A 57671-nucleotide genomic window follows, 5' to 3' on the forward strand; every position below is an offset into this window, starting at 1 on the left:
GTTTAAAGTGTTCATTCAGCTGGGATCTATTCTTGCCGTCATTGTCATTTTTCGGGATCGGTTTAGAGAACTATTGTTATCTTCGCAGAGAAGTGAACGCGCCCGATTAAAATGGTCCCATATCATCACAGGACTTCTGCCTGCCGCTCTTTTAGGGTTCCTTTTTGAAGATTTCATAGATAAGCATTTGTTCACCCTCGAAACCGTTTTAATCGGATTGGGAGCAGGTGCTGTGTTCATGATAGCGGCTGACTTGCATCAACCTAAAGAATGGAAGGAAAGTGTTGACCAAATCAGTCACAGACAAGCTTTCACGATCGGTATGTTTCAATGTTTATCTTTATGGCCTGGTTTCTCACGCTCCGGTGCTACGATTTCTGCAGGAGTTTTAATGGGGCTGAGTCACAGAGCCGCAGCGGATTTCACTTTCATCATGGCTGTCCCGATCATGCTGGGGGCAAGTAGCCTGTCCATTGTAAATAACTTTTCCTATTTCCAATGGAACGCTGTCCCTTATTTTGCCGTCGGCTTCCTAAGTGCTTTTCTTTTCGCTCTTTTATCGATCCGTTTCTTTTTGAGACTGATCAATCATGTAAAATTAATTCCGTTCGCAATCTACCGTTTCCTATTAATCGTAGTCATCTGCTTTTTATATTTTTAAGCAAAAAAAGACCGAGCGCTAAGTGCTCAGTCTTTTTTTCCATCTTCATTTTTCTCTAAAAAATACTTAACTCCTGCAACGGTACCGATACCAAGCAGAGCATACTTCAACCCTTCCACCGTTGCTGATGGAGAGATGCCTTGCTGCCAATAGGAAAAAACAACTCCTAAGACGACAGCGATGATAGAGATGTATCGGTTTGGCACACGCTTAGTCTGCCTCATCGCATACAACAATACAGCAAGTCCCGCATATGGGGTGAAGTCCGTCATGAAGTCCATGAATTGATCTCCTTTAATATAGAATAAGAGCTTATTCTATATTATTCATGATGCGAGACTAGAAGTACTTTCATAAAAAATAACGCCCCGCCCCTCCCATGGGACAAGACGTTATTTTTTATGAAACGAACGATTTCGGCCCTAGGGCTTTCTCGACTTCCATGTAGTCCAGGCCATGCGCTTCTGCCACTTCACGGTAAGTCACACTGCCATTTACGACATTTACACCTTTTAGTAAAGCAGAATTTTCGATACATGCCTTTTGAAAACCTTTGTTTGCAATCTGAATCGCATAAGGAACGGTGACATTTGTGAGCGCAAGCGTGGATGTCTGTGGAACGGCTCCCGGCATATTGCCAACCGCATAATGGACAACTCCATGTTTCACATAAGTCGGATCGTCATGGGTCGTGACATGGTCGACCGTTTCGACGATGCCACCCTGATCGACGGCAACATCCACGATGACACTCCCCCGAGTCATCGACTTGACCATATCTTCTGTTACAAGTTTAGGCGCTTTTGCCCCTGGAATCAAAACGGCGCCTATGACTAAATCAGATTCTTTAACAGCCTCGCTCAAATTCAATGGATTAGACATCAGGGTATTGATGGATGAGCCGAATATATCATCCAGCTGCCTGAGCCGATCTGGACTAAGGTCAATCATGGTTACGTCCGCACCCAGACCTATGGCAATTTTTGCAGCGTTTGTCCCTACGACACCCCCGCCGATAATCGTCACCTTTCCGCGCTTCACTCCCGGAACTCCTCCAAGAAGAATGCCTTTACCACCATGGGTGCGCTCTAAATATTGCGCCCCTTTTTGTGTTGCCATCCTTCCAGCCACTTCACTCATTGGTGTAAGCAGGGGCAGAGACCCATTTTCAGCCTGAACCGTTTCATAAGCAATGGCGACTACTTTTTTCTCTGCCAATGCTTTTGTCAATTCTTCATCTGCTGCAAGATGAAGGTACGTAAATAAAATTAAGCCTTCATAAAAGTAACGATACTCTTCAGCAAGCGGCTCCTTGACTTTCAAGACCATCTGCTGTGCCCAAGCTTCTGCAGCCGTCCCTACAATCTTCACCCCGACTTCTTCATATTGCTGATCAGAAAAACCAGAGCGATCCCCAGCTTTTGACTCTAAGTAAACTTCATGCCCTTCATTGATTAGATTCACCGCACCCGCAGGAGTAATGGCTACGCGGTTTTCATTGTTCTTAATTTCTTTCGGTATCCCTATCTGCATTCAAGGAACCTCCCATCAAGATCATATCGACTCAATCGCCTCTACCACAGTATCCAGCAGGAAAGTCAAATCCTCTTCTTCAATAGACAAAGGAGGGGATAATGTTATGACATTATTGAATCCAGCCACTGTCATCCCATTCTTGCCGATCAATATTCCTTTGTTTTTGCAATAGCTGATGATTTGGTTGACTTTATCCACAGCCAGTGGTTCCTTCGTTTCCTTGCTTTCCACCATTTCAATACCAATGAGCAAGCCCTTCCCTCGCACATTTCCCACATGGTTATGGGTTTGAAGACGTGTGTTCAAATCATTTTTCGCTGCCTCTCCTAAATCATGTGAACGCTCAAACAAGTTTTCTCTTTCCATAATTTCTATATTCTTGAGTGCAACCGCACAAGCTGCTGGATGACCTCCGAAGGTATTAATATGACGGAAGAAGTCATACGTATCATCTCCACAAAAGGCTTCATACACTTCCCGCTTTACGGCGGTTGCTGATAGAGGAAGATACGCACTCGTAATCCCTTTCGCCATCGTAATAATATCCGGTTTCACTCCATAGTTCATAAAACCGAACGGCTTACCCGTGCGTCCGAATCCACAAATCACCTCATCCACGATCATGAGGGCTCCATGTTTCTTACAAATGGCTTGAACTTCTTTCATATACTGCTCAGGAGGTACGATCACTCCACCACCAGTAATGATTGGCTCCATGATTACTCCGGCAATGGACTCGCTATATTCCCAAGTCATTACATCATCAATTTCCTTTGCTCCAAAGCGGTCTTTTTCACTGTGTTCATTCCGATACTCATCAGGTGGAGCGACATGCAAAAAACCAGGGCCCAGAGGTTCATACTTATACTTCCGCTGGGCTTGGCCCGTGGCAGCTAACGCGCTGGTGGAATTTCCATGATAAGCTCTGTACCTTGAAATGAATTTCGTTCGATAATGGTCACCTTTTTGCTGATGATATTGTCGAACCATTTTAAACGCAGCCTCATTCGCTTCCGATCCACTATTCGAGAAAAAAACAACATAGTCATCCCCAAGAAGCTGGTTGATTTTTTCTCCTAATTGTATGGCTGCTTCATGACTTTGTGTAAGCGGCATATAAGAAAGATCCTTAATTTGTTCATAAGCTGCTTTCGCAAGCTCCTCCCGCCCATAACCAACGTTCACACACCATAAGCCTGACATCGCATCCAAGTATCGATTGCCGTCTATATCGGTGATCCAAGAACCTTTCGCACTTTTGGCTACCATTGTTGAATCAGGGTTATAGGGTTTCATGGAGTGCCATACATACTTCTCGTCTTTTGAAAGCAATTCACTCTTTACATCAGCTTTAGTCAACGGAGATTCCTCCTTAATGGTCTTTTATTAGAATTATCTTAATTATCTAACATTTGAGTTGCGCTTTCATTAGACATTGTGTCAAACCGTCATCTCCCCACTTTCACATAATGACAAGAGCACTTATTGAACAATCTGGCAGGATTGTGGAAGATTCAGTTCCGAGATGTTTCCAGGGTTCGTTGCCTTGTTGGGCGTCAGGGGTGGCTGGGAAGCTACTCGCTTTCCTGTGGGGGAGTGGCGAGCTTCCTCGGACTTCGTCCTGTGGGATCTCGCCTATCTCTTTTCTCCCACGGGAGTCTCCAAGCTTCCCAACCCCCCCTTTCGATGTAAGGGAGAAACGAACCCTTGTACCAATTTGGAGGGTCTTCCACTATCCAGCTGTTAGAGGTATAAAGCGTTCTGAATTAAGCTTTTAAGTATTATGGAGGTCTGCTATGATCCACTTCCCATAATCATACGAGCTGACCTTTTAGTAGTGGTTTCGAGAATCTTCCATGGTAAGAGGCGGAGGGGAATGGCGAGACTCCTGCGGGAAAAAAAGTGCAGGGTGAGACCCCACAGGACGAAGTCCGAGGAGGCTCACCGCGCTCCCACGGAAAGGGAGCTATTCCCCGCAGCCCCACCCGCTCAACAAAAGTCTCGAAACTGAGTCTTCAAGTAAAGGGAGCTTTAGTTGGAAAAGAATAATAGAAAAACACTTATTCGAAAAAACGAATAAGTGTTTAAGCAAGAACGGTTAGGTGACGGCTCTTTGGTATTCATAGGCGAGAAGTGCAAACTCGATGACCTGTCTTTTTTCACATTCCATGAAATCCGGTCCCAACAGTTTTTCTAACTTCTCCAAGCGATGATATAACGTCTGACGGACAACAAAAACTTTGGAAGCGGTTTCTTTTTTAGATCCGTTGCACGCCAAATAGACCCTTAATGTCTCAAGAAGGTTGGTGTTATTCTTTTCGTCATATTTTATAATCGGTTCTAAGTACTCTTCGACTAATCCACCGAGGTTACTGTGCTGATGTACGAGTGATATCAATCGGTACATGTGTAAGTCATCGTAAAAAAATTTGGACTGACTTTCTGGAAGCTTCTCCTGTAGAGTTAAGGTCTCCTGGGCGGTTTGGAAACTTTCATGCAACCTGGATAGTTCTTTGACGTATTTACCACCGGCAATTTGAAAAGATGAAATACTTGAATCATTCAACAGACTGATTTTCTGCAGCCTTACAACCCCGCGTTTGATCCTTTCCTTCCAATCTTCTGCTTCTTTTCTATTCAAAAGAATAAAGGTGAGCTGATGACGCTTTTCTACTGGGAAAACATAGTAACCGTTCTGGTCAAAAATATTGTGGATTAGCATATTTATATAAGTGAGGTCAGGGTTGGATTTCTGTCTGTCCACCATATTCAACTTTATGGTGAGGACAATCGCTCCTTTTACAGTTTTGTCCAGCTTGTAAATGGCAAGTCTATCACGAATCTCCTCTTCTTCATGCTCTCCCTGCAACCATTCAATCAGCCATTCTGTTTCTTTGGCTTTTCTTTTTTCTTCTGTATAGAGTTCTCTTAATAAGTATTGCGCAAGTGCAGTCCCCGTTCGGTCCAATAATAAGGATTCGAATTCACCGAACTCTCTACGGTTGGACAATAAGTAAATATTCGCAAATTCCCGATCAAATACTTGGACCGGCTGCTTTAAAACTCTTCTCGACCCGTTGTTCGGCTTGCTCAGCTCCATCAATACTTGCTCGCGTTCTTTCTCTCTCAAGGCTGGGATGGTGACGACCGTATGATCCTTGGCAATATAGACGAGCTGGCAATTCACATATTGCTGCAAGTTTTTTAGAATCTCAAAGTAGTTATCAATCGACAACAAGCGTTTATTCAGCCGCTGCGAATAATCTTCTAAGTTCGTAATGAACTCGTATTGCTGATTGATGAGATCCGCATGAATATCTTGAGTGATCTCTACAAAAGAAACCTCTTCCTGGAATAAGATAATTGGAAAATCGTTGGCTTCTGCATAATCAATGGCTTCCTGGCTTATGTAATCAACGAAACTCCCAATTTCTATACAAATTCCGGCTACTTCTTTTTCAACTAATTGTCTTAATAAATGGAGAAAAAGCTCATGATCATCCTTCCAACCAAATCCTGTTGAGAGGACAAGCTCTCCACCTTTCAAATTCTTTCTCACTTCGATCATTTCATAAACGTGAACCCATTTGACCAGCCGGTCGATGCCCCTCCGACCAGCAATAACTTCAGCAGAAGCGAAATGGTCCCTTTTCAGGATGTTTTCAATCGACATGTGTTCGTTCATTGAATGACCCCTCTTTTAAAGTACAATAATTTTTCAGAAAAATCTAATAGATTGTGAGATTTTCTAACAAAAAAGTTTAATAGTCCTAGTAAATCTAACATGCCTAGATTTTCAGTAAATCCGAAGGTCTGTGTGAGATGGGATTCTGAGTGAACCTCAGATCCATTTGTCTAAGAACAGAACGCTTGTCAGATTATTATAGGGCGTTACACATTTATCAGTGATTTTTAAGCTTTTATCGGTGGGTTTTTGATTTTCTTCAGCAGCTTACAGGCTTTTATCGGTGGCTTTTGCACTTTTATCAGTGACTTCAATGTGCAGAAAAAGAGGATTGGCGTTGGCCAATCCTCTTTGCTTTGTTCTATTTCACACTCTGTTTCTTCTGTTGCTGCACGAGAATGGTAGAGAAATATTTTCTCGCATCCGGGTGCAGGATATGAAGCCTTTCCTTCTCACTTTTGCCAGATTCGTTTCCTTTATATTGAAACTCGACGAATGCTCCACTTAAATTTTCCGTGACTCCACTGATCACATAACCTTGTTCCAATAAAAAGTCGATCTTTTCCCGTTCTGCTTCAAACTCGCGATGGTCAGACATTTGAATTCCTCCTTGTTATGCATCCATTTTCTGTGTGGATCCCTCTGTTCCTGTCTTACGCCCCAGCTTTTCTTCTACGAATTTTTCTCCGATCACCCAGTCCCGGCCGACGGTTATGCCAAGGTATTCATCGTCACTTGGGTTTTCGATTTCTGCCTGGGGATGCTTTTTAAAATACCAATGTTTAGCTAATAAGTAATAACATAAGGCACCAACGCCAAATCCTACGAAGAAAGAGTAGGTGGAGAATGTGTAGGCGAAGGCACTTCCGATGACCCATGAAATGATGCCTGCCCAGTTGACTCCTCCGTCGTAACGGAATTGTCCGCCTTGCTTATACAAGTCGTGAACGTTCATTCTCCGCTTCCTCAATAAATAGTAATCGGCAAAAATGATGCCTACAATGACAGAGAGAATGGCTGCTGCAATCAGCAATACAGGAATCAATAAGTTAAAAATACTCCACGGCTGAATGACTGTACCTACTAAACCTGCGATGAAAACGCCGGCCCAGAATGGAAGCTTCGGCCCGCCGACATTTGAAAAGATGGTAGCCGCTGGGACGATGTTTGCAGAAACGTTTGTGGACCACTGGGCGAGCACGATCATTAATAAAAGGATCCCTAAGACAAGTCCACTGGCTGACTCCTGTAAAGCGACAACAGGGTCAAAATTGGATACAGCAATGTAAGAGACAGCACCAAGAACAACGATGAACGTTTGGGTCAATGGCAGTGCGACAAGGCTTCCTACGAGAGCCCCTTTGTTTCTTTTCACCCAATTACGTTCCAGTTTCGGTGCTTTTATAAAACGGGAGATCGAGGAAATATCAGCGGCAAGCGTCGACCAATATCCCATATTCCCAACAACGACAACAACAAATGCTGTAAATGCTGCTCCTCCGGTTACGGGGCTTTCCACCCAGCTCCATATGTCTTTCCCCTGTTCAGATGCTGTTCCAGCTAAAGTAAAATACATCCATACTCCAATCAAAATAATGATCGGGGCTGCCAGGTCAGCGAATTTTTCTACCGCTTTGATGCCTAGTGCCGTGTTGAATAACTGGAATAAAGCAAAAAGAATATAGCAAACAAACCAATTATCAAAACCGAATAAGATGTTTAAAATTCCGTTGATTGCAGTTGAACCGAAAAATGTATTAATCCCGAACCACATCGATGCAGCCACTCCACGCACGATCGATGGAAAATGGGTACCTACCGTCCCAAAAGGGGCTCTCATGTAAACAGGGAAAGATATACCATGTTCAATTCCAATATCAGCCGTGACTGAAATAGCAAGACCGATTAGAATCGTTCCCACCAATGTGCCAAGAACGACCCAGATCAAGGATATTTCCTGAACACCCGCTCCCCCTATAGCGAAAGCTGCCAGTACAACAGCCATTCCGACCCACATAAACGAAAATCCTAAGGTGCTGATTTTTTTCTCATTGTGTGGGATGGGCATTAAATCTGGTGACATCAAATGATTTGTTTTTTTGTCCATACTTTGGACTCCTCCTACCTATACCTGTTTTTTAAAAGGCTGCCTGGCTTTCTATGAAGCGAGGCAGCCTACATTCCATGGCATACGGACAGGTTACTTCTGATAAAGTTCTTCTTTGGAGGATGTCAGTTCCCCGTATCGGGAACGTTTCAAATAATTACCTTTGCCAAGTTTACCGACAAATTCTTTGTTCTTAATGACATAGTCACCACGTGAGAGGACACTGACCGGCTGGCCAGTTACTTTCATACCTTCGAATGGATTGTAATCGGCAGCCATGTGACTCGTTTCTACAGAAATCGTGCGTTCTACAGTAGGGTCGAAGATGACGATATCCGCATCTGCACCAACGGAAATGGTTCCTTTCTGTGGAAACAGTCCGAATGTCTTCGCGATTTTCGTGGACATAATATCTACGAACTCGTTCAGTGTAATGCGTCCTTTTTTCACACCTTCAGAGAAAAGGATACTTACACGGTCTTCAATGATCGGGCCTCCGTTTGGAATCTTCGTGAAGTCTCCTTTTCCTAAGTCTTTCTGACCTTTAAAGTCAAAGGAACACTGATCAGAGCCAAGTGTTTGGAGATCGCCTGTTTTTAGCGCTTTCCATAACACTTCCTGGTGGTGCTTTTCACGAAGTGGTGGAGACCACACATACTTGGCTCCTTCGAAGTCTGGCTTCTCTAAGTAACTTTGATCGAGGACTAAGTATTGTGGGCACGTTTCGCCTGTGACGTTGTACCCCTTCTTACGAGCTTTTGCGATAGCATCGACCGCCTGTTCACAAGTTACGTGGACGACATATAGCTGGGAGTCAGCAAGTCCCGTCAATTCCGCTGCACGTCCCGTCGCTTCTCCCTCTACTTCAGGTGGACGCGTCAATGCATGATAGATCGGATCTGTTTGTCCAGCTTCCAATGCTTTATTCACTAGGTGATCAATCACATCGCCGTTTTCCGCGTGGACCATGACTAAGGCACCCAGCTTTTTCGCTTGCTCTAATGTTCGAAAAAGCGTGCCGTCATCTGCTTGGAACACATTTTTATAGGCCATGAAAACCTTGAATGAAGTAATGCCTTCGTCCTCAATGACACTCGGTAGCTGCTCAAGGACATCATCGTTCATTTCACCAATCATTAGATGAAAGCTGTAATCGATGACGGATTTATCCTTTGATTTGGCGTGCCACTGATCAATTGAATTCTGTAGTGGCTTTCCTTTGTCTGTCAGGCAAAAGTCGATGACTGTGGTTGTCCCGCCGTGAGCAGCCGCGATGGTACCTGTTTCAAAGTCATCCTTACTCACCGTCCCACCAAATGGCATCTCGAGGTGCGTGTGCGGGTCGATGCCTCCAGGGAAAATGTAATTCCCCTCCGCATCCACCACTTCTGCCGAAGGATCGGTCAAATCCTGACCAATCAAAGCAATTTTTTCATTTTCGATAAGGATATCCGCTTTGTACGTATCAGCCGCCGTAACAATCGTTCCATTTTTGATGATTTTCTTCATCTAATCCCTCCATAAAATTATTTAATTAAATTGACATCACAAGAGGATGCGGCACCGATGGCTGCTTGTCTTTCATTCCATGTCATCGGAGGCTTGCCGTTCGCATATTCCACCATATCGATTGCGCCATCGACTGGACAGACGATGCTGCAAAGATTACAACCGACACAATCCTCTTCACGAACTTTCAGAATGTCGTTTCCATTAGCGTCCTTCAACATATCGATACACTGGTGAGAAGTATCTTCACAAGCGATGTGGCACTTATTACAGTTGATACAGACATCATTGTTAATTTGAGCGACGACTTGATGATTGAGATCTAAGTTCCCCCAGTCACTGTATTTCTCAACAGACTTCCCAACCAAATCCATGACAGAGTCAATGCCTTTTTCATCAAGGTAATTGTCGAGACCCTCGACCATATCATCAATGATACTGAATCCGTGGTGCATCGCTGCTGTACAAACCTGGACACCTGTCGCTCCCATAAGCATGAACTCGACAGCTTCTCTCCAGCTCGATACCCCGCCCATTCCTGATATTGGCACATTGATTTTCGGATGGCGCGCACATTCAGCGACCATATTTAATGCAATCGGCTTCACGGCAGGACCACAGTATCCACCGTGTGCTCCTTTGCCGGCTACGTTTGGTATCGTATCCCATGAATCGATGTCAACCCCGGCAAGACTGTTAATCGTGTTGATCATACTGACCGCATCTGCACCGCCATTGACAGCTGCTTCTGCTGTGAAAGTAATGTCGGTAATATTCGGTGTGAGTTTTACGATGACAGGCGTTTGCGCGACTTCTTTCGCCCACATCGTCTGCTTCTCAACAAGCTCTGGAACCTGGCCGGAGGCTGCACCCATGCCGCGTTCCGCCATCCCGTGTGGACACCCGAAATTCAACTCTAGTCCGTCCACTCCGACATCTTCGACACGTTTGACGATTTCATGCCATTTTTCCTGAGTCGGTTCAACCATTAACGAGGCAATAATCGCATGGTCCGGAAACCTTTTTTTCGTTTCATAAATTTCTTTCAAGTTCACTTCTAACGGGCGGTCTGTGATCAGCTCAATGTTGTTGAAGCCGGCCACTTGTTTTCCATTAAATCCTACGGCCGCAAAACGGGAGGATACATTTAAGATTGGTTCACCCAACGTTTTCCAAACGGCGCCACCCCACCCCGCTTCAAATGCGCGTTGGACCTGGTAGCCCGAGTTTGTCGGAGGTGCCGATGCGAGCCAGTATGGGTTTGGTGATTTGATTCCAGCTAGATTCAAACTTAAGTCAGCCATGTATGTTCCTCCTTGTTGAAAGATTTATAGGCATTTGTCGGTTCAGGTGCCAGTTGCTTGTGGATCGCCATCGCCGCCTCTTTTCCTTGCTGTGCAGCTGTCACGACCATTGCTTCTCCCTGACCTTTAGCAAAAATGACATCTCCCGCTGAAAAAACTTTCGGGTTCGATGTTTGCAATGTTTCTGGATCTACTGTGACAACGCCACCCTCATGATCAAGCCCAAACCCTTCGATAAGGTCGGTATAACGACTTTGTCCAATCGCTTTAATGACAGCGTCCACTTCCATAACAAATTCAGAGTTTTCAACAGGAGATGGTCGGCGTCGGCCATCTCCATCCGGCTCGCCAAGGGCCATTTTCACACATTTAAGGTGCGTGACCTTTCCGCTTTCATTACCGATGATTTCGATAGGCTGGGTCAACCAGTTGAATTCCACATCATCCTGTTTTGCAAAGTCATATTCAAATTCATAGGCCGTCATTTCGTTTCTTGTCCTGCGGTAGACGATTTTCACATCGTCTGCTCCTTTTCGAGCGGCACAGGTCGCTGCATCAATGGCCGTGTTACCAGCACCAACAACGACCACATTTTTACCCAGAAGTTCGTCAGTGATTGGGCCGGATTTCGTGCTTTTCACAAACTCAATCGCGTCGTGCACACCGTCCAGATCCTCTCCTTCAATGCCGAGCATCGGAACATTTCCCATACCGATCGTCAGAACGATCGAATCATAATTATTGGTCAGCTCTTCAAAAGAAACATCTGTTCCAACGCGAGTATTTGTTCGAATTTCAACATCCAGTTTTTCCACTTGATCGACTTCCCAGCGAGAAATGTCCTGAGGTAGACGGAAAGAGACAATCCCATAAGTATCAAGACCACCGGCTTCAGCTTCCGCCTCAAAAATCGTTACATCGTAACCGAACCTCGCCAGTTCTCTAGCGGCCGATAAACCTGCAGGGCCTCCTCCGACAACCGCAACTTTTTTCCCATTTTTCTTGCCAGGTTTAAATAAGAGCTGTTCATTTTTGATGGCCCAGTCTGTGGCAAATCGTTGCAGATCTCCAATTAAGATTGGTTCAGTGGAATGGTTCAAAACACAGGCGCCTTCGCATAACTCTTCGGTCGGGCAAACACGGGCGCAGGTCGCTCCGACAGGGTTGGACGACATAATTGTCGTGGCCGACCCTTTTAAATTCCCGGACGCGATCTTTTTAATGAATTTCGGAATATCAATCCCTGTCGGGCAAGCCTGGATACATGGAGCATCGTAACAATATAAGCAGCGGTTGGATTCTTCCATCGCTTCCTGAGCATTCAGCCCGTCATGGACTTCCTCAAAGTTCACCTTCAAGTTTTCTAATGAGATTCCTTTACTCTTTAACTGGGTCAAGGTGTTTCCCTCCTTTAATGAAAGAGAGGCTTTTAGATTAGCCTCTTAATAAAAAAGTTCCACATAGAGAAAATGGTTCATTTTCTTTTGCTCTATGCAGAACTTCTACTTTGTGTCTGATGGATAGGTTTTAAGGGAGAAGCTCAACCATGTTTTCGTAAGTTTCAGGACGGCGGTCGCGATAGAACTGCCATGTGTCACGTACTTCACGGATAAACTTCTTGTCCATTTCTGCAACGAGGACTTCATCTTGATCACGGCTGGCGGTTGCAACGAAGTTTCCGCGTGGGTCGACAAGATAAGACTGTCCATAAAATTCACCCATGTTCCACGGTCCTTCATAACCGACACGGTTGATCGCGCCAAGGTAATACCCATTCGCTACAGCATGAGCAGGCTGCTCAAGTTTCCATAGGTACTCAGAAAGTCCAGCTACAGTTGCTGATGGGTTGAAGACCACTTCTGCACCGTTCAAACCTAGCAATCTAGCACCTTCCGGGAAGTGACGGTCATAGCAGATATAAACACCGACTTTGGCAAAGGCCGTATCGAATACAGGATAGCCGAGGTTTCCTGGCTTGAAGTAATATTTCTCCCAGAAACCGTGTCCTTTGTCTCCGACAGCGACTTGTGGAATGTGATGTTTCCGGTACTTCCCTAAATAAGAGCCGTCCGCATCAATCACGGCAGCTGTATTATAGTAGGTCGCGATTCCTTCTTTTTCATAGATCGGAAGGACAATGACGACGCCTAGTTCTTTCGCAAGGTCCTGAAAACGTTTCGTTGTCGGACCATTAGGAATCTCTTCCGCTGATTCGTACCACTTCGGATTCTGTTCTGAGCAAAAGTATGGACCATAGAAAATTTCCTGAAGGCAGATGATCTGCGCCCCTTTATCCGCGGCTTCTTTTACTAGTTTGATATGTTTTTCAATCGATTGTTGCTTATGAACTTCTACTGGCTCACTCCCGTCCACATCATGTGAAGCCTGTATTAAACCAATTTGGACTTTATCAGACACTAAAATTCCTCCTTATGTAATCCTTTTTGTTGTCCATTCACTTGAAACCAAGTCCCCAAGACTCTGATCTCCTGTAACTTCGCAACCTCCTATGACTGAATTTTCATTATTTACTGAATTTTTAAATAACTACTTATACTTTACATCAAAAATTAAAAAATTCCATTATACATAATGTTAAATGTTGCACTCTGCGTTTAGATTTTTTGTAAGATTGGCAGGGAATTTGTGGATTCGATAGTGGGAAGGGCGCGAAATGTTTAAAATTCCGCGCACCTATAAAATTAGTACCAGCGTTGGGTCAGCATTTTACGCTTCGTATAGAAGTTAAGTCCATCTTTACCATTGGCATGGAGATCGCCATAGAAGGACTTTTTGTTTCCAGAGAATGGGAAGAACGCCATCGGGGCAGGGACGTTGACATTGACACCAAGCATTCCGGCATCCATCTCTTCTCTGAACTGTTGAACGGCTTTTCCACTTGTTGTATAAATAACAGCACCATTTGCGAACTCAGATTTGTTGGCTGTTTCAATCGCTTCATCAAGCGTATCAGCCCGCACAATACTGAGAACAGGAGCAAAGATCTCATCTTTCCAAATCTTCATATCATCAGTGACGTAATCAAAGATTGTCGCACCAAGGAAATATCCAGACTCATTCTCACGGAGTTCTACCCGGCCATCACGAACGAGCTTCGCATTATCCTGTTCCCCTGCTTCAATGTACCCGAGAACACGCTCGCGGTGGGAGTCACGAATCAATGGTCCCAGATTGGTTTTCTCATCTAGACCATTTCCTACATTCAACTGATCAGCCGCTTCTTTTAATTTAGCGACAAGATCATCAGCTACATCGCCGACGGCTACGACTACAGAACAAGCCATGCAACGCTCGCCCGCGCTTCCGAAAGCTGCATTGATGATTCCTTCTACCGACTTGTCTAAGTTACAATCCGGAAGAACGATGGAGTGGTTCTTGGCTCCAGCGAGTGCCTGAACGCGCTTGCCGTGGTTGGCAGCTGTTTTGTACACATATTCAGCAACAGGCTGAGAACCAACGAAAGAAATGGCGTCGACTTCATCATGTTCCAGCAACCCGTTTACAACGTCATGAGCACCATTGACAACATTGAGGACGCCTTTTGGAAGACCCGCTTCATGTATGAGCTCAACGAGCATTTTCGCAAGAATCGGCGTGCGTTCAGATGGTTTTAGTACAAAGGTATTCCCACACACGATTGCAAGCGGGAACATCCACAATGGCACCATCATCGGGAAGTTAAATGGTGTGATCCCCCCGACAACCCCGACCGGATAGCGGTACATTCCAGAGTCAATTCCTTCAGCGATATCCGGAAGGACGTCACCCATCATAAGGCTTGGTGCACCGGCTGCGAATTCGACACATTCTATACCACGCTGCACTTCACCTGTGGCATCTTTCATCGTCTTTCCATTTTCCTGTGTGAGTGCTTTTGCCAGCTCTTCGCGATTTTCTACCAATAACTGATGATACTTAAACATCACTCTGGCCCGCTTCGGTACCGGTACCTTTTTCCATGTCTTAAATGCTTCTCTCGCTGATTGGACCGCTTTATCTACATCCTCTTTCGATGAAATGGGAACTTGTGCAATGATCTCTCCTGTCGCAGGATTGGGTACGTCCTCCACTTGCCCGTTTTCCGACGAAACCCACTCGCCTCCAATGAAGTTTTGAATGGTTACCTGATTCTTCTTTGAGAAAGTTGTCTCCATTTTTTCACCTCTACTCGTAGATTCTGTTCCTTTACACCCTTCAAAATATATTATAAATTCAGAAAATTTTTACATCAATGGACGAAGTGTCAAATCAAAAACCTGCAATTTTAACACAATGACCTTAAAGAGAGGACTTATCGTCATTTGGATAATACTGGATGACCTGGGCAACCTAATAATGGGTGACCAGGTCATCCAGTATTTTACATATAGGAGGGGTTCTGTTGAGCAATCAAAAGAAGGAAATTCAGCCGAAGCAGCACCAGGATCGACAGCCAGGTTTTGAATATGAAATGAAGCCGCTTCCGGAATACGTGGATCCAAAGTATAAAGGAAGCGGAAAATTAATGGGAAAAGTGGCAGTCATCACAGGGGGAGACAGCGGGATTGGCCGTGCTGTCAGCCTTTATTTCGCAAAGGAAGGCGCGGATGTTGCCGTTTTATACCTTAACGAACAAGAGGATGCCGAGAAGACGAAAAAATTAATTGAAGAGGAAGGCCGCACATGCCGCCTCTATAATGGAGATATCGGAAGTGCTGCGTTTTGTGAAGAAACCGTCCAACGAATAAAGACCGAATTCGGACAGATTGATATCCTCGTCAACAATGCGGCCATGCAATTTCCGCAAAAAGACCTGACAGCCATTACGAATCAGCAGCTTGAAAAGACCTTCCGCGTGAATTTCTTTTCTTATGTGTACATGGCTAAGGCCGTACTCCCTCACTTCCAAAAAGGGAGCACAATCATCAACACCTCATCAGTCACCGCTTATGAGGGGAATGAGCAGTTAATTGACTATTCATCAACCAAAGGAGCTATTACTACATTCACGCGTTCCCTCGCCAAGTCCTTGGTCGGTAAGGGCATCCGCGTGAACGGCGTCGCACCTGGCCCGATCTGGACACCATTGATTCCTGCAAGTTTTGATAAGCAAAAAGTTGCGGAATTTGGTTCCAACAATCCGATGGGACGTCCGGGACAGCCGTATGAACTTGCTCCTGCCTATGTTTATTTGGCAAGCCAAGATTCCAGCTACGTCACAGGGCAAATGATCCACGTCAATGGGGGCGTACCCGTCAACGGTTAAACGCATGGTATCCAATAAAAGCGGCCCCCACACCAAAAGGCTGGGGACCGCTCTTTTCATATAAAATCACTATCCATCATTGCAGGTTTACTTTTAGATGATCGCCTTCTACCAATACGTTTCCTTCCTCGTCAAAAACATCACTGGTTTCGATTTTCATAGAATCTAATTCTTCCCAATCATGCTCAAGGACAAATCCCATTTGTCCGACACGTGTTTCACCTGGTTCATACATACCTTTTAGCTTTTCTAGATAAAAGTCGTCCTTGAACCCCAATTTCTCCCCGTTATTCGTCTCCAAGACTTCCACGGGGGCTACATTCACTTTCTGCTCTCCAGTATTCTTTATAGCTACCGTAAACTTGATATAGTTAAAGTTTGTTTCGTTATGAGTATAGGCATGGAAATAATCAACTAAATCAGGGGATGGAGAATAATTGAGTACTTTCACATCCTTCACCGCCATCTGGACCGGCCCCACTTCTATATACTTCTCGATCTGCTTCATAGCTTTAAGGGTTAACCGTCCGTCCATATCTTCTACCTTGGCCCCTACTTCTTTTAAGTCCTCATCGTCGGGAGCTTGGGGATTATTTTTATAATTCGTTTGTTCCGGAATTTCGAATAAAGGAGATGGATCCTCCGATTCATTTCCTTCTCCAGCCACATGGTTTGAACACCCAGTAAGGATAATGGAAATAGTTAAACTCAAAAATAGCAGCAAACGTTTCACCGTTCATCTCTCCTTTTTCTAAAAAAGCCTCCCTATGGAAGGGAAGCTTTTTCAATTATTTATGTGCCTGTTTTTTTATCTTTCCATTCTCCATCAAGTTCATGACCTTTTGGCCAACTTCGTGGTTATCATGAAGTCCTGCGAATTCTTGAGACTGAGGACCATAACCGTACACAATCACATCTTCCCCAGTATGGCCGCCTGTTGTCCACCCGGTACCAGAGCGAATATCGAAAATGTGCTCAATCGCATTATCAATCTCTGTTACTGATCCATTTTCAGCTGCTTCTTTCACGGATTGGATTTCTTTGTCGGTCAATTCAAGGTCCACGTACTGCTCTAGCGTTTCTTCGACTCCTGCTCCTTCTGAAATTTCAGCAGCCATAAAGTCAGGCGTACGTTTCGCAGCTTTCAAAGGTTCAGGATTCCACTGATATTCTCCATCCCGTCCCATCGTCATTCCACCTGTAGAGTGGTCGGCTGTCGTAACAACTAGGGTATTCTTATTGTTCTTCGCAAACTCAATAGCTTCTTCATAAGCCGCTTCAAAGTCTTGCATATCACTCATAGCCGCTACTACATCATTATCATGACCTGCCCAGTCGATCTGACTGCCTTCCACCATAAGGAAGAAACCATCTTTGTCCTTGCTCAGCCTGTCCAAGGCGGAAGACGTCATTTCCTCTAAGGAAGGAGCATCGGAAGAGCGGTCAATCATCTTGTCCATCCCTTTAGGTGCAAATAAACCAACGATTTGATCATTGGAATCTTCCATAAGTTCCTCACGAGATTCCACATAGCTGAATCCATCTTTTTGGAAGTCATTGGTCAAGTCGCGGTCCTCCCTTTTGAAATAGGAAGTACCTCCACCAAGCAACACATCAATCTTGTGTTCACCATTCACTTTTTCATCAAAGTAATCATCAGCGATATCATTGTAATTGTGTCGGGATTCATCATGGGCACCGAATGATGCAGGTGTAGCATGATTGACTTGGGATGTGGCTACTAGACCCGTAGATTTGCCTTTTTCCTTCGCCAACTCTAGAGCAGTTTTCACTTCATTCTTCTCCATGTCCACCGCAATGGCATTGTTGTAAGTTTTAATTCCTGCTGCCATTGAAGTTGCAGCAGCCGCGGAATCCGTAATACTCTCATCTGGATCCCAGGAATAAGTCTCCTGCATGCCAATTAAATGTTCATCAAAGGCTGTGTTTTCCGTATAAGGAGTAGAAGGGTCATCCTTGAAGTAACGGTAAGCGGATGTGTAGTTAGGTCCCATGCCATCTCCAATTAGAAAAATAATGTTCTCTACCTTTCCTTTATCATCCTTAGGTTTTGCAGAAACCTCGTCGTTAAAGGTAAAAGCAGAACCTCCTAGAATTAAAGATGTACTTAAAGCCACTGGCAATAATTTTTTCATATACTTTTTACTAAACAACTTTATTCCTCCTTGTGATATGTCGATGCAATACGCATATTACTTGGAGAATATGAAACAATGGTTAAAAAACTGTAAATCTATCGTAAATTAACAAATTGAGTACATAGAATCAGGCCTAAAGACCGGAATTAAATTATCACCGAATGGTTGGTTAAGCGTGGTATAATAGTTCAAAATCTAAACAAAAAGGGTGTGTATTCATGACCAAAAGCTTTTGCCACTGTTTTAGTAACAAGGAGGAGATCGACCGAGGAATCACAGATAAATGTACATACCTCGCCTTTTGTGTCGTATCTGGTGAGCATGGAGCTGTAGAGTTCAGTTTCCGCACCAGTTATATCGACAGTGATTCAGCTGCCCCTTTCAAGAAATTTTACGAAGTGAGCGAAGAACTTGAGGATGATGATCAAACGTCAAGGAGACTAAGGGTACACAGCAAACATCCGCTTGCGCAAAGTGATGCGGAGCCAACAGAAAAATCTTTCTTACGATCTTCTGAACGCTTCTACTCCTATAAAATCGATCTTGACTTAAATAAGCTTCAATCGTTTAACAACAACCCTGACAAGTACTTAAGAACTATACATTCGAAAACTCTATACGATGAAATGAAAGCAGTATATAGGAATATCTTTAACCATTTACCGAATGCATTAAAAAATGATCACTGGGTAGTGCTCGTAGATTAGCCTCGCTTTACATATGGGGATTGACCGGAAAAACGGAGTATATCATGGACGTTCACACACCAGCCAAAAATGTCATAGGCTATGGAGGATATAAAGTAAAGACAGGAGGAAAATAAATGTACTCCAATTTTAACCATGTCCCTTATGGTTATGGCTATCCCTATGGGGCAAATCCCTACCACTCTTATTTCCGCTATGCCTATCCTCAAGCCTACGGTACTCACCAGAACTATTATGGCTACGATTTCAGGCAACCGGTGAGCGGCCAGGCCAGCTGGACAGAAGGCGGAGAAGTGACGAAATGCGGAATCCCATGGTCGAATAACCGATACATGACGGCTGCTGTCGGTCAAAATTCGCCTTACCAATGCGGACAAACGATCAAAGTGAAAAACATGGCCAATCAACGGGTCGTTTTAGTCACGGTCGTAGACCAAGTTCCTAATTACCCAGAAAATAAAATCAACCTTCACCGAAAAGCCTTTGAAGCCTTAGGTGCAAGTGTGGATTCGGGTGTGATCAATGTAGAGATCACACCCAACCCTCAATTAGAAGAAGAAAAATGGGGCAAATATTTACTAGAGATCGCTCAGTCTGCTTACCCGAATTATAACGCCACGGATTACAGTAAACTAAGCCAAACCCAGCAGAATGGTAACGTGAAGGAAGTTTATAAGTTTGTCATGGAATCCTCTCAGGAAACAATGAGCATTGAAGGAACAGTTATTTATAATCCAGCGACAGACCGAATCATTACAATTAATCTCAAGGAAGTATCCTAAGGCTCCATATGTTTATAGAGACAGCTCTCGTCTGTCTCTTTTTTTTATGAAAAAAATAAATGATTGTATCAAATATAAAAAGAAATGACGCAGCCTCTCCCTGGATGAGAAACTGCGCCATTCCGGCACTTAGTATGGATGATTCCGATTGGGCTCGAACCAACGACCTCCACCCTGTCAAGGTGGCGCTCTCCCAGCTGAGCTACGGAATCGTATGTAGAAATTTGTCGGCTGTTTTGCTGACAAATAATAATATACTACGGAACAAATAAAGTGTCAATGAAATTTTAAGAGTTTTTTAAGTTCATGTAAAAGTAGCTTTTTATCCCTGCCATAATCGGTCATACTAAGAATCATACCCTAAACTAGGAAGTAGGTCTTTTTATGAATAAAGGAAAGGTTTGGATCAATCTCAGAGACAGTTTTTGGTTTCTCCCTACGATATACAGTATCCTTTCAATCATTGCTGTCGCGCTAACCGCGCTCATTGATCAATGGATCATATCAGAATATAAAAGCAACATCCCTTCTCTATTTTTAACAAAGTCTTCAGTCGCTCAAACCTTATATGGCTCGATGGTGACATCCATCTTGACGATGACGACCATCAGTTTTTCGACCATCATGGTTGTACTGACAACGTACACAACCCAGTTTTCACCCCGAACCTTGCAGGATTTCATGAAGAGTCGTGTAACTCAACATGTGCTGGGCGTGTTTTCATTTGGCTTTATTTTTTCCCTCATTAATTTGTTCCTATTAGGAAAAGAACCGGGTTTAGGTTTGGTGAGCCCTCTCTTCACTGTCATCGTCTCTATTATTTGTTTAGCCTTTTTCATATTGTTCATTCACCATTCTTCACGATTCCTGAAGGTGAATAACTTAATTGGTGCCATTAGGAAAAGCACCTCTACCCTTATCACAAAAACTTTTAAAGAAAAGAATTATCAAACAGCCACCGAATGGAATGACGAAAAGCTACAAGCATTAGACCAATCAAATGCTCATGTGATTACAGCTGAGAAATCGGGTTATGTACAAAATGTTCAATATGGCTCTCTTATCAAGTGGGCTAAAAATCACACGCTTACTCTTGAAACAAGCTTTTTAATGGGAGACTATATTCAAAAGGGAATGCCCCTCTTTTATTACTGGAAGAATACGGATCAGGAACTTTCGAACCCGCAGGAATGCACAGCTTTCGTCTTGATTGGGAATGAACGGATTGATACACAGGATGTCGAGTTCTCCATACAGAAGCTTGTGGAGATTGCAGTCAGAGCCATCTCACCAAGCCTGAACGACCCCCATACGGCAACGAACTGCATTAACCGGATTGGGTCACTGCTTATAGAGTTGGGATCGGTTTATGAGCCCATCCGATATTACATTGATGATGATGACGAGCTTCGGTTAATCGCACAGCCGAAATCCTTTGAAGAATACCTTTATAAGAGCTTTTACCAAATAAAAATATACGGCTATCATGACATATCCGTAATGAATAGTGTTCTTGAATCCTTATACAAAATCGCCGCCATGCACGATCAAGCGGTTCAAGAAGACGTTTGGACCTTTGGAAAAACAATCATCAATGCCGTAAAAGTAGATGAGTTGGATGAACTCGATTACAAAAGGTTCAACAACCAAGTAAAAAAATTAGCCAAAGCCTGTAACAAAGACTTCACCTTACAAAAACAATAAGCGAACAAATTCTTCTGCATGGAGGCTTTAAAAGTCTGGAGAAGGAGGTCTCTTCTAGAGGCAGAGGGATGGGTATATCAATTGTTTAATTGTTTCTTGGACAAAAAAAGCGAGCATCCATCATGGATGCTCGCTTTTTGATTAGTGATTCCGATTGGGCTCGAACCAACGACCTCCACCCTGTCAAGGTGGCGCTCTCCCAGCTGAGCTACGGAATCGTATGTAACCAAAGTAACTGGCTGACAAGAAATAATATACTATGAAACACGAACAATGTCAACAGACTCTCAAAGGTATTCTTACTTCAAAACCTCATACACTCCTTTCAGCCACAAACACCCTATCCTCCCCCAATCAAAAAAAGATCATTTTACCTATAAATCCCACCCATCATCTTTTCCACTTTTTCGACAATTATATGATAAAATGAAAAGTGGAACGTTTACATGAAAAATTTAATGGGAAAGCCTAAAGGAACTTTCCATGCTGTAAGGAGGTGGTCGGAAAATGGGTAGAGATGGATCCATGAAAGAATATACCATTGAGAGTCAATACTTACAGGAGACAATGACACTGAGGGTGTACACCCCAAAGAATTTCTCTCCATTATACAAATACCATTTCTGTATCATGCAGGATGGAAACGATTATTACTCCATGGGGCGCGCGGCCACGTTGAGTGATAAACTCCATAAAGAAGAAAAGATCGAGAACACCATTTTCATCGGCATCCATTATAATGACAAATACGACCGTCAGGACAAATACCATCCAGACGGAAGGAAACAAGGAGAGTACGTCAATTTCCTCATTCGCGAAGTTGTCCCTTTCCTTGATGATGAATTACCTGGTTACTGTATGGGGCGAGGTCGAACGCTTGTCGGTGACTCTTTAGCAGGAACACTTGTGTTGATGACTGCAGTGAAATTCCCGAACATCTTTGGTAATGTCATCATGCAGAGTCCTTACGTAGATGAACATGTGAAAGAAGTCGTGCAATCGACCAAAGATTTTTCTTCATTGACCATTTATCATACCATTGGCTTGGAAGAAACAGATGTCGAAACGACTGAAGGAGCACGAAAGAATTTCCTTGCTCCTAACCGTGAACTGCGCGAATTTTTGAACCGTCAGCCACTTGCTTATACTTACCATGAATTAAATGGTGATCATACATGGGGTACATGGCAGAAGGATTTTGAACGTGCTTTATTGAAAATGTTTGGTAAGGAATAGCGATATAGAAGGAAACAGGAGGGTTAGTCCAATGAGATACGGAATAGCAGTTTTTCCATCAAAAAAAGTACAGGATGTGGCGAATTCATACCGCAAGCGTTACGATCCCCATTACGCATTGATTCCCCCACACATCACGATGAAAGAAGCGTTTGAAGCAGAAGAGGAAGAAATTGAGAACAAAATCATCCCTGAGTTGAGCGAAATTGCAAAAAATACGCAGCCTTTTTCGTATGGCGTTTATAAGGTGAGCTCTTTCTCCCCCGTCACTAATACGATTTATTTAAAAATCGAACCGTCTGATGAAATTTTCGAATTGAATGACAAGCTGCATGCAGGGGAACTTCCAGAAGAAAAAGATTACGCTTTTGTTCCACATATTACAATTGCCCAAAAACTTTCGGATGAAGAGTTCTCTGATGTATATGGCAGCCTGCGTATGCTGAAATTCGACTTGAATGATAAAGTCGATCGCTTCCAGCTGCTTTATCAGCTCGAAAATGGGGCATGGAGTGTGTATGAAACATTCCGCCTCGGCAAAGGGTGATTCTACGTGGACATCATAAAAGTTAAGAATAAACAGCATAAAGACGACGCATTTTATGTTAGACGCGTCGTCTTTGTAGATGAACAACAGGTTCCCTTGGAAATAGAAATCGACGAATTTGATGATACCGCCATCCATTTTGTTGGATATGAGAAAAATCAACCGGTCGCCGCTGCCCGATTACGCTTTGTTCATGGATTTGGAAAACTTGAGCGAATCTCCGTCACCAAGGAACACCGGGGCCGCTCATTCGGCAAACAGATCATCGAGTCGATGGAAGAGGTCATCCGTGATTATGCATTTGATAAAGCCAAACTCAATGCTCAGACCCATGCAGAGGCGTTCTATGAATCGCTGGGATATGTGACCATTTCAGAACCATTCATGGATGCCGGTATCCCGCACGTTACGATGGTAAAAAAATTATAAATCATTTTCAAAGAAACTCCGGTCACCCGGAGTTTTTTTGTTTATCCTTAGATCCTTTTGTCTAAAATGAAACATATAGGCTACAGATAAGGGTCGTGAAACGCTATGGAGTACTTACAAATCGCTTTAGAAACATTGTTTGGTTTTTCTGCACTTTTTTTTATGACTAAAGTGCTCGGAAAAACACAAATCACTCAAATTACCGCCTTCGACTTCATCTCTGCTCTTGTCCTCGGCGAACTCGTCGGTAATGCTTTATACGATAAAGAAGTCGGAATCCTTGATGTCGGTTTCGCCATCTTGTTATGGACTATTCTTATCTTCACCACGGAAGTCATTACCCAAAAGTTTAAAGGGACACGTAAGATATTGGAAGGAAGTCCTTCCCTCGTCATTTATAAAGGGAAGATCGATCGTGGTCAACTCAAGAAGAACAAGTTGGATCTTAATCAACTCCAGCATTTGTTACGCTCCAAGGATGTTTTTTCTATCCAGGAAGTTCAATACGCTGTTCTTGAAACAGACGGGACAATCTCTGTCCTTAAATCCTCCCAGTATCAAAACGTCACACGTAATGACATGAATTTAGCCCCTCAACCTGTCCCTCTTCCTCGTACCATCATCAGCGATGGAGAGGTCATCTGGGACAATCTCAAAGAAGCAGGTTTTGATGAGAAGTGGCTGAATGACCAACTGAGAGCACAAAGCATCAACGATCCTGCTGAAGTCATGTACGCCGAACACAAAGAAGGCGAACCGGACTTATTCGTCATTGGTCTGTAATGTAAAAACTCCACGTATTGTTCATGATGCGGTCCTCCACGAGGCCCGCTTTTTTTAATCCGATTAAGTAAGCGGTGACCGCCGTTCTGAATAGCAGCCATTGGGATAAACCCTGAGCTTCAACATTATAGTGCTCACACATAGCCCTAACAATCTCCTCATGCGCAGCTGGACCTTCTTCAGCCAGGTATTGGTGCAGCCAGGCGGACAGCTGCTCATGGTAATCCATGTTATTTTGTATCGTCAAGGATGGAGAAGCTTCAAACTTACCATGCCCAGGTACCGCCCCCCTGCATGGAATTTGAGAAAGGCGGTCCAAACTGTCCAACGCCAAGCTTACATCTGTCATAAAGGGAATTTTATGTTTTTTCAATGTCTCCACACTAAAATAACTGTCAGCCGCAAAGAGAATGTCATTGAATTTTAGAGCTAACTGATGGTAACTATGACCAGGAAGATGGTAAGCTTCCGCTCTTAATGACCCAAACCCTATCTGCCCTTCTCCCACGACCTCATCCACCCTTACAGATGGTCCTTCTAAAAATTTGTTATGTAACTCTGGCAATGGATCATTCCCTCCGAATAAATAAAGGGGTTCCATGCTTGGGTTTCTCAAAATAGCTTCTTCAAACACAGGAGCGACGGTATGGACTTCGTAGTTTTCCTGAACAAACCTTGCCCCTCCATAATGATCCGCGTGGGCATGGGTAATAAAAAGGTGCGTCAAAGGAAGCTCTCTTTTCTCGAGTTCCTTGAGCACCTTTTTCACGGATGAAGCATCGATTCCTGCATCAATGAGTACCCCATTCATCCCTTGATGTACGTATCCAATATTGACCGTACTATAATAGTAGTAACAACATTCATCCAATTGTTGAAAAGACATATCTACGACTCCTTTAGCTTTTTCATACAGTTTCGCTAAAGTACTGCCCTTTTCCTGTCATATTGGAATAAATCTTCTCTGTACCGCTTCTCTTAATAGATGAATGGGCGCTGTTCACAGCATGGGTATTCCTCGTTGTATGGATTGATTTCCTACGCTGGTTTATTACACGATCTTGCTCACGGGGGTGGTTGTGTTTCGTATTACCTTCCAACGTGGCTTTGAAAATCTTCTCAAGGACAAAAGGTGAACGTTCACGCTGTGTCGTTCTGGTTTGATAATCCTGATACTGATAGTGATTCACAGGCAGAATATATCCCACATCGACGCCTCCTTTGCTTATCCATACCCTTATTTCCTACTCAAAGAAACGTTCCATCTTCCCCATCTGTTTGGTTAAGAACTTTTCCATGTTCGTCATTCGCTTGGAGAAACGACGATCCCATGCCTGAAAGTCTTTTTCCCACTCATTGAATTTCTTTTCAGGCTGTTTAATGATTCCATTCATTTTCGACGTTTCTACATCAATTTCCTTTAATACTTCAAATAATGTTTTTTCCTTTTTATCTGTCATTGTCGATCCACCCATGTGTAGATGATAGATTGAAGTCCTGCAAGAGCTAGCAACAGTACCAACCACTCTCCGTACGGAACTATTATATAGAAGAAAAGCATAATCAAAGCCGACCATACCCCGACACACCACTGGCAACTTAATCCTTCTCCGATAAAACCCTTCGGCTCAACCCACTCTTCCTCAACACCATGCTCATTTTTGATAACCTTTACTTCAATAAAAGGACGCCTGATCCATTCCATAATGTAATCCCTGACAATCAGACGCGTGAAACGAAAAGTAGCAAGTGCCAGCAATATGATCTCCATGTAAGTAAACATTCTTCTACCCCTCTCCCATGAAGAAAAAGCCACTACGTTTCTTGTAGTGGCTCACTCTTTATTTTCTTAAAACCAGCGAAATCCCCCACGTCGATCGGAAGATTCATCATGATGACGGCGACTGGAACTGCTTTCTTCTCTTGACTCATCTTCTCTACGACGCCTCGGTCCACCAAAAAATGGATCGACACGGTCGTCGCGATCGTGACGATCATGACGCTGGGGCTCGATGACGACATTATCCGCTTTAATAACAAGGTCCTTCACATGGATGACCTTCTTTTTATCAGACATTCCATTCACTCCTTAATCGAATTCACTTCTAATCTATGGCGTTTGCCCCAGTTGGGTATAGTCTCTTGCCCATTAAGGACAAAAAAACTCCGGATTAACAGAAAAGAGACAAATGCCCACACCGACCCAGACACATTTCATATTCTAGTAAAGACAATACGTCAATGCGTATGGAAAGGGGAAATTAGAAAATGAGCTGTGGAAAAAAATTCGATTCAGGTTCATGTGTGATTGATATCCTAAAAGATATCGTCGATGCTCAGAATGATGTCATGCACGATTGCACGACAAGCTGTGAGCGTTCAATCGCAGACCTTTTAGGTGACACTGGTGGAGGGTCCGGTTTTGACACGGTTCCTGTCATCCTTTACTGCAAAGATGGATGCACACCTTTCAAGGGCTACGGTTCCAAACGAAGTGGCGATGATTGCAAAGTGAAAGGAAGCTTCTTCTTCAGAGTTAAATCTGTAGATGACGATGGTTGTGCCATCCTTGAACTTCTTTTTGCTGAACGCCGCCATGATGACGACGACGAAGATGAGGTTGAAGGATCACACCGCCGTAAAGGATTCGATCCAAAATCACCAGCAGATCAAAGCTGTAAAAACCTTCGTGCTTCAGGAATCTGCATCACTGTAGATTTGAACTGCTTCTGCCACGTAACATGTCTTCCGGCAGCAGCAACACTTTAAGATTCATAAAAAACCGCGCACAGATGCGCGGTTTTTTCATCATTTACTAAAAACCAAGGAGTCTAATATCTTTAATGTCTTCAAATGCTACCTCCCGCTGAAACGGACGCTGAAAAACTTTCATGTGCACGACACCATCTACATAATCCGTAATATATCCCCGGTAATTGTCTTCCTCTGTCGCTACCTCACATTTCATTTTCGGCACGTGTGGGGATAGATTGAAGAAATATAAAACTTTTTCCTCGAGTGTCATGTCATGAAATCGTTGTCTTCGATCTCGTGGAGCATCCTTTTCCACCTTCTCTTCCACACTTACAGCTGAAGGGTCTTCCTTTCTTTCATCTCCACTCGCCTCTATCTCTTCAGATTTGTTCAATTTAGCCAACTCTTGACGGTGAGGGGAATTCTGTCTGCGCATCCGTATTTCACGCTCATTTGATGGAGCTTCTGTCTGCGGCTGTTCCGACTTCTCTTCTGACTTAGAAGAACGCTGACTTCGAAAGCTTGTTTGCATGGGTACTTCTGCTGGTTTCAAGCCCTTAGGCTGGACAATATAAAGCATCGGCTGCTTAGCAAGTCGCTTTTCATCTGCCATCAAGATCTCTCCTTTTCCATTCATTCATCATTTCATGTATATGCCCAAATGGCAGACCATGTTCACTTTTGTCCTCTTTTGACAAAATCTCTTATGATTTTACAGAGATTTAACACAACCCGGTGATTTGCTTATCTTACAGTTGTTATGGTAAATGTAGACCATCAATTAGGAGTGTTTTCATGAGCCTTGCACAACAACGAGAATGCAAGTCATCAGAAGATGTACTCGCTTCATACATGAATGAAGACAAGCTTTTCATCCATTATCAACCCATCGTCGATCTACATAAAGATAATGTCATCGGTTTTGAAGCACTGACAAGATTTCCGCCAAACGCTTCATTCAAAAGCCCCGTCGAACTATTTCAGCTTGCTGCTCAGACAAATAGATTGTTTCAACTTGAAAAACATACACGGAAGCTGGCCATCGACTCAATCACCCCTTATTTACAGAAGGATCAGCAATTGTGGGTGAATTTAACGCCGAATGTCGTTCACGATGATTCGTTCACTCCAGGATTCACTCATACTGTCTTACAAAACACAAAGGTGAATCCGGCCCAGATTGTCTTTGAAATTACAGAGCACTCCGCCATTTCTGATTTCCAAAGTTTTCGGAAGCTATTGGAACATTATAGAGAGCAAGGGTTTAAAGTAGCAATCGATGACGTCGGTGCCGGGTATTCTTCCATGCAAATGATTTCTGAATTAAAACCAGACTACTTGAAAATCGATCGATCCCTGATTACTCATATCGATCAATTACGCGAAAAACAATACATGGTGGAGGCCTTACAACATATCGGAAAGAAGTTAGGAGCAGGGATTATTGCTGAAGGAGTGGAAACCGAAGGGGAGTGTCATCATTTGATTCAAATGGGAGTCTCCCTTATGCAAGGGTATTACTTTGGAAAGCCTGACTTTCCTCCTCCCCCACTGCCGCGGTTCATTTCTAAACAAGTAGAGCAGCAAAGAAACAACCAGTGGTTTCCCTTGAAAATTGATGAGCATACCACATTTTCTGAGCTGATGAGATGGATCTCTACATATGAGGGGAGCTATGATCACCGTTTCGCTATGAACGATACTCCTGTCGGAAAAGAAGCGCTTGCATTAACGGAGGTGGTTCGTTTTGCTGCTTCCCATAGTGAAAAAAAAGAAGAACTTATAGGGTCCCACCTTCGATCCTGGTTCACATGAGAAAACCCCGTTTCCACTTTATGTAGAAACGGGGTTTTGAGGTTGGGTTAATAAGCGACAATGCTAAATCCGGAATCCACGTGAATCACTTCTCCGGTCACACCGCGGGATAGATCACTCATTAGGTAATACCCGGTGTCGCCGACCTCTTCTTGAGTAACGGGACGCCCAAGAGGCGCACGTTCCTCAATCACTTTAAGAATCTGATTAAAGTCTCCTACACCTTTAGCGGAGAGTGTACGGATCGGTCCAGCAGAGATAGCATTCACCCGGATGTTATGTTTACCAAGATCGTTCGCTAAGTATTTAACGCTTGCATCAAGGCTCGCCTTCGCGACACCCATAACGTTATAATTCTTCACGACTTGTTCCCCTCCAAGATAGGTAAGGGTTACAATACTTCCGCCATCCGTCATCAACGGTTGAGCTGCACGAGCGACCGCTGTTAGTGAATAAGAGCTGATGTTGTGAGCAGTAAGGAAACCATCGCGGCTTGTGTTTAAGAACTCATCTTTCAACTCTTCACGATTCGCAAATGCGATACAGTGTGCAAGGCCATGAATCGTCCCTACATCTTTCCCTATTTGTTCGAATGTCTGAATGATCGCTTCATCGTCCGTGACGTCACATTCATAAACAAGTGACTCCTCGCCACCTTCTAGAGTATCGGCAAGGTCTTGTACCGATTTCTTGAAACGCTCTGAGGCCACTGTAAAAATTAAACGCGCTCCAGCAGAGTGAAGCGAGCGTGCAATCCCCCAGGCAATGCTTCGTTTATTCGCCACTCCCATGACGACATAGGTGCGTCCTTCTAGTGAAAAATTCATATTGAACACCCTCCTTGAGGTAGTAGGATCTGAATTAGTATTTGTTATTAGTACCTGCTCCTATTTTAAACCATAAACTTTTGAAAAACAAACCTCTCTTTATCCATTCCCTATTTCCACTCACCTAAGCCCAGTCAGTATCCAAAAATAGGATACATAATAAATATGTAATTCAATATAATGGCAGGATTGTGTAAGACTCAGTTTCGAGACTTTTATTGAGTGGATAGGAGGTACGGGGAATAGCTCGCTTTCCGCGGGGCCCCACACGAAGTGGGGTCGTTCGATGTTGGCACAGGACGTGCCGAACTTAATCGAACTTCCTCTATTCTCTTGAGCCTCCTCAGTCTGACGCCTTGCGGGGTCTCACCTAGCACTCTTTTCCTCTTTGATATCCGGTTCCGGCGCCTAGCGGCTAGTGAGACTTCCCTCGCTTCGGTACGATAAGTCAACATCGAATCACTTCGTTCTTCGTGTTTCCTTTATCTCCGCCAGCTCAGTCCAGTCCATACGCCGCTGATCGAGGCGCCTGCACACTTAAGTTAGGAGTCTCGCCATTCCCCTCCGCCCCTTTGCTATGTCAGAGTCTCGAAACCACTTCCAGAATAAACAGCTATTCCGTTTAATTGGAGTATAAGATTAAAACTTCCATGCCTAGGTACTTAAACTTTCAAAGCTTGATACAGATCGTTTTATGCTTTAAACAATCGGGATAGCGGAAGACTATCCTCCTTGGAAAGGGATTCGTTTCTAATATACATCGAATGGGGTGGCTGGGAAGCTGGGAGACTCCCGTGGGAGAAGGAGATAGGCGAGATCCCGCAGGACGCAGTCCGAGGAAGCTCGGCGCTCCCCCACAGGAAAGCGAGTAGCTTCCCAGCCACCCCTAATGCTGAACCTGGGTAACGAACCCCGAAAACATCTCGAAACTGAGTCTTCAAGAATAGGGAGTTATAGTGGAATGATAATGAAAAAAACCGCTCCTTCTCGTGATGAGAAGGAGCGGTTGAGGGTTAACACCATTCACAATATTCCAGTTCCAATTTCAGTTCTTCCACATACTCGTGAGAGCCTGTAACGATCAGGCGGTCACCCATTTTCAATTCTGTATCTCCGTGAGGCACGATGGAATCTTTGCCGCGGAAGATTCTGACCATAATGACATCTCCGGTGAATGGAAATTCACGAAGGTGGATGCCATTATAGACCGAATTGTTCATGTTGATTTGATAAAGAGCACTATCTTGTTTTGTTAAGATATCTACAACATTCGGTGCTTCGATCATCGCTTTAAGGAGCGCTTTAGAAGACAAGAACACAGAAAATACATTGATATTGAGATCTTTCATTTCCTGAGATAGGTCTGGGGACTCTACTCGGACGATGATCCGTTCTACCCCTTGCTCTTTCGCATAGCGGGCAATCTCAGCATTTCGTTCTTCATCACCCGTAGAAGCAACAATCAAGTCTACCTCGAAGACTCCGAGTTCCTTCATCTTTTCTACATCATAGCCATCTAACTCTTTGATGTCGAAACAATTACGACTGATCCGTTCATCAATTTTGTCCATTTTTGTATGGTACAGATGGGTTTCGTAGGCATGAATGTCCAGCTCTCTTACAACCGGTAAGGTCATGCGGTTAGAGCCGATAAAGGATACGACCGTCTTATGACCTTCGTCTTCAAATCGTCCATAAATCTTCTTGAAGACGATCGGAGCCACTAGACATGTCAGGACAGCCACAAGAATCAGGGCGCCTTCCATTTGATCATCGATCATTCCTTCCCGCTTCCCGATGGCAGCCGCCGCAATCACCAGAGAAAGTGTGGAAGTCAGGATGAAACCTGAGCCAAAAACAGTTTTCTTATCATACCACTTACTTAAAATTAAAGCTGGAACAATCTTCGAGACAAGCAAAGCAATAAACAGCAATGGAATCAATATAAGCACACGGGAGTCAGTAAATAGACTCCAAATATCAATTTCCACACCCACCATTACGAAGAAAATTGGAATTAAGAATCCATAACCGAAACTGTCCAGGCGCTTAACCATCTCAGGGTTGGGAGACAGCAGGGAAACGAGTGTACCCGCTAAAAATGCGCCAAGAATATTCTCTGCTCCAACCGTTTCAGATAACGCGACTAGAAGAAGGATAAGCGTGAACACAGCACGGGTATCGATCTGAATGGTCCCTTTGGCCATCGTTTCTACAAATGACTGATGACGGAACTTTTTGCCGATATAATAGAAAAGGACACCAGCTACAAAAAGCAGGAGCAATAACCATGTGTTGCCACCACTCTCCCCGTAAATAGATACGAAAACAGCAAGCAAGATCATAGTCACGAGATCGGCAATAACTGCAATAAGAAGGATGGTCTGCCCAATTGTCGTCTTCATCATCTGGGCATCCTTCAATGTCGGCACCACCACACCTAATGAAATGGTGGAAATGATCAGCGTCATTAAGAAGGCATTGTCAATAAAACCTGCTAACACGAATAAGTAAGAAAGGGCCAGAGATATGACGAAAATACCAATGAAGACAGTGGTCGCCACCCATACCGGATTCGGAGCACCTGTTCCCTGGTTTTCCGGCTTAGCTTTCTTCTTTCTACTTGCAAATATAGAGAAATCAATTTCTAATCCACTGAGAAACATCAAGAAAATGAACCCTAGTGTAGACAGGATCTCCAACCAGCTTCCTTGCTCTACAATATCAAATCCACTTTGACCGATGATTAATCCTACGATGATTTCTGCTACTACAACCGGAATGATATTCAATTTAAAGCGGTGTAGTAAGATGGGAGTTATGAATGCTGCGATAATTACAATAACTAGAGAAGTTACTGATGCACCATGTTCCATACTCGCCCTCCTTCCTTAAATCAATAAATTCATGAAAGCTGTCGCAAGTCCAAAATAAATCAGAATGGAAATCAGGTCATTCACCGTTGTAATGAATGGTCCTGAAGCAACAGCAGGGTCGATCTTTAAACGATGCATAAGAAGGGGAACGAGAGAACCAGCCAATGTTGCTACAACCAAGGTCATAAAGATGGACAATCCGACTAGAACGCCTAAAAAGAAGTTTTCATGCCATATATATACAATGAGTGTGATTAGTACACCACAGGAAAGCCCAGTAATAATACCAGTGCCCGCTTCTCTCATCATCATTTTCCATTTCCCTTGCTTTTCAATTTCCCCGGTCGCGATACCGCGGACAGCAACGGCTAGTGCCTGCGTTCCTGTATTTCCCGCCATTCCGGCAATCAGCGGAATAAAAATAGCGAGTATTGCTACTTGATCCAAGGTGTCCTCAAAACGCCCTATAAGACTTGCTGTCAAACTGCCCAAAAAGAGGAGAATGACAAGCCAGGGCAAACGCTTTTTGGCTGATGCAAAAGCATTATCGTCAGGACTGTCGACGTCAGAAACGGCTGCAAGTTTAGAATAATCATCACTAGCTTCTTCTTCCATGACGTCCATAATGTCATCGACGGTGATGATTCCAAGAAGATGGTCCTGGAAATCAACGACCGGTAAGGCAAGAAAGTCGTAGTCGCGCACCATGCGTGCCACTTCTTCCTGGTCTTCACCGACTGAGACCGATACCACTCGTTCATTCATGACGTCGGATATCAGCCATTCTTCTTCAGATATAATCAAATCCCTCAACGAAATAACACCGACGAGCCGCTTATCTTCATTAATGACATAGGTGTAATAAATCGTCTCGGCGTCGGGGGCTTCTGTTCTCAGATGAACCATCGCTTCCTTGATCGTCATACCGGCCTTCACGACAACGAACTCTGTTGTCATGATAGAACCAGCGGTTTTCTCTTCATAATGAAGCAGGTCTTTGATTTCGTCAGCTGCATCATCATCCATGATCGTCAAGAAACTCGCCACTTTATCTTTATCTAATTCGTTCAAAATATCAACGGCATCATCCGTGGACATTTCAGCGAAGACTTGCGCAGCAAAAGCCGGAGCCATTTCAGTAAAGAAAGGTTCAATTTCATCATAATCGATGTGTTCCATGACATCTGCGACCTCTTCTGGAGAGAGGTAGGTGTAAATCTGCATCCGTATCTCTTCATCTAAATCCTCAAAGATCCGGGCCTGGTCATATGGATGCAATTCAAGGAATTCCGCACGAAACTGGTCAATATGATCATTGAACAAGGCATCTTTAATATTCGTCCAAACTTCTTGGCGCTCCTGGTCATCTAAGTGTTCCATAAGCAACCCTCCCCAGTGTCTATTTCGTTTTTGACCGTTTAATCTTAATGGCGATACACGTGTTTGTCAACGAAAGTCACTCAATTTTCAAAAGCCAAATTCATCACATAAATGTAGTTTAACAGAAGAAATCGATGTTAGGGAATAAACTCCCCGTATGTTTAGTATTTCGAAGCCTTGGGAAAAATATCTTCCATATATAGGACAGCTCCAAATCCCTTAAAAGAACAAGACAATACTTGAATGAAAAAAAGGAGAATGACCATGAACTACGACATCATCGGGGACGTTCACGGCTGCTTTGACGAATTGAAGCAATTATTCGAAGAACTGGGCTATGATTGGAGCGACGGCCTGCCGCAACACCCAGACGGAAGAACTCCCGTTTTTGTAGGGGATATTACGGACCGTGGACCGTCATCCATTGAATGCATAACCTTCGTATATCGTTTAGTGACAGAGAAGGGAGCTCATTATGTCCCGGGAAATCATTGCAACAAACTGTATCGCTTTTTTCTAGGAAATCCCGTCCAAGAAAAGCATGGTTTGGAAACGACCGCTGCGGAATACCGTTCCCTGTCTAAAGAAGAACAGAAGGACGTAAAACAACAATTCAAACATTTGTATGAGCTATCCCCTCTGCACTTGATTTTGAAAGATGTAGATGCTGTTGTTGCTCATGCAGGCATCCGTGAAGAAGATATCGGTCACAAAAGTAAAAGTATTGAAACGTTCGTTCTCTACGGTGACATTACTGGTGAAAAGCTTCCGGATGGTCGCCCTGTCAGACGAGACTGGGCTCAACATTACACAGGAAATCGATGGATCGTTTATGGACATACCCCAGTTCGGGAACCACGTTTTGTTAACAAAACCGTCAACATTGATACAGGGTGTGTTTTCGGAGGCAGGCTGACCGCTTTCCGCCTGCCTGAAGAAGAAATCGTCAGTGTACCATCGAGTATGCCTTTTGTAGAAGAAAAGTTCAGATATTAAAAAGCAGGAGCACTCCAGTGCTCCTGCTTTTTTGTAGTTCAATCGAACACATGCTGCTTAAAGAAAATCTTCCCAAAGTTTTGGTGGTTCTGATGTAAAGGTCATTTTTTTCTTCGTCCAAGGATGGATGAAATGAAGCTGTTCACAATGCAAGGCTTGACCATCCATCCCTGCCACTGTGTTTCCTCCATATAACTTGTCTCCAGCTAATGGATACCCTTTATGTGCCATATGGACACGAATTTGGTGCGTCCGACCGGTAAGAAGTTTAAACCGAACCTGGGAGTAACCTTCCCCCTGTTTAATCAGATGGAACTGAGTCTTTGAAGGCTTCCCCTCTGGTGATACCATTCTTCGGATGATGGAGTCTTCTGCACGGCCAATTGGCTCATCAATGAGACCTTCCTTTTCTTGAAATCCCCCTTCAACAATCGCTATGTATTGTCGTGAAATCAAGTCCAATCTCTTAGTGAGAAGGCTGTGGCTGTAGGCGTGTTTAGCAATTAACATCAATCCAGAAGTATCTCTGTCAAGCCTTGTGACAATATGGGCCGTACAAGGATACCCTCTTTTTTCATATTCAAAAAGCAAGTAACTTGCGATCGAAGGCTCTTTTTGGTCAAAAGGTGGAACTACTGGGATGCCTGACGGCTTGTCGAGGACCATGATGTCATCATCCTCAAATACGACCGGTAAAGCCCCCTGCTGAGGAAAGATCGAACCTTTTTCTTCTTTAGGAAAAACGATGACCAATGAGTCTCCTGTCTCTAGCGGACGCCACATTTCCTCCTGAAACCCATTCACAAATATCGCACCGTCCATACGAACCTTCTTGATCAATTGCCGGGAAAACTCACCCGCTTGTAACAAAAACTCACGAATGGAATAGCCTGCGTAAGCTTCTGTTACCTGCCATCTCTTTGTCACATCAGTCTGAGTAGTCATCAGCTACAAATGAGTCGTGGACACGCTTCCAGAATGGGAATGGACGGAACCGGGCAAATCGCACTTTTTCTTCGGCCACTCGGCATTGAATGGATTTAACATCTTTATACGTCCGCGTGATGTGATCGATTGTAAAAAGAAAACTACGGTCATGCTTTGGTTTGAACATGCACGTATGATGACTAGGTAAAATCAATGGAGACCCAATCGTACGAAACACCCGGTTATTAATCGAAGCCATTTCAGCAATTTGGAAGGCTTCCAGGGAAGGGTGCAAAATGGCTCCACCTAATGCTTTATTATAGGCGGTACTTCCGGAAGGTGTAGATACGCAAAGGCCATCCCCACGGAACGTCTCAAAGTGATCGCCTTTAATTTCAATGTCCATCACCACCGAGCCTTCTGAAGTCTTAATCGTACACTCATTCAACGCAAGATAACGGTCTTCTTCTCCACCGCTTTTCGGTCGGATGGTCACTTCAAGGAGCGGGTACTCGACCACCTGGAAAGGGGTCTTTGCAATCTCAATGATCAGTTTTTCTAATTCTTCCGGCATCCAATCCGCATAAAAACCAAGGTGACCGGTATGTATCCCTATAAAAGCTGTCTTATCCAAACGATGAACATACGTATGGAAAGCTTCAAGTAATGTACCATCTCCACCAACAGAAATAGCAAGATCAGGTTCATCTTCATCGTACTCCAGCTTAAACTCCGTCAAGTAGTTCTTAATTTTAGAACGGATTTCGTTCGATTTTTGATCACCTTTAGAAAGGATCGAGAACTTCATCGGTCCACCCACTCCTTTAAGTTTTTCTAGGGTTCTTTTTTTGTTCTTCTTTTCTTAAGAAAGCTCGCTGAGCTTCTTGTATCTCACTTTTTATTTTTGACATCTCTTCATCGAGCTGAAAGGCAGCCTCACCTGCACGTTTAAGCCGTGATTTGATTTCTGATGGTATTTTCCCCGAATATTTATAATTTAATGAGTGCTCATTGGTTGCCCAGAAGTTCATCGCAAGGGTACGGATCTGTATTTCTGCCAATACTTTTTTCTCTCCATGAATGGTTTCCACCGGATAACGAATAATGACATGGAAAGATCTATACCCACTATCCTTTTTCCTTGAAACGTAATCTTTCTCTTCTACGATTTCAAAATCATGGCGGTTCCTAAGCATCGTGACAACCGCATAAATGTCATCAACGAATTGGCAGACCACTCTCACTCCAGCTATATCCTGCAGTTCTTCTTCGATGTTTTCAGGATTAATGGCTTTTCGTCTCGCCTTTTCTATAATACTTGATTTCGGCTTGACGCGTCCGGTTACAAATTCAATAGGGGATTGTTCCTCCTCATATTCAAACTGCCGACGCATGCCCTTTAATTTAATTTTTAACTCTTCCACCACTTGAGCATAAGGTGCTATAAATATATCCCAATTCATCAAGCAACCACCTTTATGTATCCAATCTTCATAGTAAATATGTGCGTTTTGTTCACCATTCATTGTATCATAAAGTTAGCCTGCAGAATAAGCAGAGCGCCTGACATTATACTACGATCAGGAGGTCTTAACCATGGCACAGGAAATTGAAATCGAATTTAAAAACTTATTAACAGAAGAAGAATATGAAAAGGTTTATCAATTTTTACCATTCAAATCAGTTGAACTCATGGAACAAACCAATTATTATTTTGAAACAGAAGATCTAAATCTAAAGCAGCAAGGAGCTGCTTTGAGAATTCGCCAGAAAAATGGTCAATGGACATTGACGTTAAAACAGCCACATGCGGAAGGTCTGCTTGAAACTCATGATTCACTGACAGAAGAAGAAGCAAATCTATGGATTCAAGACAAAATGACAGAAAAGCCCCATGTATCCAAACAACTGGATGGTCTAGGGATTTCTTTTGAGGATCTTCACTACCTCGGTTCCCTAACAACAAGAAGAAAAGAACTCGAGTACAAAGGGGCGATCATCGTTCTTGATCACAGCCTTTATTACGACAAGGAAGATTATGAGCTGGAAGTAGAAGCCAGTTCAAAAGAGAACGGAAAAAAAGTGATTGATGAAATCCTGCATGCATGCAATATTCCGGCCCGTGAAACAGATAATAAAATCAAACGTTTCTACGACAGAAAGCAACTGCAATCAGAATAGTTGCTGTTTTCCAGCCCTCATTGCTAAAATGATGAACAGACAGGAAGGGATGCTATGCAACAACGAGAAACGTTTTTTGAGGAAATTGGCAAAGAAAAAATCGACGAGCTTGTTGAAGCTTTTTATAAACGTGTAAGTGAGCACCCGGATTTAATTCCCATTTTTCCGGACGACCTTACAGAAACCATACGAAAACAGAAGCAATTTTTAACCCAGTTTTTTGGTGGGCCTCCACTCTATGTTGAGGAACACGGCCACCCCATGTTACGGGCACGACACCTGCCTTTTAAAATTACGCCTACACGAAGAGACGCCTGGTTATCCTGTATGTCCGGCGCCATGAATGAGGTAGATATTCAAGAACCTCATCGTTCTTTTATGTTTGAAAGGCTTACGATGACTGCGAACCATATGATGAATTCACCAGAAGATGAGAAAGGAGAATCGATGTGAGTTGGAAAAGTTTAAACAGTGACCGTGATACAACAGGTACAGCAAGCGGTTTTTTCGATTTACTGAAACGACCGATTGAGATCTATGTATTCATTGATCCCCTATGCCCTGAATGCTGGTCACTGGAACCCTTCCTCAAAAAGCTCACGATCGAATACGGACGCTTCTTTACTCTCCGGCCGATCATCAGCGGGAAGCTATCTTCTTTACATCAGAATAAATTTAAAAAGCCTGAAAACTTAAAAGAGGCGTGGGACAAGACCGGTTCTCGGACAGGAATGTGCTGTGATGGGGATGTATGGCTTGAAAACCCTGTATCCTCCCCGTTTGCCACGGCTCTTGCTGTAAAAGCGGCTGAATTACAAGGAAAAAAAGCTGGAATGCGCTTCCTACGAAAAGTCCAAGAATATGTTTTCCTGGAAAAACAAAACATTTCAGACGAATCGGTGTTGATCGAATGTGCTGAAAAGTCCCGCCTTGATGTCTCTGAATTCAAAAAAGACCTCCAAGGAGATGCTGCAAGAAGAGCTTTGCAGTGTGACTTGAAGTTAGCTCATGAGATGGATGTAGATTCCACTCCTACCATTGTCGTCTTTAACGAATCAGAAGAAGATGCCGGGCTAAAAATCACAGGATTATACACGTACGACGTTTATGTGAAAGTGTTGAAAGAAATGCTGCAAAAAGATCCAAAGCCAGGAATAAAACCTGCTTTGGAGGATTTCTTGCAACACTATCGCTTCGTTGCTAACAAAGAGATTGCAGTCGTATATGATTGGACAGAACAAGAAGCCAAACGGGAAATGAAGAAACTTGTACTCAAGCAAAAAGTGCGTGAAATCCCCGTTAAGCATGGAGCTTTTTGGCAATATATCGAAAGTTAAAACTCCCGGAAACGGGAGTTTTTCTATTATAACAAGTCATGGTCATCCAATCCTCTCCATAAAATAAATCATGGAGGTGGGGTAGACATGAAAATTTGGGTAATCCTTCTCTTTATCATCAGCACTTTTTTTCTTGCTGCTTTCCATTTGTTCGCACTCATGAATTTATATCCGATTTACATCAGTTCCCCTTTATTGTTCCTTGCTATTTACCTCATTGTATCCATACCAAGCCACAAGAAAACTTTTCGCGGCTTTAAATAAAGAAACCCACAGTACCATATGGTTCTGTGGGTTTCTCTGTATCATTTTTTTAGAAGCTGTTCCATTTCATTTAATTTTTCTTCAAAGACATCCAACGCTGATAAAATTGGATCTTTGGATGTCATATCGACTCCCGCCTGCTTAAGGACCTCAATCGGATAGTCACTGCTGCCAGCCTTCAAGAAGTTCTTGTAACGTTCAACGGCCGGCTCGCCTTCTTCAAGGATCTGCCCTGCCAATGCCTGAGCTGCTGCATAGCCTGTAGAGTACTGGTACACGTAATATCCCATGTAGAAATGCGGAATACGCGCCCATTCAAGACCGATTTTCTCATCAATAACAATGTTATCACCGAAGTATTTCTTATTAAGTTCATAATAAATTTCTGTCAGTTTTTCGGCCGTCAGAGCTTCCCCGTTCTGGGCTTGCATGTGAATCTCATGTTCAAATTCCGCAAACATTGTCTGACGGAAAACCGTCCCGCGAAAGCCTTCCAAGAAGTTATTCAACAAATAGAGCTTCTCTTTTTCACTGTTGGTTTTTTTAATCATATAGTCATTGAGAAGCGCTTCATTACATGTAGACGCTACCTCCGCGACAAAAATAGAATAATTCCCATAACGATATGGCTGATTTTTATGTGTGTAATAGCTATGAAGGGAGTGACCGAGTTCATGAGCTAAGGTGAATAAATTGTTCACATTATCCTGCCAGTTCATAAGAATATATGGGTTTGTTCCATAGTGTCCAGAAGAATAAGCTCCACTTCTTTTCCCTTTATTTTCCTCCACGTCAATCCAGCGGTTTTCAAATCCCTGTTTGACGATATTAACGTATTCTTCCCCCAAAGGCTCCAGCCCTTTAATGACAAGCTCCTGAGCTTCTTCGTACGAAACCTCCATCTCTGCATCTTTTACAAGTGGAGTGTACAAGTCGTACATATGAACTTCATCAAGATCGAGGACTTCTTTTCGGAGCTCTGCATAGCGATGCAAGAGAGGAAGTCTCTCGTTTACGGCTTCCAACAAATTATCATAAACCGACTCCGGAATATTATTGTTGTCCAATTTGGCTTGTCGTGCTCTGTCATACTTTCTCACAGACGCATTAAAATTATTTTTCTTCACATGTCCCCCAAGGGTTGAAGCAAATGTGTTCTTGAATGATCCAAACGTATCGTACATGGCATTAAAAGCAGATTTCCTCACTTCACGATCATCTGACTTCAGAAAATTGATGTAGCGTCCGTGTGTTAGATCGACCTCTTCTCCTTTTTCATTCTTTATGGTTGGAAAAGTAAGATCCGCATTATTTAAAGCCCCGAAGGTTTGCGAAGGGTTGGCACCGATCTCAGAGAAGCCAGCCAATAACTTCTCCTCTTTTTCACTTAATACATGAGCTCGTTGACGTGTGATTTCATCGAGTGTATGTTCATACTGCCCCAAAGGCTCATAAGATTCAATAAAGCTTTTCACTTTCCCCTCAGGAAGAGCGAGAATCTCTGGAACGATAAAACTCATAGCCGACGCGATTTTTGTGTATAAATTCTCGGCCTTCGCATTCATCTCCTGATAATGAGCATTTGTCGTATCCTGGTCATTTCTCATATGTGCATAGGTGTACAACAGACCGATTTTATGGGAAATTTTATCTTGAAAGGAAAGAAGCTCATACAACTGTTCCGCTGATTCTCCAAGTTTACCCTGGTACTTTTCTAATTCAGGAAGCAGCTCCTTCGCTTCTTCTAATTCTTTATACCATTCTTCATCTGTTGCAAACATGGCTTCAAGGTCCCATGTTTTCTCAACAGGTATTTCTTCTCTTTTGGGTAGCTCTTTCGCAGACGACATCCAACATCCTCCTTCAAATTAATTCGTCACCCTAAAAATTTCTCGATTGAGGTGCAAATCCCTTCCTAAATCTTAATTCTTTGTAAATTTTTCAACTGTTCTAACGTCCTACGGTCATCTTCCAGTGCATCCTCGATCCGCTTATGGAAGGGGACCTGTTTGCTCTTGATATAATTATTCTTCCCTGTTTTTTCTATGATATTTAATTGAGTAAGTAAGTCCAAATATTGTTGGCTTAAATGAGGAGCATAACCGTTGGGTGTTGAACAACCGATACTCAGGGTGGGAAATTCCACGAAAGATCCTATAGGAAGGTGAAAGAAATGATCGAGAAAAAGACGGGTTTGCCATACATATGGCCTCATGCCAGTTTGCACCTGGCCGGGGACAGGCAAATAACAAATGCTGGGGATTAACGAAAAATGATAGCCCCTTAGGTAAAGATACTGACGATACTGGCGTTCTTCAGAGCTTACTTGACTTTGATAAACCGTACGATTCTTATACCACAACCTCTCCACTTCTCTTAAGAAAGGCTCATCACCGTGATCATATGATCCTGGGGTAAATAACTGAGGAAAACGAAGGTTAGTTATAGATGAGGAGAAAGTCTTTGCGAAGACCCGGCGGCCACCTGCGGATTTCACATTGGAAAGCACAGAGATCTGACCTTTTGAAGCATGAAAAAAATATAAGTAATAATCATCATTTAAGTAATAAAAGAAAGAACGGGTAAAATCACTGAGAGATAGATGATAGGAGTTAGAGGAATGAAGATGTTTTGTACCAAGAATCCAAAGAGGGAAAATTCCTGCATCCCGGTAGGAGAGAGTTCGTTTATTGATTTCTTGATTTGTGACAGTAGCACACTGATACTCAATTGCTATTTTCTTTCCATTTACCATTAAGTATATGTCCGGCCTTTGCCTAATCTCTTGCAAGTATTGCTCCAGGTGCACTTCATATCCTTGATTTTTCAACCATGTAAACAACCGCCATTTTCCCCGATCATGTTCGACAGTTTCCCCTCCCTTTATAACAGTACAATTACTCTTGGGAAAATGCGAGAAGTGAGGGACCGTACGTCTCCCCGATCGAATTTGCAACAACTCATGACAAACTGGACATACATAAGGAGCCTTCCTGGCTAAATCTATTTCCGCTTGAGTCAGCTGATACAATGATTGTAATTCTCCATCTGTATTTAAAGCATACAACACCGCTTAATCACCTCCTATTCCTTTTATTCGACAAAAGTCACCAATAATCCTGCTACCGCCCCCCTATCACTACCGTATTCTGGTAGTTTCAAGCCTGCAAATTGAATTTCAATGGTTGTTTTTGAAGACAAAAAAATAAGCACACGTAGTTGTGTGCTCGTCGAATTAATCGACAGGAAAATATTCTTTTACTGAATCCAATGCCTGCTCGTTGAATATCGTTTTTCCATACTCCTCCAACCTGTGAATCGTAAGGGATGACTCGTGGCCATATTCCATAAGCTGACTCAGCACATTTTCTTGGTCATCATCACTCATATTTTCATCATTGAATTGAATATATAAATAGTAACGATCTTCAAAATGGAATAAGCGCTGCTCCATGGATTTAACTGGTAACACGTAGTGGCTCAGTTGAATCACATCTTCAAAATCATTGAACTTGAGTGTGAATGTCAGAGGTTCGTCTGACTCCTCCTGATCCTCTTCGTACTCATTCCTTTGATCATAGTCTTCGGAAGAATGGAATTTATCGTCAAGCAGTGATTCCAGCTTTTCATCCACTGGAACATCAATTGCCTTACCGTCCTCATTCGGAAGTTCGAGCTTTTGGCCATCCTGGGATACTTGGGCCTTAGTCACAATCACTTCTAGTCCTTTGTCCATTGCCTGAACCTGGATCCACAATGGCCCGTCAGCCTGGAAGTTTTCCTGATCGTTCACTTCATCCATCATTTCCCAAAAGAGCTGTTCACTGCGTTCTCGGTTGTACCAGATTTCTTCTCTGTCAAAACCTCTTTGTTCTACATCCTGATATGTTACGTAAAATTTAACGGTATTTTCATTAATGCGTTCGATTTCCATACGTTTCTCTCCCTTCTTGTCATGTTTTAAGGGGGAAGGGAACACTCACCCTTGCGTCGCTTATAAAACCTTACCCGTTAGGCCAAAGCTTCAACCGTCATGATGTGTAGAGATAAGGGTTGATGTACTTCTATTGTATGACAGCAAAGGCTGTTTGGAAAACAAAATGCTCGATTTCAGCATATAACCATTTGTGTCATGAATAAACATGGAAATAGGCCCTCATTCGGTTGATTGACTTTATATTTTAGCTTATTCCCTTAGGTTTGTCACTACATAGCAGGAGGATTTTTCAATGAACTGGGACTTGCTTGAACCACTACTTATCATTATCAGTATTGACATCATTCTTGGCGGTGATAATGCCGTAGTCATAGCACTGGCCAGCCGCAATTTACCCCCTGAGCAAAGAAACAAAGCAATTCTTCTTGGGACAGGCTTAGCCATCGCTGCCAGAGTCCTTTTGACTATGGTTGCTCTTTATCTTCTCCAAATCCCTTACCTTCAATTAATCGGTGGATTGCTTCTCTTTTATATTGCCATGAAACTGCTAACTGATACAGAAGAGAACGATCACATCAAAGCAGGTGACAGCCTGGCTGCTGCTGTAAAAACCATTGTCTTTGCAGATATCGTGATGGGTTTTGATAATGTACTGGCTATAGCGGGAGCTTCTCACAACAACATCATTTTAGTCATCATTGGTCTACTCGTGTCTGTTCCGATCATTGTTTGGGGAAGCCGAATCATTCTCGTGCTCATGGACAAGTTTCCACTCCTTATTTATTTCGGAGCTGGAATACTGAGCTACACAGCTGCCGAAATGATCATGGAAGACCGCTATATTCTGCAGTATATGGAGGCTTACCCATTCATCCATCAGTGGTTTGCAGTGGCTATGGTTATTACAGTCGTTACTCTAGGTTATTTTTCAAACAAACGAAAAGGCACGGCAGTCTAACAAAAAAACACCCATTTTCTAAGGAAAGACAGAGGAAATAAAAAAAGCTGTGAGGGTAAAAATCACCTTCACAGCTTTTTCATTTATTAATTGACTAAGCGTTGTGCTTCTTTCAATTGGAATGTGCGTACACTTCGAGGTAAGAAACGTCGAATTTCATCTTCGTTATAACCTACCTGTAGTCGTTTGTCATCCAAAATGATTGGGCGACGTAACAAACCAGGGTTCTCCTGAATCAAGTCAAAGAGATCTTGCATTGGCAACTGATCGAAATCCACCTTCAACTTTTGGAATACTTTTGAGCGTGTAGAGATGATTTCTTCCGTCCCATCCTCCGTCATACGAAGAATTTCCTTGATCTCATCCAACGTTAGCGGCTCAGAAAAGATGTTTCGTTCTGTGTAAGGAATATCGTGCTCTTCCAGCCATGCTTTAGCTTTTCGACATGATGTACAACTTGGTGAGGTATAAAGTGTAACCATACAGAAACTTCACTCCTCAATATTTTATGGTAGAACTTTAATTGCTTATTTTTATTTGTAATCAATATAATCTAACCATGATTCTACTATAACACACCTGTCAAGTTTTATCTATAAAAACACGAACATATGTTACAGAAAGCAATTATAAATCGTTTCCATGTACTTATACCACGTAATATGTAGGGTTAAACATCTTTTTTATAGAAAAGGTAAAACTTTTCTATTTTCAACTAAGAGCCTTCCATTGAAAATACCCACCTTAACTAACGGTGGGTATAGATGATCAGTTTTTTGTTTTATCCAGTTCTTTTAAGATGTTTTCCGTATCACGATCTTCATCATGAGTCAGAACTTCTTCAACTGGCTGATAAGATTTCCCATAAAATTCTTTATCCTTATAGGTATGAATTTCAGTGTACATCTCTTTCATTTGCTCATAAATCTGTTCTTCTGATGCATCTTCTGGAGACCAGTAAAGAATTTCCATCTGATTGAGTTCATCTGTTACAACCGAACGTCTCGTGTACCCGATGGATTTCGCATGTTTAAATCCTTCACGCTGATAGAAGCGGAGCCTTGCTTCGGTATCCGAGTCCTCATAATCGACAGGTTCAACTTCAAGGATGATCGGTTTCCCTTTCGCCTTCATTTTTTCAATGAGTTTATGACCAAGTCCTTGACCACGTGAAGCAGTGGAAACGTATACATAGTCGATGAAAAGAAAAGATTCAAATTCCGCGTACATAAGCACGTGGTTTTCTCCTTCATCTTTGTAGTACACATCACTTTTCTCTTTCAATAATGCTTCCATGTGTTCTTTCGATTTCATTTCCTCTACTGGGAAATACTCGTTCAACTTCTCATACCAATTCATTGATCTACTCCCTTATCATTAGTCATCTTTTATTATACCGAATAATCATTCAGTTGTTAAATACTATTCTATACACTTTCTTTTGCATTTGTAGTGTCAACTGTGTATAGAATGTGAAGGATACCTTTATGCTATGCTCTATATATCCATTTCCTAAAATGAACATGAAAAAACATCCTTCTCTCACCTTCTATACTTCAGGTAAGCTCCCGTTTGTGGAAGATTTAGTTTCGAGATTTTTGTAGAGTGGATGGGTGCGGAGGGGAATAGCTCGCTTTCCACAGGAGTCTCGCCATTCCCCTCCGCACCTTTGCCATATTAGTGTCTCGAAACTACTCTCGCAAATAACAGAGCTTTCAAGAACTGTCGAAGTGCAGAATATTGCGTCCTTCCCATTGAAATGCTGATACAGAGCCCTTTATGACTACTGGACAAAGAGGTTGGGATACGCTCCTTCTAAGTATAGGTGGTTCGTTTCTCACACTTATTAATGGGGTGGTTGGGAAGCTGCGAGACTCCCGTGAGAGAAAGGAGATAGGCGAGATCCCGCAGGACGTAATCCGAGGAAGCTTGCCACTCCCCCACAGGAAAGCGAGTTGCTTCCCAAACACCCCTAACGCTCAACGAAGCAACGAATACCGCAATTATCTCGTAGCTTAGTCTTCCACAACCCTTCCTTACCTTCAATAAAGGAAAAGGTGTGGAATCTTTTTGATTCCACACCTTTTTACTAATCTAAGGGTGTATAGTCTACGTTTTTGGTGTAGTTGTTTCCAGCATTCCACAAAAGGAATTCATTAATTCCGTTTTCGTTTAAAGCACGAATTTGAGCTTCAACTTCTGCTTTTCCATATTGCTTCGTGGGTCCGGAGTAAAGCCAAGGGGCTTCAAAATCCTGCAGCCATGGCCGGGAGGTCGGTGAATTCTCTAACGCTGCCAATACCTCGTTTTCTACTTTAGCGTATTCACTAATAAGACGGTAAGGTTCTGTATCCGGTTTAGAAATCCCAAAATACGGTCCCCAGTGACTTGGGTAAATCATAGAAGAGATGACATCAACATTCGATGAAATCTTAGAGAAGTTCTGTCCGATATTAGGTGCTTCAGTAATGGTCGCAGCATAACCAAAGATATCAACAGATACATCAACCCCATAATACTCCAACTCTTTACTGGCATATTCTACGAAGTCCGTAACAGCCTGTACACGTTTTTGGACGTTGTCCATGTCCATATCCCCATATTTCCCTTGGCCGTATTCCAATACATCATCACGGCTCCCAAAGCCTTCCGGGAAGCGGACATAATCGTATTGAATTTCCTCAAATCCCATTTCTGCTGCTATTTTAGCAAGTTCTACATTATATTCCCATACTTCTTCCATAAATGGATTAACGAATGATTCACCTTTTCCATTTTTCCAAACTTCTCCGTTTTGTGTGAAAGATAAGTCCGGACGTTTTTCCGCTAGTAAACTGTCCTTAAATACAACGACACGAGCAATTGGATAGATTCCCTTTTCTTCTAGTTCCTCTAACATCGCACGAGGATCATCAATAAACCCTTCGGCAACGTCCGCATAAGGAGAGCCTTCTTCAGGTTCAAACGTGATATTCCCCTTATCCTCCTTTATATCAATGACCATGGCGTTTAGTTCAGTATCCTCAACGAGTTTGGTTAGCTCTGCCATCTTCGCTCCACCGGCAGAAGGTCCCGTTACAAAAATACCTCTGACGGCATCAGGGTATTCAAAGTTCAGTCCAGAGTTATAAGTAAACCTTGCCGCTGGACTAGGAACGGCCAATTCTTTCAAACCCAATTGTTTCTTCGTAAGCATGGCGACCTCTTTCGTTCCTTCTCCATCTTCCGCCTTCACGTTATGTAATGATCCCATCATCCCAAAAAGGAGAATCCCCGTGAATATTATCATCCAAAGTTGTCTTTTCCCCATGTGCATCCTTCTCCTATCCTAAATTCTTCTAATCTCATTATAAAAGAGGAATTCAATTTATAACAGAGCTGCCTGACAGTTTTTCATAATTTTTCCCTACAACACGACCATTTTCCTAAATAAAAAATAAAAAAAGACCCTGTCATCTCGACAGAGCCTTTTTCATAGATTATTCTCCAGTACCGTGCTCGCGTTGGTACTGCTCGAATTCTTTTGTGGTACAAAGTACAAAGTGACCAGGACGCACTTCCCGGAACTCTGGCTCTTCACTTGTATCATGTTTCGTAGGATCATAAGTGAAACGCTCACGAGAACGTTCGTAGTCCGGATCAGGTAACGGAATGGCAGATAGTAGAGACTGTGTATAAGGATGAATGGGGTGCTTGTACAATTCATCCGCATCAGCAAGCTCAACCATTTTACCAAAGTACATAACGCCGATTCGATCACTGATATATTTGACCATCGACAAATCATGGGCGATGAACAAATAAGTTAGACCTTTTTCTTCTTGAAGCTTTTTCAAAAGGTTCACCACTTGTGCTTGTATGGAAACGTCAAGCGCAGAAATCGGCTCGTCAGCGATAATGAAGCTTGGGTCTACAGCAAGGGCACGTGCGATACCGATACGTTGACGCTGACCGCCACTGAATTCGTGCGGATAACGGTTGGCGTGCTCTTTATTCAACCCGACCGTTTCCAACAGCTCGTGGACTTTCGCTTTACGAGCTTTCGCATCTTTCGCTAGCCCATGGATGTCCATTCCTTCAGCGATAATATCTTCAACCTTCATACGAGGGTTCAACGATGCATAAGGATCCTGGAAAATCATTTGCATTTCACGGTTAAACTTTTTCAAGTCTTCACGAGACTTTTTCCCGTGTACGTTTTCCCCGTCAAATATGACTTCTCCATCAGTTGCATCGTACAAACGGATGATGGTTCGTCCGGTTGTGGACTTACCACAACCCGATTCACCAACTAGACCGAATGTTTCACCTTTGTAGATGTTGAAATTCAAACCGTCCACGGCTTTTACTACACTCTGGCGGCCTGTTTTAAAATGTTGTTTTAGATTTTTAATTTCGACTAGTTTTTCTTGACTCATACTCGTTCACCTTCCGAACTGCTGGATGAATTCGCCATACCTTCCATACGCTTTTTCACCGCTTCTGGTGGTTCAATCTTTGGTGCATGCTCATGTAACAACCATGTAGCTGCGTAATGCGTATCGCTCACCTTAAACATTGGTGGTTCTTGTTCAAAGTCGATCTTCATTGCGTATTTATTACGAGCAGCAAAAGCGTCTCCTTTTGGTGGGTCCAGCAAATCTGGCGGTGTACCAGGAATGGCAAATAGCTCTTCATCTGCACTATCAAGAGAAGGCATAGACCCTAATAATCCCCATGTGTACGGATGTTGAGGATTATAGAAAATATCATCTACTGTACCAACTTCGACAATTTTCCCAGCATACATAACCGCCACTCGATCAGCAACGTTCGCCACTACTCCAAGGTCGTGAGTGATGAAAATGGTCGCTGAATCTGTTTTCTTTTGAATGTCCTTCATCAGTTCTAAGATTTGAGCTTGGATCGTTACATCCAAGGCGGTTGTAGGCTCATCGGCAATCAACAGTTTTGGATTACACGCAAGCGCAATGGCAACAACCACACGCTGCCTCATTCCACCTGAGAACTGGTGGGGATATTGTTTCATACGGTTTTCCGCATCAGGAATCCCCACAAGTTCCAATAGTTCCTCAACACGCTTCCGTGCTTGAGGCTTACTCATTTTTTGGTGCTTGATCAGACCTTCCATGATCTGATTTCCGACTTTCATCGTCGGGTTCAGAGATGTCATAGGATCCTGGAAAATCATTGATATCTCTTTACCGCGAATCTTTTGCATCTGTTTTTCCGACATTTTTGCAAGGTCACGGCCCTCAAAAAGGATTTCCCCTTCTTTGATCCGACCTGGCGGCTTTGGAATTAACTGCATGAGAGCTTTGGTTGTAACGGATTTACCGGAACCAGACTCTCCTACAATTGCTAATGTTTCACCTTTTTTTACATCAAAGTTAACACCACGTACTGCTTTGACTTCACCACCGTAGGTGTCAAAGGATACGTGCAAGTTTTTAACATCTAGAAGTTTTTCCATTTTGTACACCTACCTCCTATTCGCGCATCTTCGGATCGAATGCATCACGAAGACCATCAGCTAAGACGTTAAAGGCAATCATGATTAAAGAGATTATAATTGCCGGGAATAATAGAATATGCGGATAAATCTGCAATGAATCGAAACCTGCATCGATGAGTGTACCTAAAGAGGCCATCGGAGTTGGTAGACCTAGACCGATAAAGCTTAGGAAAGCTTCAAAGAAAATCGCTGAAGGAATCGAGAACATCGTGTTAATAATAATTAATCCTAATGTGTTCGGAATTAAATGTCTTTGCAATATACGTCCATCTTTCGCACCTAATGTTCTGGATGCAAGAACGAACTCTTGGTTTTTCAATTTCAATATTTGACCTCGGACAATACGTGCCATGGATATCCATCCCGAAATGGCAAGGGCTATAGTAATAGACATAATCCCTGGTTCTAAAATTAGAATCATTAAAATGATAAGAACCAAGTTCGGAATACCGACTAGAATTTCAATAAAACGTTGCATGTAGTTATCCACACGACCGCCGTAATACGCTGAAATTCCACCATAAGCAACTCCAATAACCATATCTATAGCTGCAGCAAGCAGGGCAATGTAAAGAGAGACACGTGTTCCCATCCATGTACGGGACCACTGGTCACGGCCCAATCCGTCAGTACCGAACCAGAAGTTCTCATCCATGTCTTTCGCACCATACACATCATAAGTGGCTCTAACTTCTGCTTGCTCACCATTGGAGCCATCGTTCAATACTTCTGTAGTGATAAACTCTTCCTGGTTATTAAAACGCATCAAGGCTTTCGTTTGGGCGTCTTCTAATGTGTCAGCAGACTGAACATCAGAAAGTGTACCATCCATACCTAGCCAACCAAGGCCTTCTACCTTAGGTGGCATTTTCGCACGAGAAAGGTCTTGTTCATATTGGCCATAATCATTCATATATGGACCAAAAGCAGCCATTAAGCCTAAAACAATTAAAACAGCCAGTCCAATCATCGCTCCTGCGTTTTTGCGGAGACGGATAAAGGAATCCTGCCAGAAGGAAAGGCTCGGGCGTGTTATTTTCTCATTTTCTGATTCTGTCGTTTCTACGGGCACAAATAAGTCTTTCGAGGGTTTGTGGTTATCCATAGTCGATTACTCTCCTTCCGCCAGACGAATTCTAGGGTCAATGACTCCATAAAGCAAATCGATGACCAGGATGATGAAGATGAATAGGAAAGCGATTAAGAGCGTTGTACCCATAATGATTGGGAAATCATTCATGTTGATCGCCTTAACGAACTGCTCACCAATTCCAGGCACAGCAAAGATGTTTTCAATAACAAGCGTACCTGTCATCAATCCTACAGCTAGCGGTCCTAACACTGTAATCAATGGAATTAAAGCGTTTCTTAAACCGTGCTTAAATACAACACCGACTTTGTTCACACCTTTGGCACGGGCGGTCACGATATAATCAGATCCCATTACCTCAAGCATTTCTGTTCTCATAAAACGGGCAGCAATTGCAATTGGGAAGATGGCCAACGAAATGGTTGGTAATATAGTGTATTCCCAGCCTTCCCACAGGGCAACTGGCAGCCAGCCGAACTTAACACCAATATAAAACTGTAATAAACCTGCAAATACAAATGATGGTATGGACTGTCCTAATACAGCAAGGAATGTAGATGTATAGTCCATGATTCCATTATGGTAAATGGCAGATACAAGTCCTAATAACATACCAATGATCGTTCCAATAATCATCGCTTGGAAACCTAGCTGAACCGAAGGACCAATTCTCTCCATAATAATGGTAGTGACCTCTCGATTGTCGAACTGGAAGGAGATACCCAAATCACCTTGAGCCAAGTTAACCATATAGTTGAAATACTGAACAGGAACAGGGTCATTCAATCCATACTTTTCTAAAACTACCGCTTGCTGTTCATCTGACAATTTATCTGCAGCACTTAGGGGAGTACCTGGTAAAAACTTCATCAGGAAGAACGTTAAGGTAGCAATTAAAAACATCGTTATAACCATATATATAAGTCGCTGGATTATATAACGAGTCATATCAACACCTCCAAATGTGTAAACCTACAAACTTATCATGTTGTCATAATTGACAGAAATTTGTCTATAATCTGAATAATTTGTTGGCAGGGAAAAAGAGAGCATACGCCAACACGTTGGACATATACTCTCTCCCCCTGTAAAGCAAGCCTATATGTGGTTGGAAATTCTTATTTCAATTATTTACCTTCGATATAAGCATACTTGTAAGTGTAGTCAGGTCCCATAGGCTGAGTGATTACACCTTTAACATAAGGCTTCCAAAGTTGAGCAACCGCACGCTGGTAAAGCGGTGCAAGAACTGCGTCGTCTTGGATTAGAATCTTTTCAGCTTCTAGGAATGTTTCGAAGCGTTCAACTGGCTCTTGAGCAAGCTCAGTGTTCGCTTTTTCAATTAGACCATCGTACTCTTCAGAAGAGTATCCAGTCTTATTGTTTCCACCATCGGTTACAAACATATTCAAGAATGTGTTTGGATCGATGTAGTCAGGACCCCAACCGGAGTTCTGGATATCATATTCCATGTTTTCATCACGCTGAAGACGCTCTTTGAAAGGTACGGACTGAACATTGACAGTTAGACCTTCTAGTTGCTCAAGTTGGTCTTTGATGTAAGCATCCATGTTCATAGCTACTTCACTATCGCCACCAAGGTAGCCAAGTTCAACTGTGTCCATGCCAAGCTCTTCTTTAGCCGTAGCCCAAAGCTCTTTAGCTTGTTCAACATTTGTTTCGATTAGATCACCGTTAAGCTCACGGAAATCTTCTTCTGTTTCAGGGTGCTTCGTGAAGTTCTGTGGTACGTGACCTACAGAAGGAATAGATCCATTGTTCAAGATAACATCAACCATAGATTGACGGTCGATGACCATTTGGATCGCTTTACGAGCATTAACGTTACCCAATACTTCATTCTCTTGGTTCATCTTCAAGTAGAACAATACAGGCTCTTCTTCAACTTTGAACTCATCAGAAGTACGGTATTGGTCTACGAATTCTGCAGAAAGACCAGTACGGTCAATTTCACCAGTGTCATAAAGGTTTACAGCAGTAGATGTTTCTTTAACAACTTTAACGTTAATTGTTTCAAGTTGTACATTTTCTGCATCCCAGTAATCCTGGTTCTTTTCAAGCGTCCAGCCTTCACCGTGGTTCCACTCAGTTAGAACGAATGGACCGTTGGAAAGTAGCGTGTCCGCTTCAAGAGCATATTGATCACCATGCTCTTCAACGAAAGCTTGATTCAACGGTAGGAAAGTACCGAAAGTAGTCAAAGATTCGAAGTAAGGAACTGGCTTTTCAAGTTCTACAACTAGTGTGTAGTCGCCATCAGCAGTAACACCCAGCTCTTCGACAGGAACATCACCGTCTACGACAGCTTGTGCGTTCTTGATCACGCCACCCATCATGTAAGGGCCGTACTCAGAACCTGTATCAGGATTTACAGCACGTTGCCAAGCATAAACGAAATCATTCGCTGTAACAGGATCGCCGTTTGACCAAACAGCGTCTTCACGAAGGTTGAACGTCCATGTAAGACCGTCTTCACTTACTTCGTGGTCCTTAGCAATTCCTGGTTCCGGTTGAGCGTTCTCACCAAGACGATAAAGACCGTCTGTCGTAGAACCTAACCATTGGAATGCTACAGCGTCAGTTGCTAGAGATGCATCCATTGTTGGGATCTCTGCACTGTCTGTAATGTTAAGTACTTGTTCACCTGAAGCTTCTCCCTCTTCACCGGAAGTGTCTTCAGTTTCTGTTGTTTCCTCGGAGTCAGCATCGTCTGTGGAATTTGACGTATCGTCTGATCCACCAGAACAAGCTGCGAGGAACATGCTAAGTACTAGTGCAAGTACTAGCAATAACCAATTTGTCTTTTTCATGATAGAAAATGACCTCCCCTAAAAATTTTCTAAAAATTTGTTGTGGCGTTTTGTCCACATATCGAATTATACAAGTTTTCTAACTATTTTGCATTACCTTTTTTTTTGAAAATCGTCAGGATTCCCACCATTATTACGTTTCAGTAACACAAAATGAGACTATTTACCTAGTTTATTTTACAATATTCTAGATCAAAACTTATTATTTATAAGTTCAAATGCATAAAAAAAGATATGGGATTTTTACACAATGTTATTTATTACGGTTATCCGTTAAAGCGTTTGAATACACCATTCATTATTTTACCAAAGCTGAATTTTCAGTTTATTTAATGTGTTAACAATTCCTTCATACTTGATAAACATGCTATAATATAGTTCGAGTTTGTATGAAAGGTGGAAATGATGTGAACATCATTAAAAATAATTGGTTGATGTTCGGTTTGAATATGGCGATCGTTACGATCCTGTTTGTCGCCCTCGCCCCCGCTCACGATTTATTCCATTATATTAACCAACTCTTCTACATCGCATACTTCTATATATTCATTGGTATTATAATGTGGGTCGTAAGAGGTGGATTCTTTGATGGAATCACTTATGGATTCAGACGTTTTACTAACCGAATGTCTAAACAAAGAGATTACTTGGATGATTGGGAAGAGAAACCCCTCCCCTCTCAAACTGTCCACAAATCTCTACCCAAGTTTTTCTTGTTTCACGGGACATTGTTAGGCATAAGTTTGCTCGCTTTACTTTTCCTTTACTATTCAGCATAAGTACTTGCATCATGGAGATGAATCCGATATAATACTGACTTACTAATATAGTGCGAAAAGCAATGAAGAAGGATAAGTACGTAAGGTGGATCCTCTACAGAGAGGCTGTGGTCGGTGAAAACAGCTGAGGACACTATACGGAATTGGGCCTTCGGAGCTTCCAATGACGTAAATCGGCGTTAACGATTCAAGACGACTTCTACTTATATAGAAGTAAACAGGGTGGCACCGCGGATCATTCGTCCCTTCCAATATGGAAGAGATGAATGATCTTTTTTTGTTCAAAAATAAACGATGAGGTGATGATGATGACAAAAACGATTTTTTCAGGCATTCAACCAAGTGGTACGCTAACACTTGGAAATTACATTGGAGCTATGAAACACTTTACAAAATTGCAGGATGACAACCATTGCTATTTTTGTATCGTTGATGAACACGCGATTACTGTTCCGCAAGAGCGCCTTAAATTGAGAGAAAACATCCGTTCGCTGGCAGCCTTATACTTAGCTTCAGGGATTGACCCGGAGAAAGCGACCCTTTTCATTCAATCGGAAGTTCCCGCCCACACCCAGCTGGGATGGATGTTACAATGCGTCAGCTACATTGGGGAATTGGAGCGAATGACGCAGTTCAAGGACAAATCTGCAGGTGGAAAGGAAGGCGTATCTTCCGGCCTTCTTACCTACCCTCCATTGATGGCGGCAGATATTCTCCTTTACAAAACCGATATCGTGCCTGTCGGGGACGATCAAAAACAGCACTTGGAACTTACGAGAAACTTAGCTCAACGATTCAATAATAAATTCAATGATATTTTCACCGTTCCTGAAGTAAGTATTCCAAAAGAAGGTGCGCGCATCATGTCCCTTCAGGAGCCTACGAAAAAAATGAGCAAGTCTGATGAAAATCAAAAATCATTCATTTCCATGCTGGATGATGAAAAGAAAATCATGAAGAAAATCAAAAGTGCCGTTACAGATTCAGATGGCATCGTGAAGTATGATAAAGAAAACAAGCCTGGTGTATCTAACCTGTTAACGATTGAATCCGCCTGTAGTGGCGCAAGTATCGAAGAGTTAGAGCAAAAGTATGAAGGGAAAGGCTATGGCGATTTCAAAGTGGGGGTCGCAGAGACGGTCATTTCCGTTTTAAAACCGATCCAAGAACGCTACGAGACATTGATTCAATCAGAAGAGTTGGATGACATCCTAGATGCAGGGGCTGAAAAAGCATCCTTTGAAGCGAACAAAATGATTCGTAAAGCAAAGAAAGCTATGGGCCTTGGCCGCGTGAAGAAGAAGAAATAATAAAAAGCCAGAATTGAGATTCCCCTCAATTCTGGCTTTTCATATGTTGAGAGACCCCTTCGTTCTCTCCTTGCCATATGGTTTCAAAGAAAGGCTGACCTTTGACCATCTTTTTGCATAGTTCTTCGTGGGCTATTGACCATCCATTACATGTTCCTTCATATAAACGATCCCACGCTTCATCGTTCGAGAATTGTTTAATAGTTGGGTATTGTGCTGGGTTCCATTCGGTCAACCAGTAGCGGATCTCTTCTGGATGGTCGGATTGTTTCAATTGATCAAGCGCCATCATTAAGAGCTGTTTTAACTGTCTTTCTCTCCGCGTCAATCCAGACATTTTCGTTGGGTCTAATGATAAGATATGGTGTTCTTTTAAAACTCTTTCTTCTATTAAATAGTGCTCGGGTTCTTTGCCTTGGACCATTTCAAACACGAGTCGCTCCTGTCTAGGAATTAAGCGGCTTTTCTTAACAGGAAGCGTATAGCCAATCGTATCAAAAACCATAACATCCTTGCCATTCGTTACAACGGCCGCATATTCAACTGTGTGACGTTCTTGATTTTTCTTCATATACGTTTTGCGGTGGACATCCTGGAGCAACGAAGCTGGTAGGTCTTGCAAATCATTTTCAATAAAATTAAATAATTCATCACTGATTAAAATCAAAGGTATTTGATCGATCAGTTCAATTCCATCCTCTTTGCGCCATTCATGAAAACGACAGACGTTATACCCATTCTCTTCACCTTCAAACCAGTTCACCCACAGATCATGCATGTATAACATTTCGGACCCTCACTTTCACTCGGTGATCTCTTTTGGTTACATTATGACCAATGCTGGCTTTTTTATTCTTTGAAACCATATTTTAGAAAATTAATCTTCCATCATAATTAAGGCTGTCGTAATGAATATCAATCCAATAGGAAAAAGATAGCACTCCACCCGTGTACGAATCAGGATAAAGAATTCAATCCAACTCAATCCGGCAGGAACGAGGTTCAAATACGTGATTGTTACCGTTCCTCCTGCGACAGCAAAACCAAACCCTGTCAATAACAGCATCCAATACCACATAACTCCATCCCCTCCGGCTCGTCCTCCTATTGCTATCTTATGAGAGGAAGTGCTTTGTCATGCGGTGAATTCCCTTTAAATCCTAGTCTTTACTTCATTGGCAATAACAGGTACATTTAATTACAGATGAACTCTTTAAACAAGCTTTTTTGTGGGACTAGTTTGAAAGGATGATGACGTTGTCACAGTCGAGATCCTTGCGGAAACGCAGTAAAAGAAGGCGAAAACGCAAGTTATTTATTGGTATGTATGCTCTTATTTTTTTACTGATCATCAGTTATTCTGGGTATGAATACTTAGCAGGTAAACATCAAGCGATGAGTCAACAGGCCTCTGCTGCCGAGAGTATAGACCAGGTAGAAACGGTCGAAAGTGTGTATAAAGAAGACTTCAACGGAAAA

58 protein-coding genes, 2 tRNA genes and 1 other annotated feature (2 of these 61 cut by a window edge) are annotated in these 57671 nt (G+C 42.9%); of the genes, 20 read left to right on the top strand and 40 right to left on the bottom strand.

What is annotated here, in order from left to right; all coding sequences use genetic code 11:
- Window positions 1–661: the 3' portion of an undecaprenyl-diphosphate phosphatase gene (locus K2225_RS05065; protein ID WP_220583758.1), read on the top strand. Its footprint begins 152 nt before the window's first position; 661 of the gene's 813 nt are visible here — the last part of the coding sequence; its start codon lies beyond the left edge, outside the window; its stop codon occupies window positions 659–661.
- A 26-nt stretch (window positions 662–687) separates the two neighbouring features.
- On the opposite strand, the gene K2225_RS05070 is transcribed toward K2225_RS05065, so the two are convergent.
- The 11 genes from K2225_RS05070 to K2225_RS05120 all read right to left on the bottom strand — a co-directional run bounded on the left by K2225_RS05070 (window position 688) and on the right by K2225_RS05120 (window position 14977).
- Window positions 688–942 carry a phage holin family protein gene (locus K2225_RS05070; protein ID WP_220583759.1) on the bottom strand — a complete coding sequence of 85 codons (255 nt, stop codon included), beginning with the start codon at window positions 940–942 and terminating at the stop codon, window positions 688–690.
- A 118-nt stretch (window positions 943–1060) separates the two neighbouring features.
- Window positions 1061–2194 carry an alanine dehydrogenase gene (gene ald / locus K2225_RS05075; RefSeq protein WP_220583760.1) on the bottom strand — a complete coding sequence of 378 codons (1134 nt, stop codon included), beginning with the start codon at window positions 2192–2194 and terminating at the stop codon, window positions 1061–1063.
- Between the two features lie 21 nt (window positions 2195–2215).
- Complete coding sequence (locus tag K2225_RS05080) at window positions 2216–3556, bottom strand: aspartate aminotransferase family protein (RefSeq protein ID WP_220583761.1); 1341 nt, start codon at window positions 3554–3556, stop codon at window positions 2216–2218.
- 739 nt (window positions 3557–4295) lie between these two features.
- Window positions 4296–5882: a PucR family transcriptional regulator gene (locus K2225_RS05085; protein WP_220583762.1), complete on the bottom strand. Its 1587-nt coding sequence runs from the start codon at window positions 5880–5882 to the stop codon at window positions 4296–4298.
- A 361-nt stretch (window positions 5883–6243) separates the two neighbouring features.
- Window positions 6244–6480 carry a hypothetical protein gene (locus K2225_RS05090; RefSeq protein ID WP_220583763.1) on the bottom strand — a complete coding sequence of 79 codons (237 nt, stop codon included), beginning with the start codon at window positions 6478–6480 and terminating at the stop codon, window positions 6244–6246.
- 15 nt (window positions 6481–6495) lie between these two features.
- A complete protein-coding gene (locus K2225_RS05095) occupies window positions 6496–7989 on the bottom strand; it encodes an NCS1 family transporter (protein ID WP_220583764.1) in 1494 nt (497 codons plus the stop codon).
- Between the two features lie 93 nt (window positions 7990–8082).
- The gene (hydA, locus tag K2225_RS05100) at window positions 8083–9498 is read right to left on the bottom strand and encodes a dihydropyrimidinase (protein WP_220583765.1); all 1416 of its coding nucleotides are present in this window, start codon (window positions 9496–9498) and stop codon (window positions 8083–8085) included.
- Window positions 9499–9515: 17 nt separating this feature from the next.
- Window positions 9516–10802: an NAD-dependent dihydropyrimidine dehydrogenase subunit PreA gene (gene preA / locus K2225_RS05105; RefSeq protein WP_089653978.1), complete on the bottom strand. Its 1287-nt coding sequence runs from the start codon at window positions 10800–10802 to the stop codon at window positions 9516–9518.
- Window positions 10790–12199 (bottom strand): NAD(P)-dependent oxidoreductase, encoded by a 1410-nt coding sequence (locus tag K2225_RS05110; protein ID WP_220583766.1) that lies wholly within the window; start codon window positions 12197–12199, stop codon window positions 10790–10792. Before K2225_RS05110 ends, preA begins: the two co-directional genes overlap by 13 nt.
- A 130-nt stretch (window positions 12200–12329) precedes the next feature.
- Window positions 12330–13220: a nitrilase-related carbon-nitrogen hydrolase gene (locus K2225_RS05115; RefSeq protein ID WP_146814037.1), complete on the bottom strand. Its 891-nt coding sequence runs from the start codon at window positions 13218–13220 to the stop codon at window positions 12330–12332.
- Between the two features lie 284 nt (window positions 13221–13504).
- Window positions 13505–14977, bottom strand: coding sequence for a CoA-acylating methylmalonate-semialdehyde dehydrogenase (locus tag K2225_RS05120; protein ID WP_220583767.1), 1473 nt, complete (start codon window positions 14975–14977; stop codon window positions 13505–13507).
- Window positions 14978–15204: 227 nt separating this feature from the next.
- On the opposite strand from K2225_RS05120, the gene K2225_RS05125 reads away from it, so the two are divergent.
- Window positions 15205–16068 (top strand): SDR family oxidoreductase, encoded by an 864-nt coding sequence (locus K2225_RS05125; RefSeq protein ID WP_220583768.1) that lies wholly within the window; start codon window positions 15205–15207, stop codon window positions 16066–16068.
- A 76-nt stretch (window positions 16069–16144) separates the two neighbouring features.
- Here K2225_RS05125 and K2225_RS05130 read toward each other — a convergent pair whose 3' ends face one another.
- Entirely contained in the window at window positions 16145–16801 is a 657-nt protein-coding gene (locus tag K2225_RS05130; RefSeq protein WP_220583769.1) for a hypothetical protein, read from the bottom strand.
- Window positions 16802–16856: 55 nt separating this feature from the next.
- A complete protein-coding gene (locus tag K2225_RS05135; protein ID WP_220584024.1) occupies window positions 16857–18224 on the bottom strand; it encodes an alkaline phosphatase in 1368 nt (455 codons plus the stop codon).
- A 221-nt stretch (window positions 18225–18445) separates the two neighbouring features.
- Between K2225_RS05135 and K2225_RS05140 the strand changes: the two genes are divergently transcribed.
- Complete coding sequence (locus K2225_RS05140; protein ID WP_220583770.1) at window positions 18446–18934, top strand: hypothetical protein; 489 nt, start codon at window positions 18446–18448, stop codon at window positions 18932–18934.
- Window positions 18935–19050: 116 nt separating this feature from the next.
- Window positions 19051–19716 (top strand): DUF3889 domain-containing protein, encoded by a 666-nt coding sequence (locus K2225_RS05145; protein WP_220583771.1) that lies wholly within the window; start codon window positions 19051–19053, stop codon window positions 19714–19716.
- A gap of 139 nt (window positions 19717–19855) precedes the next feature.
- Here K2225_RS05145 and K2225_RS05150 read toward each other — a convergent pair.
- Window positions 19856–19928, bottom strand: a tRNA-Val gene (locus K2225_RS05150).
- A 172-nt stretch (window positions 19929–20100) separates the two neighbouring features.
- On the opposite strand from K2225_RS05150, the gene K2225_RS05155 reads away from it, so the two are divergent.
- Entirely contained in the window at window positions 20101–21420 is a 1320-nt protein-coding gene (locus K2225_RS05155) for a DUF2254 domain-containing protein (protein WP_220583772.1), read from the top strand.
- Window positions 21421–21565: 145 nt separating this feature from the next.
- On the opposite strand, the gene K2225_RS05160 is transcribed toward K2225_RS05155, so the two are convergent.
- Window positions 21566–21638 (bottom strand) — tRNA-Val (locus tag K2225_RS05160).
- 289 nt (window positions 21639–21927) lie between these two features.
- On the opposite strand from K2225_RS05160, the gene K2225_RS05165 reads away from it, so the two are divergent.
- From K2225_RS05165 to K2225_RS05180, 4 genes are all read left to right on the top strand, one after another.
- On the top strand, window positions 21928–22656 hold the full coding sequence (locus tag K2225_RS05165; RefSeq protein WP_220583773.1) for an alpha/beta hydrolase: 729 nt from the start codon (window positions 21928–21930) through the stop codon (window positions 22654–22656).
- Between the two features lie 31 nt (window positions 22657–22687).
- Window positions 22688–23203 carry a 2'-5' RNA ligase family protein gene (locus tag K2225_RS05170; RefSeq protein WP_146814055.1) on the top strand — a complete coding sequence of 172 codons (516 nt, stop codon included), beginning with the start codon at window positions 22688–22690 and terminating at the stop codon, window positions 23201–23203.
- A gap of 6 nt (window positions 23204–23209) precedes the next feature.
- Window positions 23210–23632, top strand: a complete 423-nt coding sequence (locus K2225_RS05175) for a GNAT family N-acetyltransferase (RefSeq protein ID WP_220583774.1) — start codon at window positions 23210–23212, stop codon at window positions 23630–23632.
- Window positions 23633–23737: 105 nt separating this feature from the next.
- Window positions 23738–24415, top strand: coding sequence for a DUF421 domain-containing protein (locus K2225_RS05180; RefSeq protein WP_220583775.1), 678 nt, complete (start codon window positions 23738–23740; stop codon window positions 24413–24415).
- Here the strand turns inward: K2225_RS05180 and K2225_RS05185 are convergent.
- From K2225_RS05185 to K2225_RS05205, 5 genes are all read right to left on the bottom strand, one after another.
- On the bottom strand, window positions 24402–25301 hold the full coding sequence (locus K2225_RS05185; RefSeq protein WP_220583776.1) for an MBL fold metallo-hydrolase: 900 nt from the start codon (window positions 25299–25301) through the stop codon (window positions 24402–24404). The genes K2225_RS05180 and K2225_RS05185 overlap by 14 nt on opposite strands.
- A gap of 22 nt (window positions 25302–25323) precedes the next feature.
- Complete coding sequence (locus K2225_RS05190; RefSeq protein WP_220583777.1) at window positions 25324–25623, bottom strand: hypothetical protein; 300 nt, start codon at window positions 25621–25623, stop codon at window positions 25324–25326.
- A gap of 36 nt (window positions 25624–25659) precedes the next feature.
- Entirely contained in the window at window positions 25660–25875 is a 216-nt protein-coding gene (locus tag K2225_RS05195) for a hypothetical protein (protein WP_220583778.1), read from the bottom strand.
- Window positions 25872–26198 carry a DUF1360 domain-containing protein gene (locus K2225_RS05200; RefSeq protein ID WP_220583779.1) on the bottom strand — a complete coding sequence of 109 codons (327 nt, stop codon included), beginning with the start codon at window positions 26196–26198 and terminating at the stop codon, window positions 25872–25874. The genes K2225_RS05195 and K2225_RS05200 overlap by 4 nt, the downstream gene beginning before the upstream one ends.
- 66 nt (window positions 26199–26264) lie before the next feature.
- Entirely contained in the window at window positions 26265–26492 is a 228-nt protein-coding gene (locus K2225_RS05205; RefSeq protein WP_220583780.1) for a hypothetical protein, read from the bottom strand.
- A gap of 191 nt (window positions 26493–26683) precedes the next feature.
- On the opposite strand from K2225_RS05205, the gene K2225_RS05210 reads away from it, so the two are divergent.
- Window positions 26684–27184 carry a CotY/CotZ family spore coat protein gene (locus K2225_RS05210; RefSeq protein ID WP_220583781.1) on the top strand — a complete coding sequence of 167 codons (501 nt, stop codon included), beginning with the start codon at window positions 26684–26686 and terminating at the stop codon, window positions 27182–27184.
- A gap of 46 nt (window positions 27185–27230) precedes the next feature.
- On the opposite strand, the gene K2225_RS05215 is transcribed toward K2225_RS05210, so the two are convergent.
- Window positions 27231–27782 carry a CotO family spore coat protein gene (locus K2225_RS05215; protein WP_220583782.1) on the bottom strand — a complete coding sequence of 184 codons (552 nt, stop codon included), beginning with the start codon at window positions 27780–27782 and terminating at the stop codon, window positions 27231–27233.
- Between the two features lie 182 nt (window positions 27783–27964).
- On the opposite strand from K2225_RS05215, the gene K2225_RS05220 reads away from it, so the two are divergent.
- Window positions 27965–28984: an EAL domain-containing protein gene (locus K2225_RS05220; protein ID WP_220583783.1), complete on the top strand. Its 1020-nt coding sequence runs from the start codon at window positions 27965–27967 to the stop codon at window positions 28982–28984.
- A gap of 47 nt (window positions 28985–29031) precedes the next feature.
- Here the strand turns inward: K2225_RS05220 and fabI are convergent, their stop codons facing one another.
- The 3 genes from fabI to mgtE all read right to left on the bottom strand — a co-directional run bounded on the left by fabI (window position 29032) and on the right by mgtE (window position 34067).
- Window positions 29032–29811: an enoyl-ACP reductase FabI gene (fabI, locus tag K2225_RS05225; RefSeq protein ID WP_089653955.1), complete on the bottom strand. Its 780-nt coding sequence runs from the start codon at window positions 29809–29811 to the stop codon at window positions 29032–29034.
- Window positions 29812–30824: 1013 nt separating this feature from the next.
- The gene (locus K2225_RS05230; protein WP_220583784.1) at window positions 30825–32687 is read right to left on the bottom strand and encodes a monovalent cation:proton antiporter family protein; all 1863 of its coding nucleotides are present in this window, start codon (window positions 32685–32687) and stop codon (window positions 30825–30827) included.
- Between the two features lie 15 nt (window positions 32688–32702).
- On the bottom strand, window positions 32703–34067 hold the full coding sequence (gene mgtE / locus K2225_RS05235; RefSeq protein ID WP_220583785.1) for a magnesium transporter: 1365 nt from the start codon (window positions 34065–34067) through the stop codon (window positions 32703–32705).
- Between the two features lie 264 nt (window positions 34068–34331).
- Here mgtE and prpE point away from each other — a divergent pair, with 264 nt between their 5' ends.
- Window positions 34332–35063 carry a bis(5'-nucleosyl)-tetraphosphatase PrpE gene (gene prpE, locus K2225_RS05240; RefSeq protein WP_220583786.1) on the top strand — a complete coding sequence of 244 codons (732 nt, stop codon included), beginning with the start codon at window positions 34332–34334 and terminating at the stop codon, window positions 35061–35063.
- 57 nt (window positions 35064–35120) lie between these two features.
- Here the strand turns inward: prpE and K2225_RS05245 are convergent, their stop codons facing one another.
- Genes K2225_RS05245 through yjbM form a run of 3 tightly spaced genes read right to left on the bottom strand, consistent with a single transcriptional unit; the run spans window position 35121 to window position 37453 of the window.
- A complete protein-coding gene (locus tag K2225_RS05245) occupies window positions 35121–35990 on the bottom strand; it encodes an RluA family pseudouridine synthase (RefSeq protein ID WP_370632709.1) in 870 nt (289 codons plus the stop codon).
- A 1-nt stretch (window position 35991) separates the two neighbouring features.
- The gene (locus K2225_RS05250; RefSeq protein ID WP_115824145.1) at window positions 35992–36798 is read right to left on the bottom strand and encodes an NAD kinase; all 807 of its coding nucleotides are present in this window, start codon (window positions 36796–36798) and stop codon (window positions 35992–35994) included.
- A gap of 16 nt (window positions 36799–36814) precedes the next feature.
- On the bottom strand, window positions 36815–37453 hold the full coding sequence (gene yjbM, locus K2225_RS05255; protein ID WP_089653949.1) for a GTP diphosphokinase: 639 nt from the start codon (window positions 37451–37453) through the stop codon (window positions 36815–36817).
- 133 nt (window positions 37454–37586) lie between these two features.
- Here yjbM and K2225_RS05260 point away from each other — a divergent pair, with 133 nt between their 5' ends.
- From K2225_RS05260 to K2225_RS05275, 4 genes are all read left to right on the top strand, one after another.
- Window positions 37587–38171 carry a CYTH domain-containing protein gene (locus K2225_RS05260; RefSeq protein ID WP_220583788.1) on the top strand — a complete coding sequence of 195 codons (585 nt, stop codon included), beginning with the start codon at window positions 37587–37589 and terminating at the stop codon, window positions 38169–38171.
- A gap of 54 nt (window positions 38172–38225) precedes the next feature.
- Complete coding sequence (locus K2225_RS05265; RefSeq protein ID WP_115824142.1) at window positions 38226–38624, top strand: globin domain-containing protein; 399 nt, start codon at window positions 38226–38228, stop codon at window positions 38622–38624.
- Window positions 38621–39508 carry a ClpXP adapter SpxH family protein gene (locus K2225_RS05270; protein WP_220583789.1) on the top strand — a complete coding sequence of 296 codons (888 nt, stop codon included), beginning with the start codon at window positions 38621–38623 and terminating at the stop codon, window positions 39506–39508. The genes K2225_RS05265 and K2225_RS05270 overlap by 4 nt, the downstream gene beginning before the upstream one ends.
- Window positions 39509–39595: 87 nt before the next feature.
- Window positions 39596–39772 carry a hypothetical protein gene (locus K2225_RS05275; protein ID WP_220583790.1) on the top strand — a complete coding sequence of 59 codons (177 nt, stop codon included), beginning with the start codon at window positions 39596–39598 and terminating at the stop codon, window positions 39770–39772.
- Between the two features lie 41 nt (window positions 39773–39813).
- Here the strand turns inward: K2225_RS05275 and pepF are convergent, their stop codons facing one another.
- From pepF to mecA, 3 genes are all read right to left on the bottom strand, one after another.
- Window positions 39814–41622, bottom strand: a complete 1809-nt coding sequence (pepF, locus tag K2225_RS05280) for an oligoendopeptidase F (protein ID WP_220583791.1) — start codon at window positions 41620–41622, stop codon at window positions 39814–39816.
- A gap of 65 nt (window positions 41623–41687) precedes the next feature.
- Complete coding sequence (locus tag K2225_RS05285; protein WP_220583792.1) at window positions 41688–42842, bottom strand: competence protein CoiA; 1155 nt, start codon at window positions 42840–42842, stop codon at window positions 41688–41690.
- A gap of 165 nt (window positions 42843–43007) precedes the next feature.
- Window positions 43008–43706, bottom strand: a complete 699-nt coding sequence (gene mecA / locus K2225_RS05290; RefSeq protein WP_220583793.1) for an adaptor protein MecA — start codon at window positions 43704–43706, stop codon at window positions 43008–43010.
- A 295-nt stretch (window positions 43707–44001) separates the two neighbouring features.
- On the opposite strand from mecA, the gene K2225_RS05295 reads away from it, so the two are divergent.
- Window positions 44002–44667 (top strand): TerC family protein, encoded by a 666-nt coding sequence (locus K2225_RS05295; RefSeq protein WP_220583794.1) that lies wholly within the window; start codon window positions 44002–44004, stop codon window positions 44665–44667.
- 86 nt (window positions 44668–44753) lie between these two features.
- On the opposite strand, the gene spxA is transcribed toward K2225_RS05295, so the two are convergent.
- The 8 genes from spxA to K2225_RS05335 all read right to left on the bottom strand — a co-directional run bounded on the left by spxA (window position 44754) and on the right by K2225_RS05335 (window position 54103).
- Window positions 44754–45149: a transcriptional regulator SpxA gene (gene spxA / locus K2225_RS05300; RefSeq protein WP_008638741.1), complete on the bottom strand. Its 396-nt coding sequence runs from the start codon at window positions 45147–45149 to the stop codon at window positions 44754–44756.
- Between the two features lie 286 nt (window positions 45150–45435).
- On the bottom strand, window positions 45436–46026 hold the full coding sequence (locus K2225_RS05305; RefSeq protein WP_220583795.1) for a GNAT family N-acetyltransferase: 591 nt from the start codon (window positions 46024–46026) through the stop codon (window positions 45436–45438).
- Window positions 46027–46756: 730 nt separating this feature from the next.
- Window positions 46757–47977, bottom strand: a complete 1221-nt coding sequence (locus K2225_RS05310) for a putative glycoside hydrolase (RefSeq protein WP_220583796.1) — start codon at window positions 47975–47977, stop codon at window positions 46757–46759.
- Between the two features lie 169 nt (window positions 47978–48146).
- Window positions 48147–49085, bottom strand: a complete 939-nt coding sequence (locus K2225_RS05315; protein ID WP_220583797.1) for an ABC transporter ATP-binding protein — start codon at window positions 49083–49085, stop codon at window positions 48147–48149.
- Window positions 49082–50140, bottom strand: coding sequence for an ABC transporter ATP-binding protein (locus K2225_RS05320; RefSeq protein ID WP_220583798.1), 1059 nt, complete (start codon window positions 50138–50140; stop codon window positions 49082–49084). The genes K2225_RS05315 and K2225_RS05320 overlap by 4 nt, the downstream gene beginning before the upstream one ends.
- A 16-nt stretch (window positions 50141–50156) precedes the next feature.
- Window positions 50157–51287 carry an oligopeptide ABC transporter permease gene (opp3C, locus tag K2225_RS05325; RefSeq protein ID WP_220583799.1) on the bottom strand — a complete coding sequence of 377 codons (1131 nt, stop codon included), beginning with the start codon at window positions 51285–51287 and terminating at the stop codon, window positions 50157–50159.
- Between the two features lie 6 nt (window positions 51288–51293).
- Window positions 51294–52220: an oligopeptide ABC transporter permease gene (opp3b, locus tag K2225_RS05330; RefSeq protein WP_089653936.1), complete on the bottom strand. Its 927-nt coding sequence runs from the start codon at window positions 52218–52220 to the stop codon at window positions 51294–51296.
- A gap of 179 nt (window positions 52221–52399) precedes the next feature.
- A complete protein-coding gene (locus K2225_RS05335; RefSeq protein WP_220583800.1) occupies window positions 52400–54103 on the bottom strand; it encodes a peptide ABC transporter substrate-binding protein in 1704 nt (567 codons plus the stop codon).
- Window positions 54104–54510: 407 nt separating this feature from the next.
- On the opposite strand from K2225_RS05335, the gene K2225_RS05340 reads away from it, so the two are divergent.
- Together K2225_RS05340 and trpS are read left to right on the top strand one after the other, a co-directional pair.
- The gene (locus K2225_RS05340; RefSeq protein WP_220583801.1) at window positions 54511–54882 is read left to right on the top strand and encodes a DUF3899 domain-containing protein; all 372 of its coding nucleotides are present in this window, start codon (window positions 54511–54513) and stop codon (window positions 54880–54882) included.
- 53 nt (window positions 54883–54935) lie between these two features.
- Window positions 54936–55132: a binding site (T-box leader), on the top strand.
- 58 nt (window positions 55133–55190) lie between these two features.
- Window positions 55191–56192, top strand: a complete 1002-nt coding sequence (gene trpS / locus K2225_RS05345; protein ID WP_220583802.1) for a tryptophan--tRNA ligase — start codon at window positions 55191–55193, stop codon at window positions 56190–56192.
- Window positions 56193–56217: 25 nt separating this feature from the next.
- On the opposite strand, the gene K2225_RS05350 is transcribed toward trpS, so the two are convergent.
- Both K2225_RS05350 and K2225_RS05355 read right to left on the bottom strand, forming a co-directional pair.
- Window positions 56218–56979, bottom strand: a complete 762-nt coding sequence (locus tag K2225_RS05350) for a YjbA family protein (RefSeq protein WP_220583803.1) — start codon at window positions 56977–56979, stop codon at window positions 56218–56220.
- Window positions 56980–57069: 90 nt separating this feature from the next.
- Window positions 57070–57270, bottom strand: coding sequence for a YuzI family membrane protein (locus tag K2225_RS05355; protein WP_146814123.1), 201 nt, complete (start codon window positions 57268–57270; stop codon window positions 57070–57072).
- Window positions 57271–57449: 179 nt separating this feature from the next.
- Here K2225_RS05355 and K2225_RS05360 point away from each other — a divergent pair, with 179 nt between their 5' ends.
- Window positions 57450–57671, top strand: partial view of an LCP family protein gene (locus K2225_RS05360; protein WP_255574224.1) — the beginning only. 774 nt of this gene lie beyond the right edge of the window; only the first 222 of its 996 coding nucleotides appear in the window; the start codon lies at window positions 57450–57452; the stop codon falls past the right edge of the window.

The organism is Halobacillus sp. Nhm2S1 (genome assembly GCF_019599545.1).
Taxonomy (GTDB): domain Bacteria; phylum Bacillota; class Bacilli; order Bacillales; family Halobacillaceae; genus Halobacillus.

What these genes read in the sequence shown, in the direction of transcription:
- K2225_RS05310 (WP_220583796.1), bottom strand. Translation starts at nt 47,977, where the DNA reads ATGGGGAAAAGACAACTTTGGATGATAATATTCACGGGGATTCTCCTT.
- K2225_RS05355 (WP_146814123.1), bottom strand. Translation starts at nt 57,270, where the DNA reads ATGTGGTATTGGATGCTGTTATTGACAGGGTTTGGTTTTGCTGTCGCA.
- K2225_RS05195 (WP_220583778.1), bottom strand. Translation starts at nt 25,875, where the DNA reads ATGACAGATAAAAAGGAAAAAACATTATTTGAAGTATTAAAGGAAATT.
- K2225_RS05335 (WP_220583800.1), bottom strand. Translation starts at nt 54,103, where the DNA reads ATGAAAAAGACAAATTGGTTATTGCTAGTACTTGCACTAGTACTTAGC.
- K2225_RS05230 (WP_220583784.1), bottom strand. Translation starts at nt 32,687, where the DNA reads ATGGAACATGGTGCATCAGTAACTTCTCTAGTTATTGTAATTATCGCA.
- K2225_RS05220 (WP_220583783.1), top strand. Translation starts at nt 27,965, where the DNA reads ATGAGCCTTGCACAACAACGAGAATGCAAGTCATCAGAAGATGTACTC.
- fabI (WP_089653955.1), bottom strand. Translation starts at nt 29,811, where the DNA reads ATGAATTTTTCACTAGAAGGACGCACCTATGTCGTCATGGGAGTGGCG.
- prpE (WP_220583786.1), top strand. Translation starts at nt 34,332, where the DNA reads ATGAACTACGACATCATCGGGGACGTTCACGGCTGCTTTGACGAATTG.
- K2225_RS05315 (WP_220583797.1), bottom strand. Translation starts at nt 49,085, where the DNA reads ATGAGTCAAGAAAAACTAGTCGAAATTAAAAATCTAAAACAACATTTT.
- K2225_RS05205 (WP_220583780.1), bottom strand. Translation starts at nt 26,492, where the DNA reads ATGTCTGATAAAAAGAAGGTCATCCATGTGAAGGACCTTGTTATTAAA.
- K2225_RS05090 (WP_220583763.1), bottom strand. Translation starts at nt 6,480, where the DNA reads ATGTCTGACCATCGCGAGTTTGAAGCAGAACGGGAAAAGATCGACTTT.
- K2225_RS05250 (WP_115824145.1), bottom strand. Translation starts at nt 36,798, where the DNA reads ATGAAGTTCTCGATCCTTTCTAAAGGTGATCAAAAATCGAACGAAATC.
- K2225_RS05145 (WP_220583771.1), top strand. Translation starts at nt 19,051, where the DNA reads ATGTACTCCAATTTTAACCATGTCCCTTATGGTTATGGCTATCCCTAT.
- spxA (WP_008638741.1), bottom strand. Translation starts at nt 45,149, where the DNA reads ATGGTTACACTTTATACCTCACCAAGTTGTACATCATGTCGAAAAGCT.
- K2225_RS05215 (WP_220583782.1), bottom strand. Translation starts at nt 27,782, where the DNA reads ATGGCAGATGAAAAGCGACTTGCTAAGCAGCCGATGCTTTATATTGTC.
- K2225_RS05120 (WP_220583767.1), bottom strand. Translation starts at nt 14,977, where the DNA reads ATGGAGACAACTTTCTCAAAGAAGAATCAGGTAACCATTCAAAACTTC.
- K2225_RS05185 (WP_220583776.1), bottom strand. Translation starts at nt 25,301, where the DNA reads ATGTCTTTTCAACAATTGGATGAATGTTGTTACTACTATTATAGTACG.
- K2225_RS05260 (WP_220583788.1), top strand. Translation starts at nt 37,587, where the DNA reads ATGGCACAGGAAATTGAAATCGAATTTAAAAACTTATTAACAGAAGAA.
- ald (WP_220583760.1), bottom strand. Translation starts at nt 2,194, where the DNA reads ATGCAGATAGGGATACCGAAAGAAATTAAGAACAATGAAAACCGCGTA.
- hydA (WP_220583765.1), bottom strand. Translation starts at nt 9,498, where the DNA reads ATGAAGAAAATCATCAAAAATGGAACGATTGTTACGGCGGCTGATACG.
- opp3b (WP_089653936.1), bottom strand. Translation starts at nt 52,220, where the DNA reads ATGACTCGTTATATAATCCAGCGACTTATATATATGGTTATAACGATG.
- yjbM (WP_089653949.1), bottom strand. Translation starts at nt 37,453, where the DNA reads ATGAATTGGGATATATTTATAGCACCTTATGCTCAAGTGGTGGAAGAG.
- trpS (WP_220583802.1), top strand. Translation starts at nt 55,191, where the DNA reads ATGACAAAAACGATTTTTTCAGGCATTCAACCAAGTGGTACGCTAACA.
- K2225_RS05320 (WP_220583798.1), bottom strand. Translation starts at nt 50,140, where the DNA reads ATGGAAAAACTTCTAGATGTTAAAAACTTGCACGTATCCTTTGACACC.
- preA (WP_089653978.1), bottom strand. Translation starts at nt 10,802, where the DNA reads ATGGCTGACTTAAGTTTGAATCTAGCTGGAATCAAATCACCAAACCCA.
- K2225_RS05350 (WP_220583803.1), bottom strand. Translation starts at nt 56,979, where the DNA reads ATGTTATACATGCATGATCTGTGGGTGAACTGGTTTGAAGGTGAAGAG.
- K2225_RS05070 (WP_220583759.1), bottom strand. Translation starts at nt 942, where the DNA reads ATGGACTTCATGACGGACTTCACCCCATATGCGGGACTTGCTGTATTG.
- mgtE (WP_220583785.1), bottom strand. Translation starts at nt 34,067, where the DNA reads ATGGAACACTTAGATGACCAGGAGCGCCAAGAAGTTTGGACGAATATT.
- K2225_RS05265 (WP_115824142.1), top strand. Translation starts at nt 38,226, where the DNA reads ATGCAACAACGAGAAACGTTTTTTGAGGAAATTGGCAAAGAAAAAATC.
- K2225_RS05200 (WP_220583779.1), bottom strand. Translation starts at nt 26,198, where the DNA reads ATGTTTACTTACATGGAGATCATATTGCTGGCACTTGCTACTTTTCGT.
- K2225_RS05155 (WP_220583772.1), top strand. Translation starts at nt 20,101, where the DNA reads ATGAATAAAGGAAAGGTTTGGATCAATCTCAGAGACAGTTTTTGGTTT.
- K2225_RS05180 (WP_220583775.1), top strand. Translation starts at nt 23,738, where the DNA reads ATGGAGTACTTACAAATCGCTTTAGAAACATTGTTTGGTTTTTCTGCA.
- K2225_RS05140 (WP_220583770.1), top strand. Translation starts at nt 18,446, where the DNA reads ATGACCAAAAGCTTTTGCCACTGTTTTAGTAACAAGGAGGAGATCGAC.
- K2225_RS05170 (WP_146814055.1), top strand. Translation starts at nt 22,688, where the DNA reads ATGAGATACGGAATAGCAGTTTTTCCATCAAAAAAAGTACAGGATGTG.
- K2225_RS05165 (WP_220583773.1), top strand. Translation starts at nt 21,928, where the DNA reads ATGGGTAGAGATGGATCCATGAAAGAATATACCATTGAGAGTCAATAC.
- pepF (WP_220583791.1), bottom strand. Translation starts at nt 41,622, where the DNA reads ATGTCGTCTGCGAAAGAGCTACCCAAAAGAGAAGAAATACCTGTTGAG.
- K2225_RS05210 (WP_220583781.1), top strand. Translation starts at nt 26,684, where the DNA reads ATGAGCTGTGGAAAAAAATTCGATTCAGGTTCATGTGTGATTGATATC.
- opp3C (WP_220583799.1), bottom strand. Translation starts at nt 51,287, where the DNA reads ATGGATAACCACAAACCCTCGAAAGACTTATTTGTGCCCGTAGAAACG.
- mecA (WP_220583793.1), bottom strand. Translation starts at nt 43,706, where the DNA reads ATGGAAATCGAACGCATTAATGAAAATACCGTTAAATTTTACGTAACA.
- K2225_RS05135 (WP_220584024.1), bottom strand. Translation starts at nt 18,224, where the DNA reads ATGAAAAAATTATTGCCAGTGGCTTTAAGTACATCTTTAATTCTAGGA.
- K2225_RS05095 (WP_220583764.1), bottom strand. Translation starts at nt 7,989, where the DNA reads ATGGACAAAAAAACAAATCATTTGATGTCACCAGATTTAATGCCCATC.
- K2225_RS05295 (WP_220583794.1), top strand. Translation starts at nt 44,002, where the DNA reads ATGAACTGGGACTTGCTTGAACCACTACTTATCATTATCAGTATTGAC.
- K2225_RS05085 (WP_220583762.1), bottom strand. Translation starts at nt 5,882, where the DNA reads ATGAACGAACACATGTCGATTGAAAACATCCTGAAAAGGGACCATTTC.
- K2225_RS05305 (WP_220583795.1), bottom strand. Translation starts at nt 46,026, where the DNA reads ATGAATTGGTATGAGAAGTTGAACGAGTATTTCCCAGTAGAGGAAATG.
- K2225_RS05275 (WP_220583790.1), top strand. Translation starts at nt 39,596, where the DNA reads ATGAAAATTTGGGTAATCCTTCTCTTTATCATCAGCACTTTTTTTCTT.